Below are 45,141 nucleotides of genomic sequence, written 5' to 3'. Positions count from 1 at the left end.
TAGGCAACAGCACGGCGTCTGCTGCCAGCGGCGCGCAATCTGGGCGCAATGCGGTTGAGAATAACTTCTTCGGTCCAAATGGGATGCCAAAAGGGATGACTGATGTTGGCATGTCGATGACATCGTTGTATACCAATACCAACCTGCTGGATGAAAACGGTAACGTGTTGAATCCGATAACGGAAGAAGAGCGTCAGTACGCGATGCACAGGTTAGTGACCGGCGTCATGCCTGAAGGGCAGGATATCTCCAAAGCGATAGTGGATGGATATACGAATGGTGTGCTGATAGCGGGTACTTGGGACCCGCAGCGACTTTAGGAAAAGTGGTGGTCGGTTCGGCTCTGAGTGGTGGATCGAATGCCACGTATCAATGGTATGACCTAAGTCAGCCAGGTAATGAAAACAAAACCTATGATTACTGGGGTACCACGGCGGCATTAGTTACCGGTGGGCTGGCTCCAGGGCGTGGAGTATGGGCTAACTTAGGAATCGCCGCAGGGGGAACTATATTTACTGATGGACCGGATAAGGGGGCTCTAACTGGGACAAGTGCTGGCTGGGTGTTTGGTACAACAGTTGGTTTAATTGCACCACCCCTATTTGATCCTGTATTGGGTTCTGGTTCAGCACCTGTTGGTGATATTATCGGTGCGATAGGCGGGGAATTTATAAGCAATACAGTCAAGGATGAAATTAATGAAAAGAACAAATAAACTTACTGTAGGTTTGCTGTTTCTAAGCATTGCATACATGGTTTTCTGTTGTTTAATCTTTTTTTCTCTGGCTTTGGTAACTGTAAAGTTCATCGTTAGTCATAAAGTGAGTATCGAACATGCGGATATTAAACATGTTTTAGTTGCCAGTGTTATTGCAGGAACAGCGTCGGCTCTTAGATCATGGATTTTTGCAAAAATAGATGAACGCAAAGCCCGAAAAACGCCTTCTTCTGATCAAGAATAAAAATCCCGGCCTCTCAAACAGGCCGGGATTTTTGTTATCTGTCATTCAGTCACAATACGTATCAACAGTTGACCGTGCTCAACGGTGACAATCACTGGCGAATACGCGATGCATCAGGTAAGTGATTCGGGTGAGTGAAAAACCCGCCTGAGGTAGGTTTGAACGCTGCTGGCAGCGGCCCCAACGGGGCGAGGTACACGTAAGTATGCCGAGTAGCGCAGCCAACGCACAGGCAACTTGAAGTATGACAGGTATATGCATCATGAAGCGTGTGAAATAATAAAGTCGAATGACCTGTCTCATAGGCGAAAATAGCCAGAAAACACCAAGGAATAAAACCCATGATCCCCGTCGGATATTTAGCTAAAAGAGTCGCACTAAAACCTGACTGGCTTAACGCCGAGCAGGTAAAAGATATTTACTCGGTGAGTTGCTGTGTCTCTGATGCTTTTTGTGAATATATTCAGTTTTGGCGTCATAACGGCTACTGGCTGTTTGATTCGCCAGAGATGATTTATTCTCTGGCGAAAGAAGAAGGAATTGATCTGGCCGATACCACGATGTTTTATTACGAGGCATACGAGTATCAGTATGATGAAGATACAGCAGAATGGAACCTGTTCGAGCCGGAAGCCTCTTTTGACACCGACGTGAAGATACCACAGCAAAAAGTGTTGCAGGGTTTTGATATTGTCTCTTTTCATTTGGAGCAATCGCCAGAGTGTTCCTACTTATCCTGCAACCATATGGCGCAGGAGCTGGAGGTCAATGAACATTGTCTGCTGGCGTCTTTTGATGAGGAGAAAAAACATCGGGAAAGTGGTGTTTTTCACGGCTGTGAGCTGGGGCCTTGCAGGATATTTGCGGTGTACTTGGTGCCGAATATATAACGCTTTTTCACACAAACCTGGATAGATAAATGATGTGCCATAAATAAATATTTCATATTGTCCATTTTTTATTCTGTGTGATATAAGCCATGCATGATTTTATTCAGATAAGCACAGGGTATTTACAATGAGAATCTGTATTGCACAAATAGCGTCCGTGGCTGGTCATGTCGATGAGAATGTGAAAAAACATCAGGACATGGTAATTACCGCTATACAGAATGCTGTCGATATTATTATTTTTCCTGAACTCTCACTAAGCGGTTATGAGCCCTCATTAGCAGAAACATTAGCATTGCCGTCTGACGAAATTAATTTTGATACCTTTCAGTCAATAAGTGATGAGCATGGGGTTTTTATTGCGATAGGTTATCCTGTCAAATTCAACGATGGGATAAAAATAACGATGGCTATTTTTCAACCGGGAAAAGAGACGTTATTTTATTCAAAGCAGCGGCTTCATCCTGACGAAATTCCTTTTTTTAAACAAGGCAAGCAACAAACTACCGTTAGCGTTGAAGGGAAACTCGTTGTACCAGCAATATGCTATGAGTCTTTGCAGCCTGCCCATGCACTTGAGGCCGCGAAGTTGGGGGCCGATCTTTATGCAGCGAGTGTGGCAAAGTCCGCTAATGGCGTGATGCGGGCTTATGCACATTATCCTGCGATTGCCAGAAAGCATGGGATGTTTGTCCTGATGGCAAACGCTGTTGGCAAAGCCGATAATTTTATCTGTGCAGGGCAGTCGGCGGTTTGGGATTGTGAAGGGAAACTTCTCATCCACGCTAGTGCGACACAAGAAGCCTTGCTTATTCTGGATACCGAGACAGGCAAGGTCATGATGATTGAAAAGGATCTTTTATAGCCACTATGCAAATATTATTGTATTCGGTGACCGCATAAGCGTTCATTTTTAATCGAATGATAATTATTTATAAATTTTTATTTACAAAGGCTGGGGGAAATGACGGTAGTCCCGATTGTTAAATTTCCTCATAATCATCAAGCGATATTATTCAAAATGAAATTATTTTTAATGCTAAATGATTTAAACTTCTCGCCGCTATAAATTTCCCCGCCTGGGCTAAATTTGTTCTAATCAGAACTATTCTCCTTGTCTGGCTATTCAATATTTTTAACTATATTGTTCGCTTTTTCTTCGTATGTATTTTTATTTAATCCTGTAAACTTACCTCTCAATTCCCTAGCAGGAACAGGGAGATTAACCTTGGACGGGAGAGATAACGATGAAGGATCATGCGCTTTTTATCATTGATAATTGGCAAACCAAAGTCACCCACTTGATGGTGACGTTACTCGCCAAACTCTGTCTCGACGCTTTCTCGTTTTCTCCTATTTCGCTAGACAGATCTCTGCATTTATTACGGCAGCACGGCTGTCATTCTCCTCCAATTGTATTTTTGACGATCCTATCGTCGAGCTAATCCTGCGCGTCGTTTACCCACGATTCGCTGGTTACACCGTTGCCGTTTCAGCGGCTGCTCGTTGTCGTTTGCCGGCACGGTTTTTATTCATTAAGTGAAGGAAATCACAATGCAATACACTGGGAAGTACCTGAAGAAAACAGTGCTGATGCTGGCCATGATGGCCGGGTTCAGCGTCGGGCAAAGTCAGGCGGGCGTTGAAATTGAGACGCGCTCGCTGGATCAAATCTATCAGAGTGCGTTGAGAGAAGGCGGTACGGTTACCGTTTATGCCGGCGGCGATGTGCAGTCACAGCAGGCTGGTTTCAAACGGGCGTTTGAGACACGTTTTCCCGGCATGAAACTGAATGTGATTGTCGATTACAGCAAATACCATGATGCCCGTATTGATAACCAACTGGCGACCAGCACCCTGATTCCTGATGTGGTGCAACTGCAAACGGTGCAGAATTTCCCACGCTGGAAAAAAGAAGGCGTGCTACTGAACTACAAAGCGCGTGGCTGGGACAAAATTTACCCAGAATTTCGTGATGCGGATGGTGCCTGGACCGGTGCCTATGTCATCGCATTCAGTAATTTGGTCAATACCCAGCTTCTGGATGAAAAATCTTGGCCGCGTGAAGTTAATGACTACCTTCGTCCCAATCTGAGAGGTAATTTGATTCTGGCTTATCCGAACGACGACGATGCGGTACTGTTCTGGTACAAGCTGGTTGTGGATAAATACGGCTGGGATTTTGTGAAAAAATTGCAGGAGCAGGATCCCGTCTATGTGCGCGGCACCAACGTGCCCGGCGCTGAAATCGCGACAGGAAAATATAGCGCAACCTTTACCAGTTCTGGGGCGCTCGTTCCGGCAGCAGATGCGGTGACCCGCTTTGTTCTGCCGAAGTCCGATCCTTTTGTATCTTGGGCTCAACGTGCCGCCATCTTCAAACAGGCTAAACACCCAGAAAGCGCCAAGCTGTACCTGAGCTGGGTATTGGATCCACAAACGCAGACTCAGGTCTCTCGTATGTGGTCGGTGCGTACCGATGTTGAGCCGCCAGTAGGTTACAAGCCTATCTGGGAATACCGTAACACTCGTCCGCAGGCATTTGCTGATTTCATGTATGACCGCGGTGCGGTAGAACGTTTTCGCGCGCAGTTGGGTCTGTATGTGGGTGAAGCGAAAGGCGAACCCACGCCGGGCTGGCTTGGCGTGAACCCAGAGGTGCCTCTGGTTAACTAACGTTTGAAATTAGTGAGTCAATTTATGCTGGTCACGATCGTCGTGGCCGGCATGACATCCTGGTAAGTTCCACATGATTAAGCGCCACTCGATTAAGTACCACACGGTTAAGAATCACATCCGAGGATGGCGGTCTTGTTCTGTGAATGCCTACCCCCCTCGAAAAAGCAAAGTGCTTATAAGTAGAATTCTTTCGTAATCTGAATACAGGAGATTCTTTATGAAAAGATCCTGCTTTACTGGAGCCAGACCATCACCATTCTCAAGCAGATTGAAGCCAACACCTATTTGATTTTTCGAGAAACTACAGTCAAGGATGAAGTTATTAACTGCTACAGACCATTTAACTTATTTGATTATCTGCAGAGTATTCAAAGCTATTTACGGTTAATAAATCACTTCACTTAGCAGCCTTATTATAAATGTACCTAAAATTTAGCAAATGTCTTATTGCTCTATTGATTAATTCACCATGTTTGGTAATATCCAGAAGTATTCTCATTTAATCGAAACTAATGTCTCTAGGGATGTTGGTTTTTATTTTGCCGTAAAATAAAAGTGGCTGATACGGGGCTGGGTTTGATTCATGGTTAGCTCATGGCTAAAGGAGATAAATCGAACTTTCAAATATCCAGCATCAAGAGAATTAAATCAAAATAAATAGATAGCAGTGAAATTATTAATACATTTATCCTTCTGGTAATGTTTAATCATGTTTATGGTGAATGAAATGAGTGAAGATAATAATCTTATTGACTTAGATTTTGATTCGGTTAAAAATGCGATTTTTTCGTTAATGAGTAAGACAATAAAGAATACCAAGCAATCTTTGTTGATTGAAGAGCAAGAGAATGTGGATCTCTACGTAACTGATCTGAATTTAAAAAATTCTCTGATATTTACGCAGAGTTCATTTAAAAATTATGCTCATGATTTTAATAATATTTCTTATTCTAAAATTTCAAGTTTTCTTCAGTTAATTAGAATTAACAGTAACTATATATCAATTAGTTTTCAGTATATCGCTGATGACGCTAAATTAGCATCATCTATTATAAAGAAAATCAATGATATCTACGAGTGCTCTGTCACCGTTACAGCTGAATTTGATAATGATTATAGTGATATTACGAATTTTTTTTCTAATAACATTCAAAATAGAATATCTGAATTACAAGGTTCTGACGGAATAGAAAAAACAAGGACGGAGATTAAAACGTGTCAGGAAAAAATGTCAGAAGATCTTGACAAAATACTAGAAATAAATAAAGACATTGGAAAAAACATTAGTAAGATAGTCGTTAAGTATTTGAAAGATGCCGTTATGCCACTTCAGGCAAATAAAAAAATGAAAGATAATAGCGTGGAAAAACGTAATCTTTCCAGAGGGGAGAACGGGCTAAAAAAAGATCCGACAGACGATATAAAAATAATTTCAGATATTGGATCTGATGAGGTCGAGGTTAAAAAGATATTTGATGATATAAATGAAAATATTGTTGAATTAGACAGATTATACCAAACCCTTGCAAAAGAAAATGCAGCCATAGCTATGGCAACAACGATTGAGTTACAGTCAAATGATTTTAATAATTATTATAAAGAGATTCATCCAAAGGCTGAGGATACAGAAAAGGCTTGGTTGGACGTGTACTCTAAATATAGTGAGCTAAAAGATAGTTTATTAAATATGAGTGAAAGTGATTTGAATACACTATCTAAATTATGGGCTGATTTAAGTGTTTATGCAAAATATGTCAGTGATCAAATGTACATAAGTAATAACTAAATTAAACAAAAGGATAAATATATGAAAACTCAACACGTTTTACAATACGTTGATATGCGTCAAAGAGCAGATCAGCAGATTAACGATAGCAATAATCAAGTCAGTAGTGCTCTAATTGTAAACGGTTATTGTTTAGCCTTAACCGAGCAGCCTAAATTTGATTTTAGTGCTGATCCTCATTTAAAAAGTTTACAGAAAGGTCTAAATGATAGTTTAGCTGATGCCATCAATCATGCGAATGATTATATAAATAACGTCCAAAATCAATGTTTAGTCACTTTGAACAATCTTTTAGATGTTTTTAACCGCACGGATGAGACGATTAAACTCTATCCCAACTCTATTGCTAGAGAGGATGTTATAGAATCTATAAATAGCATCCATAAAAAATGCGGAGTATATCAGAATCAGTCTGAAGACTATAAAAAGCAATGTGATGATTTCAGAGAAAATATTACCAAATCGTCTGGTGATTTTTCTGGTGCTAACGATAAGGTACAAGCGGCTGTTACGGGAGACAAAGGTGAAATAACCGATTTGAATAATCAGGTCGCCGATCTTGATAAAAGAATTAATGAATTAACTGCTGGATCAGTTCTGAGTGCCGTCGGCATCCTTGGTGGTGCAGTCTTGATTTGTGTTGGTGCAGCGACAGAGGTATTTACGGGAGGGGCGGCAACCGCAGCTATTGTGGTAGGTGTGGGAGTGGTGGGGACTAGCATTGCAGGGGAGGCAGCATCAACTATTTCGCTGGTTGACTGCTATAAACAAAAAAATACACTTCTAGCTGAAATCTATAGCTTGAAGCAAGAAAGCTCCCAAGCCACAGCGGTAAATGGTCAACTACTAAGCTTAGTTCAGCACGCAAATGATGCGGCCACAGCGCTGGTTGACATCTCAAAGCAATGGACTGATTTGGCATCAAATCTTGAAATTCTAAACAAAAATCTTAACGATGCTGATAGTGATGAGAGTTTCACAGAACATCTTATTGCTTATAAATCGGCGAATCAACCGATAGAAGAATCTGCTAAGCTTCTTAAAAGCCAGTATATGCAAGTTCAACCGACAACAGATAAAACAACCTCTGTTTCTGACCAGTTAGAACAAGCAACGAAAGCATCTGCCGCATAATAATACTTTAATAAGTAAGCACCGTGTATGTTGGTGCTTACTTAATACTATCCATTTATTAATGGGGGAGTTATGCCAGGAAATACAATAAATAGCCTAAAAGAGTATTGTGAGCAATGGAAAGAATACTCGTTGAAGATAATGTTTTCTGATATTGGTACATATATGGTGATTTTAGATTATAATATCAATCAATTTCCTTTGCTTAATGCATTGCCTAACAAATTAATCTACTTCATAAACAATTCAAATAATTTAATTTCGGAGTACAAAAAAAACAGATCAAAGGATGTTTATAATAATTTGTTATCTTATGTTCTGACGTTTTGTCAAGAACAAATCCCCATTATAAATTTATGTGATAGTAAGCTTAAAGATATTAGAGTGGAGCTCACCCATGGGGTTTCAGATATAAAATCAGAACTTAATAAACTTAATTATGAATATGACTTGCTTACGAAAAAATATGAAGGGTGTGCCAAATCGGTACCTTCTTCATCACCATTTATTATGGATCCTAGTGTATATATTATGGCTTGTATGGGGCCGGATTCTTATGAGGAATGGCTTTGTGATGGTTATTTGATAAATCGATTGAATTTTACGGAAAAGACTTTGGATGGAACCGTGGTTAATATCATTGATATTAACCAAATACTTACCCCGCTCAATGCAAAAATAGAAAACATGAAAGATGATATAAATAATGATGACGCCGATCTTGTAGAGATAATATCTTTTATTGATCAACTGGATAGCTGATTTTCTATCTGCTTTGACAAGCATGGTAAGGAACATAGCAGAAGTTGGGTGGTTTTTAGTTCTCTTAGGGTTTAGTCTTACCGTTTAAATTTTTTAAATAGTGATGCACACAAAACCTTACCAATTAGTTTCTTCTCCAATAAATAGATGTAATTTCAGACGTTTAATGAGTTCAAGAATAATATAAAAAGGTAAAAAATGAATAATAATGAAAAACAAAATATTCAATGTAGTGACATAGGAACCTATCCAAGAGGTTCATATCAAAACCCCAAAATGTGGAATGAGGCAGGTTTTTTTGGCGATATCTATTATTATCCGGAATATAGGTACTATTTTCAGTTTTTGAGTTCAGGGAATCCATCAGTTGGTTATCGCTATTTCCCGACAAAACCTGAAAACAATGCAAATTGGAAATTTTTAGGAGGATTTAATCTGGGTCTAACAGATTGGATGTCTAGTATTCCAGATAATACATCATTAAATAAGATGTCGATACCAGGAACTCACGACAGTTGTACATACACATATACTAACGCTGTAAAAAAAGGATGGGTGAGAACCCAGAATTGGAGCATAGAAGACCAACTTAATAATGGTATTCGATTTTTAGATCTTCGTTGTAGCATCAAGAACAGTAGCGATTGTATAATTTGGATGTATCATGGAGAATATGATTTAAACATAAAATTGACTGATGTACTATCAATTTGTAAGGTTTTTTTAGAGAAACATCCATTGGAAACAATACTGTTATCTATACAGAAAGAATATAACAGCTATCGTGGAATTACCGACTCTGAATTCAGAGATTGCTTTAATTCTAATATTAGAGGGTATGAGCAATATATATGGCAACAGAGTAGAACACCCAAATTAGTCGATGTTAGAAAGAAAATGGTAATCGTTTCTCGAGTTAATGGATTAGATGGACTTCAATGGGACCAGATGAAGATAGAGGATTACAGTGATGGTGAGATCTTCACTAACTATCCAAATGAAAAAATCAAAAAAATCGAATCACACTTGGTTTTAGCAACATCAAGCAATAAAAAAGTAGATGATGTTACATTCGTTACTTTCTTGAGTATAAATCCAACCAGTGACATTTTTGAAACAAATTTCAAGTTATCTAACTATATAAATGAATCAATATATACGTATTTAATGGATGGTGTTGGTATAAACTCGGAACTTACTATTAATGACACTCCTTACTTGGGAATAATTCCGATGGATTTTCCTGATAACTGTAAATATATTGTTCATGCGATAGTTAAATTTAACGATCATACAATCATTAACAATGCAAACTTGATTGATATATATAACACGGAATATAATAATTATATTTACGCCTCATCATTACTTGATGATTTTGTAAAAAATAATGCTAATAATATGAGAAAGGTTGTTGGTTGGGAAACAGTAGGACAGCAAGTCTCACAGGGAAGGTGGAAAGTCATACAGGCAGATGAAGGTGTTTATTTATTCAATACATTCTATAAAGAGTTTATGTACGCAAGTTATTATGTTACAGATAATAGAAGATCTGTATGCAGTTGGATACCTGGAGTTCAGAATGAAATTGATGATGCATGCATGTGGTATATATCTAGGGTGGGTGATATGTTTATTATAAAAAATAGACAGTATGCTGAATATTTTTATGCGACATCATTAAATGATGGTGGTAATCGTCGTAAAACAGCTTGTTGGCACCCAGGAAATTTAGTCAAACAAGCCTATTTTAAGCTGTGATAAATATATACCCTAAATAATTTTAATTGTAGGCAACCAAAAATAGTAATAGAGAGCTGAAAATTCGACGGGGCTACCTGGTATCGATAACTTTCAAGGTAGTTACCGTGTCCAATTTTATGAGTAAGTTGCCAATGGCAGCGAACCGCCATTGGCTTGTTGGAACGTAACGTTTATTTCTTGTTGTTGGGTTTCAAGGTTTCGCCAACGTTCAACAGGAAGATCTCGTTATCGCGAGTGGACACACGTGTTGAGCCATCTTCCATACGGTAGCCACCCTCGGTGAAGCCGGCACCATTCAGGAACGGTGCAACGGACTGTGGCTGATTGCGCACCGCAGCTTCCAACGCTAACAGGGCATAAGGCTCGATGGTATCGACATCGGCATATTGTCTGTTGGGCTCGGCCATAAAGAAGCCGTTTTGATAACGCGTGCTGATAATGTTATCGCCCACTTTTTCCGCCAGCGACAGATAGTCTTTCACTTTGCTAGCCTGATACAGATCCAGCAGCGCGAACAGGGCGTAAGGATCGTTGTTCTTGGTGGCGAGATCCACTTTAACGTCTTTACCCGGTGCTGAACCTAACTCACCCAACCCCTGTGCGCGAGCGATGCCGCGTGCGACACGCCACAGCTCGGCGTCCGGTAACACGGTATAGGCGCGAGCATAGGAAAGCAGGAATGAATTATCTGCAGGATAAGGCTTGATCACGGTGCCTTTTTTGCCGTAGTAACCGTCACGTGGCAGAACGTAGTTGGAGAGATCTTTGCCGTTAGCCAGCATCGGACGGAATGTGTTATCCGACTCGTTATAGGCATATTTGGCAAAGGCTTTCAGGCCATCGGTTGTCCACGTCAGAAGTTCTTTGCCTTCCGCACCTAAATCTTTACCCAACTGGAGCTGCATGAGCGCATTTTCGGAATAGATTGTGCTGGTGCGTCCTTTCAGCATCATATTGCCTTCCAGCGCAGTGGGGCCGAACTCTGGGCCAAATTGACGCTGGGCGCGATCGCCGTATTTGGAATGCGTATCGGCATCGTCGGTAGTTTCATCGCGCTTCAGCGCCTGCGTAAACTGATACACGCCGAGTCCGGTCGCTTTATCCCGTGGCAACACATACTGCTGTGCCAGACGTTTTGCCCAGACCAGCGCGCCGTCTTCTTTATTGTATTTGTACAGCAGTGATGCGGAATAGATCAGATCGTTCCCCGCATTCAGGAAGCTGAGGCCTTTGGTGGCGAAGAAGGGCGGCTGTTGCTCAAACGGACTTTGCCAGAGCGCACCTATTTTTTGCCCGTATTTACCGTGGCGACTGGTTTCCATGATCTTCCAGTCATAAACGTGCGCATTCCAGAAACCGCGAATAAAGCGTGCGGTTGCGTCTTTATCGACGCTGAACATCAAATCGTAGTAGGGATAGGCATTTTTCAGCTCATGCACCATCTCTTTTTCGCTGGGGCCTTCCGGTTGCAACGTTTTTAGATCTACAAAACGGTGGCCTCCCCAAATCAGCAGGCCGCTCTCATCCTGATAATGTTGAAAATGGTATTTCACAATCGCTTCGGCACGTTGCTTATAGCTGGGGTTCCCGCTCAGGTTACTGAGCCCGACCAGCACGCGCATCAGGTTCTGCTGCGCGGAAAAGTTGGATAGCACGGCGTGGCGACCATCGGGGAAGATCCACTCCATTTGTTTGCCCGTGCGAGGATCGACACCATCAGCAAGTAATGGTGTAGGCGACTGACCGTGATAGTGGTCGCTGGCTTTGGTCAGCACGTTATCCACATACTGATTGACGATGGTGAGGCGGTCAGGCGTCGCGGCACTGGCCTGTAAAGCGACCAGACCCGCAAGGAGCGACAGCGCAAATCTTTTCATTTTATTTACCTGTGATGATTCATGCTTGTAATAAAAGGATCCCGCTTGATGAACAGGATCCCCGAGAAAGATGGCATAGCAGTAAGCTGCTGTTAGAAAGGTAAGCCGTTGTTAGAACGTATAGGTGAAGCCGACCTTTCCTTTCCCTTCACGCGATTTCACATCGCGCCCGCTGGCGACATCTTCAACGCCAACGTGGGCTGTCCAGTTGTCGTTGATGGTGTAAGACACATCGAAATCCTGTTGATAGTCATGTTTTTTGTTGTTTTGCAGCACGTAATCCGCGTGATAGTAGTAAGCGGTGTACGCCAGCGTGAAATTGTCGAAACCTTTGTAGGCAACGCCCGCTTCATAGCGGTGACGGTGAGTGTCATCATCCGTGCTGGTACGTTTACTGCGGGTGATTTTTCTGAGGTCGTAGCGATATTGCGCATGAAGATCCGTCTTATCAGTAACCGCCCAGGTCAGTTTCAAACCTGGCGTATAGCGGGCGCCGGAACTCTGGCTAGCGCCGATGTCACCTACCGTGCCTTCACCGCTGGTGCCGCCGGAATAGAAGCGTGCTTCCAGATTAGGCGTCAGGGTTAATTCAGGCGTTAAGCTGTAGGCATAGCCGGTATAAAAAGCATAAGAATTAGAGACGACATCATCGATGGTCAGATCTTTATTCTTATTATAAAAATTCAACTCAACGCCAACGTACAGGCCATTATCCATAAAATGCCGCATACCAATTTCATCACCGTGATAGCGATTCATGGTTCCCCAGCTATGTTCATAGCTGAGTTTGGTATCAGAGGCTGACGCGGAAATAGCATAAATTTGGGCAAAGAGAATACCGGCCACAAGGTAGCGTTTTTTCATTATGGGCACCATTAATATTGATCGTTAATTATGAAAACTGTGCGCTGATAGACAAAATTCATTCATGAATTCATTTTCTTCATCAACACGGCACGAAATACGGCGTATTTCTTTTATAAAATTCTGTGTTTCTTAGAAAACGTAGTTGAAACCAACTTTGATTTTCCCCTGACGGCTTGATGATGTGCTGGATTGGCTAATGTCATCATACTCAATGTAAGGAGTTAGCTGTTTGTTTAACTTATATTGAACTTTGAACTGATGTTCATAATCCTTTTTCCCATTATCGTAAACCGCGTATTCTCTTTCCGTGAATTCACCCTTGCTATATTTATACGATTTTGTGGTGTTATCACCGATGTAGTAGTTAAAGACGTAAGTCAGGTTAATATTATCCAAGCCGGAATACGTTACCCCTGCATCCAGACGATGACGACCAGTGTCGGATTTTGATAAATAAGATTCCCCTGCGTAACCATATTTGTCAGAGGTGGAAATAGTCGAATAGCGTGAGCTGCGAGAGGGCTTTTTATATTCATAGCGGTAGCGGCCATAAGTAGACCAGTCGCTGTTAATGCGGTAGTTATATTTCAGCCCCGGTTGATACATCATGGTGGCATTGCCGATGGAGAATTCAAAGCTAGGCGTTAAGGTGGCGGCCTTGCTTAGCTTGAAGTCCTTCCCGATCACCATGCCGCCAGAGCCGCCCTGCATGTCATCATAGGCAACGTCGTAGTTGGCATTCCCGCCTGCTGATGTGCTGAATTTGACTTCATACGACCAACCGTTGGTTTTCTTATGAATGAGCTTAATGGAGTCTGAGTGGCGGCGGTCTTCTGTCTTCCAATTATGTTCATATTGGAAAGTGGTTTTGCCGTCGGTTTCTGCCTGAGTGAGGAAAGGTGTGAATCCGGCACAAACGATGAGTAGGTTACGTGTGTATACTTTCATTCTATCTTTCTCTTTTTTGATGAATAAATAATATTATTGACGAGCGCAGTCTCTATCTTTAAAACCAGACAGTTGATGTCATTTTTTGGGCGTAAAAATAGAATCACCAGGAATGATGATGACGCCATTTATAATGTCAGGCAGGGCTTTCTCCCTGGTAAATCAGCTTGCTATCAATGCATCGATGACTCCTTATATACGACGTGGCTGATGAGTATTTCAATCAGCGAAATGACTTATGCTGATGAGTGAGTGTTGATAATTCCCGCCGTTTACTGGTTAATCTAATTATCAGTAAACTTGATAATTAGATTGTGTAGCATTATGGTGAAAAGGAAACGATGTTTCATTTGTGCCGATCACACATTTGGTTACTCTTTGAGATTTTTTGTAATCATTTCGTCTGATTATTGTAAGAGTCAGGAATAGGTGTCGCGGAGATCAGGGTTGTCAGGCCGTAGGAGATATATCTTGAACATTATTGATGATAATGATATGTAATTGAACAACCGTTAACCTGTTATCTGACTTATTCCCGCCATCATTCCGAGAATATTCTGTGGAAAGCGATTTCCATAAAAATGAATAAGCTGCCAATAACCATCAAACGCCCCTAAATATCGTCAGGAACTTATCGTATTTTTACGCCACTCATCTCCATACCCGTCATACCGCGATCGGCAAATTTGCAGGCCTTTCTGTGTTCGGATAACGCGGGAGATCCGTTTGTTAAGCCTGACAACAGCAGAATGGGGACGTGAATGATCAATCGTATTGAGGGCGGAAGCCGTTGGGGCAGTGCCGCGTCTTCGACTGCACAGCATAATACCGAGGCGAGTCGGCCGGGTGGACAGCAGTACGTATCGCCAGCGATGCGGTCAGGCTCGCGTTCAATCGATTTTGGCGATGCGTCGCCGAATGTGCCGCAGGTTTCCACTGAACGGACTACGACGTGTTTTGCCTGCGGTGCCGAACGTTGCAGGCCGTTCACTCATTGCGGAACCCAAACCGCCCGTCGATCTTCAGGCGATCAGTTCAATATTCCCAAACCGCGCTAATGCGCCAGCTTAAATTTTAAAGCCTTAAATTTAAAAACGTTAAATTTCAAAACCAGGTGCAACTTCTTTCACAGGTTTTTTACACTCTTCGGGCTTTGGTTGATTCGCTGGGAGGTTTTTACAGTCCGGCGCAAAGGGATTCAACGCATCGCGATTCAGATAGAGCACAAACAGGATTAAAATGATGAGGGGGATCAGGATACGTTTTCTTTTCATGGTTATCTTTAGTTACGTTGCGGAAAATGTGGATATGTTAAAAAAACAGGAAAAATTCTAACGCGTTACGCGGCTTTTGTCTTTAGTCCGCTCGGTTTCCGCCTTATTGTAATCGTTCGGCATGACGATATCGGCGGAAGTGAAGATGAAAAAGATGCGATTTGCAGCGATTGGATTAGCGCACAACCACATTTATGACATGTGTCGGCAGTTGGTTGATGCGGGCGCGGAACTGGTCGGCGTGTTCGAGTCCGATCTTAATCATCGGGAAAAATTCATCTCGCTTTTCCCCGCCGTTCCTTTTTCTGACTCTGCGGAACAGCTGATTGCCGACGCGTCTATCGATCTTATTGCCTGTGCGGTCATTCCCTGTGACCGAGCCGAACTGGCGCTGCGCACGCTGGATGCTGGCAAAGATTTCTTCACCGCCAAACCGCCGCTGACCACGTTGGAGCAGTTGGATGCCGTCCAACGTCGTGTAGCGGAAACCGGCCGCAAGTTTGCCGTGTACTTTAATGAACGAATCAATGTGGATAGCGCGCTGTTTGCTGGTGAACTGGTGCAGCGGGGTGAAATCGGGCGAGTGATTCAGACAATCGGCGTTGGCCCACACCGTGAACGCGGCGCGCGGCCTGACTGGTTTTATCAAAAGCGTCAGTACGGTGGGATTCTCTGCGATATCGGTATCCACCAGATTGAACAGTTTCTCTATTTTACTGGCAATACCAATGCGCGAGTGGTGACCAGCCAAACGGCGAATTATCACCACCCACACCAGCCAGAATTTGAGGATTTTGGCGATGCTATGCTGTTGGGCGACAATGGGGCAACCGGCTATTTCCGCTGTGACTGGTTTACACCGGATGGGCTGAGCGTCTGGGGCGACGGTCGTCTGACGATACTAGGGACGGAGGGCTATATCGAAATCAGGAAATATGTCGATCTAACGCGCGGAGAAAGCAACGTCGTTTATCTGGTGAATGGCAAGGGCGAACAGCGCTTCACCCCCGCAGGCAGCGTCGAACGCCCCTTTTTCCCAGATTTTCTTCGTGACTGCCGTGAGCGTACCGAAACCGCGATGTCGCAAGTGCATATCTTCAAGGCGACAGAACTGTCAATTTTGGCGCAGCAGGACGCGAAAAAGATCGCCTGAGAGTAGTATTATCCGTATATCAGTGACCCACTCTTTTTTGCAACCGTGCTCCGCGATGGCGCACGGTTGTTCCTTTTTTGTGCAATTCAATCGAGCGTGAGAAGCAGATTGTTTTACGAGCCAAATGTTTAATACGCGTCCTCAATGTCAGGTTGTTACGCTCAATACGCTGAGTGAATATTTTTCCTGTCAGATGCTTATTCTTCGGTACTTCTCTGGCATAACTGTCCCAGTCATCACTGGTTATCATCCCGATGTTAAACGGCGCCAGCAGAGCCAGAAGTTCGCGGCAGGCGTCATCCGTGCGCGGTCCAAACGTATAAGCCAGAACGTCATCTGTTTTGGTGTTGTATGCATACCAGAGCCAGTGCTGCCCGACAAAGCCCCATTGCTCATCGAGTTCACAGATAAGTGCTACATCTGCATGAGCGACTGTAAAGGGGTCGGCGTGGTCATTCGTCAACTGGCGCAGCGTGGCGACATGGCGATTCTACTGCTTGAGCAAATTGTGTAAAATACGGCCTTAAGAGGATAATTCATTGTTTATCTTCAGGGAACTTAAGGATGAGTAAGCGCTACGAAATACTGGATGGCAGTAAAGCCGCCGCTTCAAAGGGCGGTTTTTTATCGACTCAGCGAAAAACAGGACATTAGGGCTATGAGTAAGCCGCTGAAAGTTTTTGCCGTACTCGGCATTATTGGTAGTGTTGCTGTGGTCGGCTCTATATGGCCTTATATCAAAATGAATTTTGCTGGCAGTGCACGCTATACCGAACTGGATAAAAGGGAATATGCGTTCTATACCCCCGATATTCTGAAAAACATGCCACGTATTACACATCATTATGACTTCAGTTTTTCGAACGTAGCGGGGCCAGAGGCTAAAGTATGGACGGTGAATTTCACTGGTACGGATGATACCCGCGAGATCCAAAGCTATCTGACATCGGTTGGTTATGAGAAGCAGGCACATTGCGATGTTGAGGCTGAATGCTGGCGAGCGCTTGGTTCTAATGAGGTCATAACAGTTGCGACGTTTGATACCGATAAAAGCGTAATGGTTCAGGTTTATAGCAGTCCATATACTGAGACATTGTTAGCAAAATAATCATTTACGCACGATCTCATTAGGCTCACTCGTAGCGAGCCTAATGAGTATGTCATCGATGAATAACCTTCTCTTTTCCTCACAACACCTTATTCAAAAAATTGATCGTTCTCGGGTGACGGGGATGGTTTAGCACCTGCCAGGAATCCCCGCTTTCGACAATTTTGCCATCTACCATGAACACCACACGGTCTGCCACTTCGCGCGCAAAGCCGATTTCATGTGTGACGACGACCAGCGTCACGCCGGAGCGGGCGAGTGATTTGATCACATCCAGCACCTCGCCGACCAGCTCGGGATCGAGCGCGGACGTCGGTTCATCAAACAACATCACTTTTGGCTTAAGTGCCAGCGCGCGGGCAATCGCGACGCGCTGCTGCTGGCCGCCGGAAAGGTGACGGGGATAAGACTGGGCTTTATGGCGTAGCCCGACGCTTTCCAGCAGGGTAAAGGCAATATCTTCTGCCTCCTGACGCGAATACAGCTTATGCGCCAGCGGGGCTTCAATGATGTTTTCCAACACGGAAAGGTGGGGAAACAGATTGAAATTCTGGAATACATAGCCGACGTTGATGCGCTGGCGTAACACGTCCTTTTCTTTCAACTCATAGAGCGTATTCCCTTTGCGACGGTAGCCGATGTAATCGCCGTCGATGCGGATAAACCCTTCGTCTACGCGCTCAAGGTGATTAATGGTACGCAGTAGCGTCGATTTCCCTGATCCAGATGGGCCAAGGATCACGGTGACGGAACCGGGAGCCAGCGTCAGATTGATATCCTCCAGCGCTTTGTGCTGACCGAAATGTTTCGCTACATTGCGGATTTCGATCAGCCCACGAGCGTTTTCTGCCTGTGGCTGGGCGGTGGTGCGGGCATGAGCAAAATAATCGATAGCTTCAGACATGGTGAATCTCCAGAATCTGGGGGTTAACGTGCGCGCTTGCGTGTCAGGAAACGGACGAGTCTCTGGCGCGGCGTTGGCGGCATTTCACGCACCGCACCGCGGGACACATAGCGTTCTACGTAGTATTGGACGACGGATAGCACCGTGGTGATCAGCAGATACCAGATGGTGGCGACCATCAGCAGCGGAATAACCTGCTGGGTACGGTTGTAGATGACCTGAACGGTATAAAACAGCTCCGGCAGCGCCAGCACGTAGACAATTGAGGTACCTTTAGCGAGGCTGATGATCTCGTTAAAACCGGTGGGCAGAATCGAACGCAGCGCCTGCGGCAGAATGATGCGCACGGTGCGGCGACCGCTGGGCAGGCCGAGTGCCGCAGAGGCTTCAAACTGACCCGCATCCACGCCAAGAATACCGCCGCGAATAATCTCCGCCGTATACGCGGATTGCACCAGCGTCAGGCCAAGTACGGCAACGGAAAATTGATCCAGGAGATCTATCGTCGGATAGTTTAGGAAGACGATGGAGGTGAAGGGAATCCCCAGCGCCAGCTCGTCATAGAGATACGAAAAATTGTACAGAATGATCAGCACCAGAATCAGCGGCAGCGATCGGAACAGCCAGATATACAGCCACGACAGCGTGGAAAGCAAATAAGACGGCGAAAGCCGGGCCAGCGCCAGCGAGGTGCCGAAAAAAATACTGAATAACGTACCCAGCGCGGTTAACAGCAGCGTTTGCCCTAGTCCAGCAAGGATCACCGGATTAAAAAACCATTCTGCAAAGACCGACCACTCCCAGCGCGGGTTCAGCGCGATTGACTGAATAATCCCAGCAAAAATAAACAGCGAAAACAGCGCACCAGCAAAGCGAAAAGGGTAACGCGCAGGAACAATGTTCAACGGCGGTTCCTGTGTCTGGCTCAGCGGTGGTTGTTGAGAAGACGTGTGTAGAGATTGCGTCATGATCGATACCCGTTGAAGGTGATGCTGAAAAATAGCGTTTTGTTGTTAGTGCATAAGGCTATTACCGTGCGCAAGGGTCAACACACTTTCAAATGGCGGGTGATAAGCTCGACTTCCGTTTGCCGTGCAACCTGTGGCGTCGCCGTGGCGAACAGGGCTTTCTTAAACGGTAAACGCCCGTCGTAAGGTGGAATGCTGTAGGTCACCGGATCGACGGTGATATCGAACTGAGGGGTATACCCGTGGCTCAGATATAAACTCACCGCTTCAGGCTGGCGGAAACCGGTCGTCAGGAAAAAATGCTGGTAGCCTAATCGCTGGGCGTGTTGTTCCAACTCTTGCATCACTTTCCCCGCAAGTCCCTGACGGCGCAGCGAGTTATCCGTCCATACCCGCTTAATTTCGGCAGTGGTGCTGTCGTAGCGTTTAAACGCACCGGTGGCAATCGGTACGCCATGACGCAGCAGCGCAATAAAAATACCGTACGGCTGCTGGTAAATGCCCGGCGGATCGCTTTCCCGCTCACCAAAAAAATCGCCATAGCGCTGTTCATATTCCGCGAACAGGCCGTCGATAATCGGGGCCACGATAGGATCCTCGGGCTGGGTAACAATGAAAATGTCGTCGGACATGGGGTACTCCTGATTCATTAGCGTATAGGGGCTATCGGCAACCATGGCGTGTCGATCATGGCGTCCCGATAGCCATGAGCGGTATTAATCGCCCAGTCCTGGCGGATTGATTTCTGAATGGTCAATACGTTCGATACTTTCTCCCCAGCGGTTCAATACCTTGTCGTATTCGCCGCTTTTAATTACGCCGTTCAGCGCGGTATTAATCGGTTGTACCAGCCCGCTGCCTTTGCGCGTGGTGACCGCAATATGGGCGACGTTGGGGTAACCGCCGTTGACCGTACCGACATGTTTAACTTTGCCCGTCAGCTCTGCTTTATAGGCACCGATCACGTTGGGGCCGAAATAGGCATCGGAACGGCCGGATTGCAGGCTCAGGTTGGCAGCGGCATCATCCGTGACATAAACCGGTTGAAAAGCGGGCAGGCCGTTAGCGCGATTCTGCTTATCCCACGCCAGCAGCACCGCTTCCTGATTGGTGCCGGAACCAACAATAATCTTCAGCCCGGCGATGTCCTTCGCTTCTTTAATGGACTGAATCTTACTGGTGGATTTCACGTAGAAGCCGAGCGAGTCGATGCGGTAGGTGGCGAAATCGAACTTTTCTTTGCGCGCTTTGGTGACGGTAATGTTGATGATGGCGGCATCATACTTACCGGAGGCCACGCCGAGCGGCCAGTCTTCCCACGAGGTTGGAACGATGTTCAGTTCTAGCCCGAGACTGTCTGCCACCAGTCGGGCGATATCCGGCTCGCTGCCCACCACGGTTTTGTTGTCGTCGGCCAGAAACGCCAGCGGCGGTGACGACCCCAGCGCGGCGATGGCGACGGTGAATTTACCCGGCGTAACGAATGTAAAGTCAGTCGGGATCTGCGCAATCGCCTCCGCATTTTTCGGTGCATGGATCGGCTGCTGATTGGCTTTCAGGTCGATGGCTGCCTGTGCGCCGGTCGTGACAGACAGCGTCCCGAGCAGCAGCGATCCCGTCAGTAGCCTTGTCAAACGCGATGGACGCATGCGATGTGAGTTGGATGAATATGCGATCTCTTTTTGCATTTTTTTTCCCTTGCAGGTGACTATTTATAATGGTTTTCGTGACGTTGTCACTTTATGGTGTGCTGTTTTTTACTTAATCGCCGATACCCGGCGGGTTCACCACGGATTGCGTGATTTTTTCATCGTCTTCACCCCAGCGATCCAGCACCTGTGCATAACTGCCGTTGTGGATCGCGCCATTGATGGCGGTGCTGATTGGCTGCGCCAAACCGTTGCCTTTCTGCGTGGTGACTGCGACGTAAGCGACCGTCGGGCCTTTGCCTACCATGCGTGTCTTGCCCGTCAGCGCCGCTTTATAAGCCCCGATAGAATGGGGGCCGAAAAACGCATCGACGCGCCCGGACTGTATGCTCAGGTTGGCGGCGGCATCGTCGGTGACGTAAACGGGCTGTACGGGAGGTAGGCCACTGGCGCGGTTTTGCCGATCCCAGCCCAGCAGAATGTTTTCCTGATTAGTGCCGGAGCCGACAATCACTTTCAGACCCGCGACGTCTTCTGGCTTGTTAATCGACGTAATTTTGCTGGTCGATTTCACGTAGAAACCCAGCGTATCAATGCGATACGTGGCGAAGTCGAACTTCTCTTTGCGCAGTTTCGTCACCGCGATATTAAAAATGGCGGCGTCGTATTTCCCTGCCGTGATGCCCAGCGGCCAGTCTTCCCAGGAAGCGGGCACCAGCTTTAGCTCCAGCCCGAGGCTGTCGGCTACCAGTCGCGCAATATCGGCATCGCTGCCGATAAGCGTTTTGTTATCGTCAGCCAGCAGCGACAGCGGCGGTGAGCTGAGCGCTGAAACGGCAATCGTCAGCTTACCCGGCGTGACGAATTTGAAATGAGCCGGGATCTGTGCGATGGCCTCAGCATTTTTACCAGTATGAATAGGCGTTTGGTTGGCCTTCAGATCGATACGGCTAACGAATCCCGCGTCTTGCGCCTGCACGTTTGCCACCAGCGTGGCACTCAATAGTGCCGCCACGCGGGTTACCGTGATAAAAGGGGAACGCTTCACAGTGAACCTCCTGTTGCGCGAACTAGCGTGTAAATTGATTCACCGGATAATCCAGCGCCAGATTTTCCCGCAGCGTGTAGCCGGGATATTCCTGACGGAACAGGCCGCGCTGTTGTAGCAGCGGAACGACGCGATCGACAAAGTGGTTGAGCGTCTCCGGCGTGCCGCCCTGAATGATGAAGCCGTCGGCCGCACCGTTTTCAAACCAGCGCTGTAAACCATCCGCCACCTGCTCAGGCGTGCCGCTGAATACAGGACGCGGTGATGCCGCCTCCAGCGCGACCTGCCGTAGCGTTAAGCCTTTTTCCTGCGCGTTGCGTTTGATTTCATCGGTGGTGCTGCGGAAACTGTTTTTCCCTAGATCGCCGATATCGGGGAAGGGCTCATCCAGCGGGTGTTGTGAGAAATCATAGTGCTCAAAATAGCGTCCCAGATAATTGAGGGCGTCCTCAATCGTCACCAACTGCGCGGTTTCCTGATACTGACGCTCTACGTCTTCCGCGTCGTTGCCGACAATCACGCTGACGCCCTGGAAGACGTGCAACTGATCGGCTCGACGACCATTTTCTTCCAGCTTCTGTTTCACTTCGCGGTAATAGCGCTGTGAGTCTTCCAGCGTGTGTTGATGGGTGAAGATGGCATCGGCGTGTTTGGCGGCCAATTTTTGCCCGTCTTCAGACGCACCAGCCTGAAACACAATCGGGCGACCTTGCGCGGATCGGCCAATATTCAGCGGCCCCTGTACTGAGAAGAATTCTCCCTGATGATTCAGCGTGTGCAGCTTCTCAGGATCGAAAAATTGTCCGCTGGTTTTGTCACGAATAAAGGCATCGTCTTCCCAGGAATCCCACAGGCCTTTCGCCACCTGAAGGAACTCATCGGCAATGCGGTAGCGCAGTGCGTGTTCCGGGTGCTGTTCACGGGAAAAGTTTTTCGCCGATCCTTCCAGCGGCGATGTCACCACGTTCCAGCCTGCGCGGCCGTTGCTGAGATGGTCGAGGCTGGCGAACTGCCGGGCGGTGGTAAACGGTTCGGAATACGACGTCGAGAGTGTGCCAACCAGGCCAATATGTGTGGTGACGGTAGCCAGCGCGGACAGCAGTGTCAGCGGTTCAAAGCGATTGAGAAAGTGGGGGATAGATTTTTCATTGATATACAGGCCGTCTGCCACGAAGACAAAATCAAATTTCCCTTGTTCGGCTTTTTTTACCGCATCCAAAACAAAGCCAAAATTAATGCTGGCGTCGGGTACGACGTTTTTATGCCGCCATGCGGACATATTTCCCGCTGCACCCTGTAATATTAAACCCAGTCTTAATTGTCGATTTGCAGATGTTTGTTTTTTACTCATTGTCAGAAACCTTTTATTAATTGAATGTGCTTATTATTAATTGAGCGTAATTATTGTTAATTAAACGAACTTCCATGAAAGTGAAAACAGTCCATCAATAAACCGTCAGCCAATAAACAAGCCATCAATAGGCATTCACGTATTCAATGAAAGGTTAATAAGACGTTAATGGTGTGTTTTCACTATTGATGAGGCGAGGCGTGATGTAAAACAACAAAAATGGATAATGAAATTCAAAAATTTCAGATTATGATATGGCTTGCTTTGTTAGTATGATGTTAATAACCATGTTTCTCGCCGTATCTAAAGGAAGTATTTAATGTCTGATTTGATAGCTGAACGACACGTCACCGCGAATGACGCGATTCTCTCTGCGGCGGTTGCCACGGTTGACCGACAGGCGTTTCGTGATGCGATGGCAAGGCTGAGCGCGGCGGTCAATGTCGTTACGACGGATGGCCCAGCAGGTAAGGCTGGTTTTACGGCGTCCGCCGTGTCCAGCGTCAGTGATTCGCCGGGTACGCTGCTGGTGTGTCTAAATCGCGGTTCGTCGGTGTATCCCACGTTTCAGGCGAATACGTATTTGTGCATCAATACGCTTGCGGCCCATCATGAAGCGCTGTCGTCGCTGTTTGGGAGCCCGTCGTCTACCGAAGAACGGTTTGCAGCAGCGGAGTGGGACGTGTTACACACGGGTTCTCCGGTGTTGCGGGACGCGCTGGTAGCGTTTGACTGTCAGGTGGAAGAGGTGGTGAGCGCGGCGACGCACGATATCTTTATTTGCCGGGTATTAGCGATTAAGCAGGGCGAAAGCACTGATGGTCTGGTGTATTTTTCCCGTCGTTATCATGCTGTTCGGGGTTAACCCATACCGCTTTCTCACCTAATCCCGATCGTTTGACGATCGAGATACCCGGAGCAACCACGGGGTGAGGCGTCCCTGCGGGAACCTCATCCCCGTGTCTCTCCTAATATCGGATTAATGTAATCAATACACCTCCGCCGAATTGATCGTGCGGAGGTGATTGTGTTTGTAGATGATTGTATTTGTAGATGATTGTATTTGTAGATCAAAATATTACGATGAAGACAGTGCGGCCTGTGGTGAGGTGATTTTCGTGGTACTCAGGCGATGCAGTGCCGCTTCCGCTAACTGTGCGAAATAGCGAGAGGCGGGTGCAATCGCGTTTTCATCTGGGTTGAATTGAGGATGGTGCAAACCAAATTCGCTGTTTGAGCCAATGCTGACGAACGTGCCCGGTACGTCCTGAAGATACAGCGCAAAGTCCTCTCCGCTCATTTGCAGCTCGGCGTTTTCTACCTGATAGCCCGCGTCTCGGGCAATTTGCTTGCTGAAATCGGCCCATTCACTGGTGTTCACAACCGCAGGCGGGCCGGGATACCATTTCAGTTCCGCTTTTGCACCCAGCGCAAGGGCGATGCCGCCAATCAACTGCTCTATTCGTTCCGGTATCTCCGCGCGAATCGCAGCATTGTAGGTACGAACCGTCCCTTCCAACTCTACCGTTTGCGGCAGGACGTTCCAGGTGTTGCCACCCTGAATACGCGTGACGCTGATGACCAGCGACTCCAGCGAGCTGAAGCTACGGCTGGGCAACGTTTGCAGCGCATTAACGATATTGCAGGCGGTGACGATGCTGTCGATTCCCTGTTCGGGTTTGGCGGCGTGCGCGCCTTTGCCGGTAATGTGAATGGCGAAGCGATCCACGTTGGCATAAAACGGGCCGCTGCGTGTAGCGAAGGTGCCTGCGGGAAGTTCAGGCGCGTTGTGCAGGCCGAAAACGGCCGCGACATCGGCGAGCGCACCGGCGCGGATGAACTGTTTGGCACCGGTAGAAACTTCTTCTGCGGGTTGGAAAAACAGCCTGACTTTACCCGGTAAGACAGATTCGCGTTTTTTCAACAAACAGGCAGCACCCAGCATCACGGCAGTGTGGAAATCATGGCCACAGGCATGCATGACGCCCGCGTGCTGAGAACGAAAATCGACATCAACCAGTTCTTCAATCGGCAGTGCATCAATATCGGCACGCAGCGCAATCGTCGGGCCGCTGCCGTGACCGATCTCGGCAACGGCGCCAGTGTTTAACGCAAGGGGCAACAGGCGGATGTCTTTCTCTTGTAGCCAGCGGGTAATGTGCGCGGTGGTTTGGTGTTCCTGATTGGACAATTCCGGGTACTGATGCAAGTGCCGTCGCCAGTTAATTAACTGTTGCTCAAATGACGTATCACAACAGGGGATAGATTCAGCCATATCAATACACCTCCTTAACAAAACTTAAACATGCTAAAGGTAGCCGATAGCAACGCAATGGATAAATACCATCTGGTTATATTTCATGTCTTTTTATGATGGCGCTTTTTTGTATTCATTTATTATGAATATTTCAGCTAACAAAATCTGTTATTAATATTTATTTTTTACACCTTTATGCAACATTCTTATTATTCTGTTTTTTGCTATGGCTGTTGTTTTTGTTATGACTATTTATTGCTGTGAATAGCGCTAGCACGCTAACGGATAGTCGCTGAAAATAAGGAAACATCGTGGGATATAAACTCAGTTTATTAGATCAAAGCCCCATCGCCGAAGGAATGAGCGCGGCGCAGGCGTTGGCGCAAACCGTGTCGCTGGCGAAAGTGGCGGAAGCGCTTGGCTATCATCGCTTTTGGGTTTCCGAGCATCATAATTCCGATGAATTGGCGGGATCGTCTCCCGAGGTCTTGATCACCTGGCTATTGGCGCACACCACAACGCTGCGTATTGGTTCCGGCGGTGTGATGTTGCAGCACTACAGCCCGTATAAAGTTGCAGAAAATTTCCATGTGATCAGCGCACTGGCGGGCGGGCGTGTGGATTTGGGGATCGGCAAAGCGCCGGGTGGGCTGCCGCTGGCGACGCGGGCGCTACAGCAGGAAATCGGTGAGACACAACGGGTTGCCTTTACGGAGAAGCTACATCAGCTAAACCGCTTTCTCGACAGCCATGACGAGACGGCCGAACGCCTGAACGCGACGCCATTACCTGAACAGACGCCACAGCGCTTTCTGCTGGGTGCCAGTCAGGAGAGTGCGCGGTTAGCGGCCTCACTGGGTTGGAATTTTGTGTTCGCCGGGTTCATTAACGCGAGTGAAACGCTGCTGACGGAGTCTCTCCTGAGCTATCGGGAGTTGAAGCCCGCCAGCGACCAGACGCTGCTGTCACTGTCGGTGATTGCCGCCGAACGTCATGAAGATGCGGAGGCACTGGCCAGCACGCAGCATAATTATAAAGTTTATATTGAGAACAAGCCGCCGCTGACGGTAGGCAGTCAGGAACAGGCTGATAACTTCGTTCGGCAAGCGGGTGCGACGGATTTCCGTATCGTGCAGGAACCGCGTCATGTGCTTTACGGCACGCCGAAGCATATTCATCAGCGTCTGGATAGCTACCATCAGCGCTTTGGCGTGGATGAGTTCATCATCCATACGCCTGTAACGTCACCCCGCGAGCGTGAAGCGTCGATTCGGCTGCTGGCACAACGCTGAAAACGTGAGCGATGACAAGGCGGTGCCGCCGTTTGATCGGTAACCTGATTCTGTATATATACTTATAAAGAACCAAAATCCGTTGGCCGAATCGGGGCAGGGCATAACGCATCCCCACTGTTTATCGGAACCTACCCCGCTCGGCACACAAGATGTACCGCAGCCTAGGAGTACAAAAAATAACCTTAACGTACAATAATTTTCGATATCCAAACTGACCCCAGTAACGCCTGGCGGAGGTACTGTTAATGGAGAGACTAAAAAAGTAACAGTTTGATTTATTATCATAAATAATTAAATTTTGGCTGCGGAATTTTCTGGGATTCCGCCGTAGAACCCCTACCAAGTCGCCGCCATCATTGTGCTCCCAGAAACAACGTTCATGGTCAGGGGATTTTTAAAACGATGATTCATTTTCCTAACCATGAACGTGAAGCAAATTGGACGCTGCCGGAGCTCTTATTTTTTTAAGATATCAATATTTACTAAAATGGGTTCATTAAAATCATTTCGGTTTGCCATTATCGGTAATAAACCAAGCCAATGCCCGCCAGGTAAATCTGCATTATCCTCGCCGTGGTAACTAACGATCAATTGTGCAGGGACAGCAGATGAGCCACAACCTGTATAATCATTCATCGGACGTAAGTTTGGTGTACACCGCGTTTTTCTCTGCCCTCTTAAATATACGATATCAATATTTCCAATTTCATCTTTAACCTGGACTGTTAGCACAGTATAACCCGTGGAGGTTTTACTATTTAAGATCAACGGCCCCTGACCAGTTCTGACAGCAACAAATCCAATGTTAGAATTATGAGTTATTGCTGATGTTGTTGCCGGTGAGTCAGTTGTTACAGTTACGGTTTGTGTTGGTTCAAAAGGAACAGTGAATGGGTCATAATCTTCATATGTGAATGGAATAATCAGGTTAAATAAATTACTGTCATCCTTTTCTGAGTTTACATGGAAAGACATCCAACCAGAGAACAGTAAACTGTCAGCATTAAAAAGTTTCTGGTTTGGCAGATAAACTTTCAAAAGGTAAATTTTAGAATGTTCAATCCTCATTTCAAAGACAATGGAATCTGTCTCACCATCAGGTGTATTAAATTTGGCAATAAAAATATAGTCATTCCCATTTTTATAAAAACGACCCGCTGAATCTTTTAATGTGCTTTTTAAGACAAAATCCTCGTCAGTGGGGATGTTTATAAATTTTTCCATGTGCGGAATACATTCTATAGATCGAGTCAATACCTTTCCCAAGCCAATAACAGCTTCTTTTGGGTCGTTTGAAGAAGGTAAGATATGTTTTATTCCATTGTAAACTTTTTTTATATTAACACCAACATTGCTTGCCCCCCCACCAGCATAGTGCTCGGCAATCACCCCCCCGGTTTTTTGCGACAACACAGGTGAACCGGAAGACCCCCCATCCGAATCCAAATTATATCTGATAACATCATTTGTAGCTGAAACTACGACGCAAGGCTCTCCATCACCGTCGAAACTCGCTATTCTTTTTACCGCCCCCCATGGATGTTGGGCCATAAATACAGGCATATTCTTTAGTTCATTATTCTCTTTTATCTCCATAGATAGCGCACCAAAGAGGGGCACTATTCCGGCCTCCTCCCAGGTTAATTTATCTACCTCATATAAAGACCAGTCACCATTTGCGCTGCTGCTGCTGCCTCCGCCTGTTGCGACCACACCCTTAGTCCGTAATCTTAAGCTATTCTCAGCAGGATTCTCTGGGGTGCAGGTGGGGGATTCATAATTATATGTCAATAAGTGCTGTTTACTTCCCATATCCCCGGCCACATGATGATTTGTCACAACATATGGTCCCCCGGCGATATTCCAGCCAGAACCGGAATTAGCTTTCATAACTGACAAGCCCTTTTGATAGAAGAAATCATTGATTTCTATATAACATACCGCCTGCTTAAATGTATTATGTATGATGCTTCGTGTGTTGTAGGACTGATAGTGCCGGAGGGATGAATATTTAATCAAACCTTGAACTCTATCATAATAAACAATACGAATAAAAAATTTCCCTGAACTCATGGGAATGCATTCAAAATCAGCACACCCGTTGTCAGTATAAAAATCACTTTCAGTATAATAATAATTTTCACTAAAATCATCCGAGAAGATATGAATAAATGATTTTTTCGGTAGTCTGATAACGTCAAAAACTACCGACATTTTATCCGGATAGTTATCATTTATAATTTCACGAATAATTACCTTATCTTTTCTTACGTTCTCATCTGCAGATAAAATAACTTCTGGAATACTCTTAGTAAGAAATGGTTCAAATGGAATGTTGGTTGTCATTTTCAAGTTTTCCTTAATATCTGATTGTCGGTAGATTTTCTTAAATACAGGAGAGAAATGAAAAATATAAGTATTAATGAATAATGTAACGCTGGCACTATTTCTTATGTTTGTTTTTATTTTTCTTGAATCAGACTGGACGGTAGCCATAACTTCAGTAAAAAGAGATGCTGGTAAACCCAAGAACGCTTGAAACGCCAGAAGCGATATTTCTCAACTCAGCAGCGGTGCCATGTTCATATGCTATAACGTTCATGAATTATACCTCGTATTTCCTATATAACCAAATGAGTTATAACTAACCGTCGGTAAGTGTCAAGGTAGTTGGCACTCTGAGTTAATTTATGCGGCCTGCTTTTCCCGTTCTGGATTCAACGTTATCGGACCTTCCGGTTGCCAGTTTCTTGTCTTTCCTGACTAGCGTTCCGGATGTATTTTCTGTGCCTGACGGGCTTTGTTGAATAAATCCGATTCAGATAAAAGATCCCCCTGTCAGCCACTACCTCATGCAATCCGTACACTTTCTGGCATACTTGCACGCGTCATTTTATTCAATGCACGGATCATCGCCATAGCCTCCCCGACCTGCGCAATTTGCGCTTTACCCCAAAGAGTATCTAATAAAACCCAAACATTTTCACTTCCACTTAGTCCGTCTTTTAAACCATTAAAGTACGCTAAAAAAACTGGTCTAGCAGGAAGGGGGGAAATCCGTTTGGGTGTATTCGTTGACACCAGGAACAAGTATCCCTATCATTGTGTTGATAGTTAACACAGGGGGCGTTATGGCCAGAACAACAAGCGTTACGATTGGCGAACAACTCGATTCGTTTATTAGTCGATTAATAGACAGTGGCCGTTACGGCTCTGCAAGTGAAGTTATGCGCTCTGCGCTGCGATTGCTGGAGCAACAGGAAACAAACGATGAAGTTATTCGCCAGGCTGTTATTGCTGGGCTGGAAAGCGGTGAAAGCTTGCTATCACTGCGGGATATTGCAGCACAAAGAAAACTGAGACATCGTGTATAAACTCACCGAACGGGCAGCAGAAGACTTCGCTGGGATTTATGATTATACGCTCTTGAAATTTGGTGAAGCTCAAGCAGACCATTATACAGACGCACTTGAGGCATTTTTCGAGACACTGGCCGGAATGCCAGATATGGGACGTGACTACCATGCCGTTCCTGGTGTGATGCGCATTGAATTTCAGCGACATGCCATTTTTTATACGGTTCGTGATACGGATATTCTGATTGCGCGTATTTTGCACCAACAGATGAACCATAAACGCCATTTACTGTGAATCTAAACACGCTGCCGCGCTTGGCTTGGCCAACACTGATCTGGCACATAAAAAGTTTATGCACCAGATCAGTGTTCTCGGTAAGGATAGGTGTGTTTTTGAGTTAATGTGTTTTTATTTATTTGGGTTTTTTAACTGTCATTTTCTTTCAGCCAGCTATCAACCAAGTCCTTTATCACATCAGTAATAGATGTACCTTGTTTTGCACACGCAGCTTTGAAGCGAATATGTATTTCTTCATCAAAGTTAACGTTGACTCTCTTTTGCTTTCCCATGGGTGTGCTATTAACGACTTTTTCAAGATCCCGATGCTCACCGAAACTCATTGTTTTTGATGTCTGTTGTTTAGTCAGTGCCATACATAACCTCTTAATATGCCAAAATGAGTATATGAATTTTTACTCAAATGATTCAAATATTTCTCGCGTCAGAATGGCTATCTCGCCCTTTGCTGCTCCATCGTTGGTATCGAAAACGCTCTCACCCTCCATGACGGATTTAACGTAACTTTGGCGTTGTGTTATCGCAGTTTTAAATGGCTTAATACCCGTCTGAGCAATGTTATCTTTCAGAACGTTAAGCATGGTGGTTTGTTCGATTTTCCGTGTAATGAGGAATCGAGCTTCTACCGGACGATTATAAGCCTGGGCTTCCAGTACAGTGACAACAGAACCGGCAGCGGAAAAATCCAGAGGGCTTGGTGTTACCGGGATGATAATGAGATCGCTGGCCATCACCGCCGCGGAAGTAATAACTGACAGAGAACCGACACCATCAATAATCACAAAGTCATATTCAGTCAGATCTTTTCTTACCTGGTAAACGTTTTTCTCTGATGCTGAGGTGTAAACATCGAATGCTGCTTTCTCTGCTTTATTCCAGTTAGTCAGGCTCATCTGTGGGTCTGTATCTACAACTGCAATTTTCTTACCCGAACTGGCAAGGCAGCTACTGACGTTGATCGCCGCAGTCGTTTTACCAGACCCCTTTGGGGTTGAGGAACGCGATAATTTTCATGTCTAAACCTCATTTGTGTGTTTACTCATTTGAGTTTAATTATACACAAATGAGTAAATGTGTTTGTTGTGTGTATATGAGTATTTTTTTTGAGTGTTAGAATTGGCGGGAATTTTGGTTTAAGCTTCTCTCAGAAAATTATTGCCAACCTCCATCGTATTCATTCCAGCCCTGATTAGTCGCATCATTGGTTAGCGCCATATCATCGACCATGCAGTTACGTATCTCAGCGGTGCGGTAAATCTCGTCAAAAAGCTGGTCGATTTGTTCTTTCAAATCGGCTTCATCGCTATATGTAAAAATCAGGCTGTACTCGTTATTGTCCAACACCTTTCCGTCATAGTCGCACTCAACCAGCCAGGCAATATCTTCTATGACCTTTTTCTTCCCACGGGTAAATTTGCTGCCGTTCTGCACCGACACCCACAGTGTGGTTGTCACGGAAAATGCGGTAGCACTCTCAGACTGCCCGGAAAGAGAGGGGAGGGCTGTAACTGGGGGACACTGTTTAATCGCTCGGCTAATGGTGCCACGACTGCAATTGATGGTCTTCTGAACCTAGCTCCAGGAACTGCCGCTGGCCAGCAGCCGGTTAATGGCATCATAGCGATGTTGGTTAACCTTTCTTCCTTAGTATTTGCCCTCCGCTTTTGCTTTGGCGATCCCCTGTTTCTGGCGTTCCCGCTGCTGCTCATAGTCGCGTCTGGCCACTGCGGCCAGCATATCGAGCAGCAAGATAGGCGCGAAAAAAGCAGGTCGGTACTGTTTGGGTCATTTTTGAGAACCGGTTCTATTTAGGTGCATAATGGGTGTTTAAACAGTACTAGCTTGCGGCAGTACGAAGAAGGTATACCCTAAATAATTCGAGTTGCGTGAAGGCGGCAAGTGAGGGAATCCCGATGAGCTTACACTGGTAAGTGATTCGGGTGACTGACAAATCTGCCAGAGGCAGATTTGAACGCTGCTTGCAGCGGCCCCAACGGGGCGAGGCACACGCAAGTGTGCAGAATAGCGCAGCCAACGCACATGCAACTTGAAGTATGACGGGGATAGCAGAATAGTCGGGGGGAGATGATGGCGGTGCCAGAAAGCAAGGAAGCCTTGATCAAGGCAATCAACAGTCAGTTTGCGCTGTTAATGAAGAAAATCGAGACCGTTCCTGCCGGACGCGCATTTTTGCCGGAAATGGCAGGGCATGCACAGGGAACGCAGATGAGCGCGGCCAATCTGGTGGCGTATCTGCTGGGTTGGGGAAATCTGGTGCTGAAATGGCATGAGGACGAAGAGCAGGGTAAATCCATTGATTTCCCCGAGACGGGTTACCAGTGGAATCAGCTTGGTTTACTGGCGCAAAAGTTCTATCAGGACTCTGCCCATATTACCGATTGGTCTGAACTGGTCGCACGGCTTGTCGCGAATAAACGGGCGCTTATCGCGCTGGTTGAGCGCTATACCGATGCGCAACTTTATGGTGAATGTTGGTACGGTAAGTGGACGCGTGGTCGGATGATTCAGTTTAACACTGCCTCGCCTTATAAAAATGCGGCTGGGCGGCTACGTGCGTGGGAGAAAAACAAATAACGCTTTGATATCAAATCAAAAAATACATTGCTGATTTTGAGTCTTACCTTTTCTCTCATGAGGGCCGCGTTAGCGGTTTTTTTTCAGACAAAACCTTACATATTCCCCCCGTTTGACTGTTCTATACTCAGTAATAAGCAAGATAAATTTTACTGGCAGAGAAGATGAATAGGGGGAAGAAAAATGATTGGTCTCAACCTAGTTTCTCCAGTGTCATATAGCGCCATGCCTGACAAATCTGATCATGTTCAGGGCATTTCCCGCTCGTCTCAGCTGTCTGGTTACCCTAATCAGGACGCGTCTACCCGAACCCGGACGACGTACGAAAATAACGCATCAGTCTTTAAGCCACCCATAGCCGATGGGATTAATCGCCCAACGGCAAATAACCAGCTTAATGTTTACGTTTAAGACAGTATCAGATGGATAAAAATGGGCAATCACGTACTGTAAACGATCGTTTTCGGTGCGTGTGTTGCCTTTTTTATTTTCATAAAAGCGTCTTCATCAGCGTATCCTCCTCAAACTCGCTGCATTTCCATCCTTTTTCCTTCCCTGTTAGTCACTTGTTCGTCACCGATGTCATTCATGCTTAACCCTATGATTAATCAGTATTACACAATCCAGAATAGTTATTTTCATCTTGTTGTTTATTGACACACTTCATCACATTTTCTTCTGCTCCATAGCATTGGAATGAATATTGCTGCTATTTTTCTTTCTTTAACAAAGACATGACCTGGATAAGGTTCCTCTGGCGTCGTTGTTAAGAATGATAAATGGCGAGAATAGCCAATGTTAATAATGAGAAAAGGGAGTGGTATGCATGTTTAAGCAAGTGGCAGTGGCGGTAGGGATGGCGTGTTTATGTGTGCCTACCTGGGCTTATGATTACGGTGATTATGCGAAAGAGACAGTGGATACGCTCATTAATGATTATCCGGGGCGCTATCGCGGTACGGCAAATTTTACCGGCGCGGCGGACTGGATGACGCAGCGTATGGCGTTTGGTTATACCACGGTCAGGCAGGATTTTTCCTGGACGGCAGGTGGTACGACGAGTTCGTCACAAAACGTACTGGCTTATCATACTGGACTGAGCAGTGAATACATTATTACCGGCGCGCACTTTGATACCTTCTTCGGGCTGCCAACGCTGCAAGGTTTAGACGACAACGCATCTGGTGCCGCCATCCTGACGGAAGTGGCACGTAATTTTAGCGGTATTCAGACGGAAAAAACGCTGGTCTTTGCCGCTTTTGGCGCGGAAGAGGAAGGGCTGCGCGGTTCGCGTGCGGTGGTGAACGCGTTGGTGGCACAGGGAACTGCGGGCGACCTTAAGGCCATGATTAACATGGACAGCATGATCACTGGCGACAAACTCTACGCTCACGCTGGCGATAACAGTGTGGCTAACCCTGAACTGGCAAGTTTGCGTGAACGGACGCTGCGTATCGCGAGTGAGCTGGGCATCGAGCTATTTACCAATCCGGGGTTGAATGCGGGCTATCCGGCAGGAACCGGTTGTTGCAGCGATGGCGATAGCTTCAACGCGGCGTTTGATATTCCCGTGCTCTATATGGAGGCGACCAACTGGGATATTGGCTATCAGGATGGTTATGAGCAAACCACGAACCCCGCGGTGCCGGGTGGCGCGACATGGCATGACCCTACCGTTGATAACGAGGCCTTTCTGACCAGCGTGCTGGGTCAGGAACGTGTCGAGCAGCGCCTGCGTGACGTTTCGCGGCTAGTGACACGGCTGCTGCTGGAGATCTCCAATACCGATTTGCTGCATTCGGCGTATTCTGCTGCCGCGATGCAGCAGGCGATGGAAGAGAGCCTGAAGCGTCAACGCCAGTCACTAAGCGATTTGCATAATCAGCGCTGGTTGCTGCTGCAAAATACCCCTCGCCGCGCGGGCACGTTGGATACCGCGATTGGGGTTGAGGGCGATGTGATGCCGTCAAACGGTTTTGACCGCGCACCGCAGCAGCGCTCTCGTCAAGCGATGGTTTATGCACTGGTGGATTATCAATTACGTGACGGTGTCACTGTTGGTGGCAGTCTGAGCCTGCTGCGCAGTAAAGATAAACTTGAACGGAATGGACATATTGAAAGCGATACCTGGCAAGCTGGCGTCTACGGTTTGCTGAATCAGGGCGGGCCAGCCTGGCTGGGCAGCGAAGTGACTGCGGGTCGGGCGGCGATTGCGTCACACCGTTCGGTTTATCTGCAATCTGCGGGTGGCCCGGTTCTGTTGGACAATACGCTGGATGGTAACACCGAAGCGCAGTTCATCGGTGCTCGCGTCACCGGCGGCTATGATTTCCCGCTGGGTGACTTGCGTACCGGCCCAGTTGTTGGGCTGGATTACGCACGTTATCGCATCAATGCGTTTGATGATAAAGGCAACCTGCGGACGGGCGTGCGCTATGAAAAACAGGATGTTGATTCGCTGGAAGCCACTCTGGGCTGGCGCGTGCGTGGCAATATGGAATTCAGCAATAAAATGTCGCTGCAACCTTATGCCACAGTGGGGTGGGTGCGTGAATTGGCTGATGGGCTTGATTCCAGCTTTACGGTGAAAGATCGCGTCGATGGTGCAAACCGTCGCGTTGCGGTAGGGGAACAGGATAAGAATTTTGGTCAGGCGAAGGTCGGCGTACAGTGGCTTGCAGCAAAAAATCTTAATCTGTATTCCGAAGTCGGTAGCCGTTTCGGTCATCGGGATGGCGATCAAACGCGTTACAGCGTGGGCGTACAATGGCAATTCTAAGTCTGTTGCCGTAAAGAACGGGAAAAAATAAGCCGTTAAAGCGGGGTCTGAAATGACCCCGTAGCGGATTCAAATGGGTGGATTACCGTACGGCCCGTTCTGAATGGAATCTCTGACCTGCAATTCCGACAAGAACAGATTTTCTTTCGAGAAATAGCCGCCGTCCAGCATCGCGATCAGGCGGTTAATGACTTCGTTGATCATATCGCTCACCGGATCTTTGACGCTGGAGAGTGATGGTTTCAAAAACGGGGCGGTGGGAATGTCGTCGAACCCAACGACAGAAACGTCGTGTGGGACGGCAACGCCAGCCTCATCCAGCGCTTTTATTGCGCCAATCGCCATATCGTCATTGCTGGCGAGAACGGCGCTGAACGATACCCGGTTATCGCGCAGGGCATTAATAGCGAGCGAGCCGCTGCGCGGTGTCCATTTTCCTCTCACAATTAACTCGTCCCGTACCGCAATATTGGCCGCCGTCAGGGCATCTTTATAGCCGGAAAGGCGTTCGATAGCCGTCGGCGAATCCAGCGAACCGGTGATAAAAGCGATATCTCTATGGCCGCGCGCGATCAGATGCTGCGTGGCGTTATAGCTGGAACCTTTGTGATCGCAGCAGATGCAGTGGCTCTGGTGTTTACGCAGTTTACGATTGACCACCATGATCGGCTGCTTGTGCTTCTCGATGATGTCGTCCATTTCATCTACGTTGAGAAAACGGGGATAGATGATGATCGCATCACAGCGTAACCCCAGCAGGAATTGGATCGCGGCTCTTTCTTCATCGGCGCTGTGTTTGCCATCGACCAGAATCAACTGACGCCCGTTGTCTTCCAGTTTCTTGGCGGCCTGTGACAGCAGCTCGTTAAAATAGCTGCCGTTATAGAGCGTATTGGTCACCACCAAACCAATACAGGCTGATTTGCTGGTTGCCAGATTCCGCGCCAATAAATTAGGCCGATATCCCGTCTCCTCAATGGCCTGATAGACCAGCGTTTTGGTTTCTTCACTGGTATAGCCTTTGCCCGATAGCACGCGCGACACCGTCGCTTTTGATACGCCTGCTTTCTTCGCCACTTCCTGCATTGTCGACATGAGACATCCTGAGACGTTGAATACTCCCATCATTTTACACACTTTATATCCGTCATACGTCAAGTTGCATGTGTGTTGGCCGCAAGGGGATGAGTGCGAGTGCGATCGAGAGAAAGATCACATTTCTATGGCGATCGTGGTCACATAAGTAAAATATTAACAATTCATCTATTGAAATTACATTCACATATAAACACTATCATGTGGAACCGGTTACCCATCAGCGTTTCATCACGTTGCATGGAGCAGGGATACCGGCATGAATACTTTCATAACTGTATGAAATTGAATGATAAATGTGTGCGCATCAAGTGACATTCCCGTTTTGGACGCGTTGAGCGGTGTGTTGAATCTGGTGTAGCGTGCGCGATTACGAGAGATTGTTTATCCATGTCAAAGAATTATGCGGCTGTATCCCGTTCGATCGTCGATGCCATCGGTGGTGCTGATAACATCGCTGCCGTGACGCACTGTATGACCCGTCTGCGCTTTGTGCTGAAAGATAATGATGCCGCGAATGTGGCCGAATTGAAGGCCATAAGCGGCGTGTTGGGTGTCGTGAAAAATGATAACCAGTGTCAGGTCATCATCGGCAACACCGTTTCTCAGGCCTACGCCGAAGTGGTGAAACTGCTGCCGGAAGGCGCGGAGGCTGAAAAAGCCGTACCAGTGAACAATAAAATTACGCTGCGACGCATCGGCGCAGGGATTCTGGATGCGCTGATTGGCACGATGTCACCGCTCATTCCGGCAATTATCGGCGGCTCGATGGTGAAATTGCTTGCCATGATCCTCGATATGACCGGGCTGTTTGAGAAGGGTGCATCGACGATAACGATTCTGAACGTGATTGGCGACGGCGCGTTCTTCTTCCTGCCGATCATGGTGGCGGCGTCTGCTGCGGTAAAATTCAAAACCAATATGTCGTTGGCGATTGCTATCGCTGGGGTGCTGGTGCATCCGACGTTTATCGATCTGATGGCAAAAGCGGCGCAGGGCCAGCAGGTGGTGTTCATGGGGCTAACCGTCACGGCGGTGAAGTATACCTACACCGTGATTCCGGCGCTGTGTATGACCTGGATTCTGTCTTACATTGAAAAATGGGTAGACCGCATTACGCCAGCGGTGACCAAAAACTTCCTGAAGCCGATGTTAATCGTGCTGATTGCTTCCCCGATTGCCATCATGCTGATCGGCCCGATTGGGATCTGGATCGGTAGCGGCATTTCTGCGGTGGTGTACACCGTGCATGATTATCTGGGCTGGCTGTCCGTTGCCATCATGGGCGCGATCTGGCCGCTGCTGGTGATGACCGGTATGCACCGTGTGTTTACTCCGACTATCATTCAAACCATCGCCGAGACGGGCAAAGAAGGCATGGTGATGCCGTCTGAAATCGGTGCAAACCTGTCGCTGGGTGGCTCTTCACTGGCGGTCGCCTGGCGTACCAAAAACCCGGAACTGCGCCAGACGGCGCTGGCTGCGGCGGCCTCGGCCATTGTTGCTGGGATCTCGGAACCTGCGCTGTACGGTGTGGCTTTGCGTTTGAAGCGTCCGCTGATCGCCTGTTTAATCACCGGTTTTATCTGTGGTGCCGTTGCCGGCATCGGTGGTCTGGCAAGCCATTCAATGGCCTCGCCGGGGCTGTTTACCAGCGTGCAGTTCTTCGATCCGACCAATCCGATGAGCATTGCCTGGGTATTCGGCGTCATGATTCTGTCCGTCGTGATTTCCTTCTTCGTCACCTTGCTGCTGGGCTTTGAAGACATCCCGGTAGAAGAACAACCGGAAGAGAAACGTGTACAGGGCGACAAGGTTTCCGCGCCGCAGCACGCAGCGAACACGAATTAAATTAAGCACTAATGAGTACGAAGGAGAATAGCGTATGTCTGCATCAACATTTCCCAATGGGTTCTTATGGGGGGGCGCGATTGCGGCCAATCAGGCAGAAGGTGCGTACCTCGAAGGCGGTAAAGGGCTGACGACGGTGGATATGATTCCCCACGGCGTGAATCGTCTGCCGGTGAAACTGGGGCAAGAACCGCGCTTTGCGCTGCGTGAGGATGAGTTTTATCCCAGCCATCAGGCGATCGATTTCTACCATCGCTATAAGGAAGATATCGCGCTGATGGCAGAAATGGGGTTCACGGTGTTCCGTACCTCTATCGCCTGGAGCCGACTTTACCCAAACGGGGATGAGCTGACGCCCAACGCGGACGGCATCGCCTTTTATCGTGATGTGTTTACCGAGTGCAGGAAGTACAACATTGAGCCGCTGGTGACGCTGTGCCATTTCGATGTGCCGATGCATTTGGTCACCGAGTACGGCTCATGGCGTAACCGAAAAATGGTGGAGTTCTTCGCTCGCTATGCCCGAACCTGTTTTGAAGCCTTTGACGGGCTGGTGAAATACTGGCTGACGTTCAATGAAATCAATATCTTGCTGCATAGTCCGTTTTCTGGCGCGGGACTGGTGTTTGCCGACGGGGAAAATCAGGAGCAGGTGAAATACCAGGCTGCGCACCATGAACTGGTGGCGAGCGCGCTGGCGACGAAAATTGCGCATGAGGTTAACCCGGAAAATCAGGTCGGCTGCATGCTGGCTGGCGGTAATTTCTATCCGTGGTCGTGCAAACCGGAAGATGTCTGGGCGGCGCTAAATAAAGATCGAGAGAATCTGTTCTTTATTGATGTGCAGGCACGCGGCACCTATCCGGCGTATACCGGCCGTTTGTTTAAAGAGAAGGGCATCACGATTGCGTCAGAGCCGGGCGATGATGAGATTCTCAAGAACACGGTGGATTTTGTGTCCTTCAGCTATTACGCCTCCCGCTGCGCCTCGGCGGATATGAACGAGCAGAATAGCAGCGCGGCGAACATCGTGAAATCGTTAAAGAACCCGCATATCAAGGCAAGTGAATGGGGCTGGGGAATCGATCCGCTGGGCCTGCGCATCACTATGAACATGATGTATGACCGCTACCAGAAGCCGCTGTTTTTGGTAGAAAACGGGCTGGGTGCGAAGGATGAGATTAACGCACAGGGCGAGATTGATGATGACTATCGCATCAGCTACCTGCGCGAACACATCAGCGCGATGGCGGATGCGATTGGTGACGGTATTCCCGTCATTGGCTATACCTCATGGGGCTGCATCGATCTGGTCGCTGCTTCTACCGGTGAAATGAGCAAACGCTATGGTTTCATCTACGTCGATCGCGACGACCGAGGCGAAGGGACGTTAGCCAGAAAGAAAAAGAAATCGTTCTACTGGTATAAGAAAGTCATCGCCAGCAACGGATCTGACCTGAGCTAAAAGCAATAAGGTTGCTTAGCGATTCCTGCGATAGCCCCCTGACGGAAACGTTTGGGGGCTATTTTTTTCCAAAAATGCGAAGCACGTGAATTGTGGTTGCTTACTTCTTCATGCATAATCGAGCGAGTAAATCACGCATAATAATGCACTATCGAGCGATAGTGAGCATCGCAGCTTATCATAGTCAATGCCCAACGATGTCATCATGCCAACGCGATAGGAAGGTAAAACACCATGAGTCAGTCGCTTCCCGATATTGCCTTTTTTCATGAACTCGCCACGCTGGCCAGTCAGGAAACGTTACCGCGTTTTCGTGCCCTTACCGCAAACCAAATTGAGACGAAGCCAAAAGAGGGCTTTCGCTTTGATCCGGTCACGGAAGCTGACCGAGAGGCTGAGCGGGTCATCCGTGAGCACATCACGCACTATTACCCCGAACACGCGATTATGGGCGAAGAATTTGGCCTGAGCGGGGAAGGTCCGGTGCGTTGGGTCTTGGATCCGGTTGATGGAACCCGGCCTTTCTTATGTGGTTTACCCGTGTGGGGAACGCTCATCGGCCTGCTGCACCATGAACGTGCCGTGATGGGGATGATGAGCCAGCCGTTCACCGGAGAGCGTTTCTGGTCCGATGGTTCACAGGCCTGGCGTAGCGATCGGCAGGGAGAAAAGCGCTTAAGTACGCGCAAAGGCGTGTCACTCGAACAGGCGATTCTTCACACCACTGCCCCGGAACCGCTGGCTATGCACCCCGCGGTTCGTTTCGCAGATCTAGCAGAAAGCACGCTCATGACGCGCTACGGCGGCGAGTGTTACGCGATGGCAATGCTGGCAGCAGGCCAGATTGACATCTGCGTGGAATTTGCATTGCAGCCCTACGACATTGTTGCGCTGATCCCGATTATTGAGCAGGCGGGCGGCATCATTACCGATCTCAAAGGACAACGAGCGGAATCGGGCGGCACGGTAGTCGCGACCGGTAACCCCGCGCTACACCAACAGGTGTTAGCCCTTCTGAACGGAACACGGTCTGTATAACCCTCTGACGATGTGAAAGACAATGGCTGAGAAGGAATCATGATGAAAGTGGCACACGTGGCGTTATGGACGGCCGATCTGGCCGCGCAGGCAGCATTTTGGCAGGAATTCTTCTCCGCTCAAGTGGGAGAAAAGTATGTGAGCCGGAATCGCCCCGGTTTTGAATCGCATTTCGTTCAACTTAGCGAGGGGGCTTCCATTGAGCTGATGACGTTGCCAGTGCTGGCAGAAGCCTTAACTAATAAAGAAGGCTGCGGCTGGGCGCACGTCGCGATTTCGGTCGGGAGCAAAGCGGATGTGGAAGCGTTAGCCAGCAAAGCGGCAGAACGCGGCATTCTGGTTGCCCAGCCTCGAATGACGGGGGACGGATTTTATGAAGCGATCGTCAGCGACCCTGATGGTAATCTGATTGAGATAGCGTCAGACTGATTCGGGAACCACTTTGTATGCTGCACAAACTGCCCTCATTCGATCGACAACATAGCGCGATGTTGATTTGTGCCGGTGAAATTCTGTTCGGCCCTCTTTATTTTTCGCTATCTATCGACGGAAAAGAACTGGAAGGGCGCGTTTTTGGCAAGGACATGCTGTGGTCGCCGGATTCGCGTTATCTGGCAGTGCAAGAGTAGCTCTCTACGGCGGAACGCGACGGCCCGCAAACGGCTTTACTCTGTATTGATGTGCTCGAAGAACGGCAATGTCAGGTTTCTCATGCTGCGGGGGGATTTATCGTCCCCGTACGTTTCGAGGACGATAAGTTGGTCTATGAGAAACAGTATTTTGGTGCAGAAAAAAACGGTATCACGGAATACGAGATCCCGTTTACCACACTTCCGCGCTGGGGTGCGCTGCGCCTGCGTTAAGTAATCAATCTTCCCAATGGAACAGCGCATCGAACTGTGTGAAGCCGCGATCTGTGAGCACTGTCGGCACGCGAGTACCGGTGGGTAGCAATGATGTCAATTGCTCCTTATAAGCGCGCACAAGCCCGCACTTCTCTAGTTCTGATTGAACCTGCTGGCTCAATTCAATAACGGCTGGCGTTTCCAGCCTATCGATCATCTCCATGTCTGGAAGTGCTTGAGAATCGCCCTGAGCGTGCCAGTGTTTCTCACTCTCCATAAAAACGAAATAGGGCGACAGTCGGCTTAATAAAACGGTCAATCCGGTGTGCTCTTCACCATAGTGAACTGGGCGTTTGGCATTAAAATCCGGCGTGTTCTTATAAAACCAGGCGTCGACAAAAGAGGCATAGCCAGAGCCGTAGTGATTCCATTCTATCCTCGATTTGGTGTGGGTCACGCGCATGACCTGTGCGCAAACCCCTTTAAAATGCTTTTCGATCGCCTGTTCATCATTACTTACCCAGGGGTATTCATCCGAAATACACTGTGCCACGGGCTGTAAAAGACACGTGACATCGTGCGGAGAAAGCAATGGCAAGACGGCTTGATGACTTTTACTTGCTGAATCACGTGCCATTTTTCGCTCCTTAAGTAATGGCTTAGCTTTCACAACAAACCGTATAAATTTCTTTCTACGGCAAACGCTTGCTGCGCCTATCTTAACATTCTAATTGAGTAACTCGTTTGCCCAGTCGGAGAAAGCTGAAAGGAAACGCTGGTGCGATGCGGGTTGTGTGCTGTCTGCAAGGTGTCTGCCAGGGTAACCCCATCGACTTTAATATTATTAGACAAGACCAAGCCCTCAATGATTTTTCATGCATGAATTGTTATGTTATAGCATATTATGTGGTGCATAGGGAGCTTATCGCGACGAAGGTTTAAAAGCGAAACATTCGTGGTGATGAATCATTCCAAAGCAGAAAAGTAAAAATGCAAATCATTAGAGAGTGTGAAATATGGCTGACGTTGTAGCTCGACAGAAAGCAGATGCAAGATTACCTGTGACCGTACTATCCGGCTTTCTCGGCGCGGGAAAGACCACGTTACTTAACCATATTCTGAATAATCGCGCTGGCCGACGCGTCGCGGTGATCGTCAACGACATGTCAGAAGTGAATATTGATGCTGCACTGGTGAGGGAGGGCGGCGCTGAGCTTTCACGGACGGACAAAAAATTGGTGGAGATGAGTAACGGCTGTATCTGTTGCACGCTGCGTGAAGATCTCCTGATCGAGGTTAATCGGCTGGCGAAAGAAGGGCGTTTTGATCAGTTGGTCATTGAATCAACCGGTATCGCGGAACCGCTTCCGGTCGCGGAGACATTCACGTTTGCGGGTGACGATGGAGAAAGCCTTTCTGAAGTGGCTCGGCTGGATACGATGGTGACCGTTGTCGACGGATATAATTTCTTAAAAGATTATACGTCGGTGGACAGTATCCATTCACGCGGAGAATCGTTAGGAGAGGGTGACGAGCGCAGCGTGGTGGATTTGCTGATCGACCAGATCGAATTCTGCGATGTCATTATCCTCAATAAGACCGACCTTATTGATGAAGCGCAACAGCAGAAGTTGGTTGCGATTATTCGTTCACTGAATCCGGAAGCAAAAATACTTCACGCACAATTTGGCACTGTGCCGTTGAATGAGGTTCTCGACACGGGATTGTTTGATTTCGACAAAGCGGCGCAGGCTCCCGGCTGGTTGAAAGAGCTACGCGGCGAGCATACGCCTGAAACGGAGGAATATGGCATCGCCAGTTTTGTTTTCCGCGCGCGTCGGCCGTTTCATCCTGCCCGCTTCGCGCAGGTCATGGAAAATTCGCTCGCCGGGGTTGTCAGGTCCAAAGGCTATTTTTGGTTGGCAAGCCGTCCGGAATATGCCGGATCGTGGTCTCAGGCAGGCGGCGTGGCGCGTCAGGGTCTGGCTGGTTCATAGTGGGTCAGCGCGCCAAAAGAAAGGTGGCCGACAGATAGTGAATCGCTAGATTACATTCGTTCCATATGGGTGGATGGCGTAGGTGATGCGCGGCAGGAACTGGTGTTTATCGGTGAATACGCGCTGCGAACCCGTTTGGAGGCTGCACTGCTGACGGACAAAGAAATGGCAGAAGGTCTGGCGATGTGGCTAGATTATCCGGATCCGATAGAGGCTTGGTTTGCGTCATAACGTGTGGGGAATCTAGAAAAGGCCTGATTGCTCAGGCTGCGGGGGGATTTATCGTCCCCGAACGTTTCGAGGACGATAAACCGATCTATGAAAAACCGTATGTTGATGCAGGAAGAAACGGTCTCACAGAGTACGAGATCCCGTTTACCGCGCTTCTACGTTGAAGTGCGCGACGGCGGCGTTAGCTTTCATAGCGAACATCATGCGCTTCTGTCGGCGAAGGAAGTTCCCATTTCGTCAGCATGCCTTGCAGCGTTTTATTGCTCAATGTGGTGTCCCGTTTCCCGTTGCGGCGCAGTAATTCCTGACGCGGGCGCTCCAGATAGACGATCTCCACTTCTGCACCGTAGGCGTAGCACAGATCCAACGTGCGGGTGCGCATTTGCTGGCTGAGATGCGTGGCATTCCACACGAACGGTTCGTGCGTTCGCAGCAGTGAACGCGCTTTATCGGTCGCCCAGTGTACCGCTTTCCCTTCATTTTCACCGTGTTTCAGCCCCAACTCTGTTCGCGCATCGTCGAAAGAAACCACGGGTAAATGGGGCCGATGTGTTCGTACCCAAGTGTCTTTTCCCGAAGCAGGTAAACCGCACATCACGGTGACCTTTGAACCCGGTTCCTGAAACAGTGGGTAGTCTGGATGAACATCGGTTCCGCGAAAATAACTCAGGCGCGTATGAGCATCGACAAACGATCTCGGCTGACCGTAACAGCCTTCCTCCCGCGCCAGCTCGCGAAACAGCTCAATACTGTCGAGCACGCGCGCTTGATCCTGACAGATGCGCCCACGCATATCGGCTTCCGCCAGCGCTGCCAGCAACGGAATGCTTAACTGCCATGACAGTTCGCGAATCGTAAAGATTGGCGACACCCGACGGCGTTCATCCTCAAGGCAATAAAACGGCACCTGATGCA

At 47.6% G+C, this 45,141-nt stretch carries 43 protein-coding genes and 4 pseudogenes (1 of these 47 running past the window's edge); 26 read left to right on the top strand and 21 right to left on the bottom strand.

Annotated features, from left to right (window positions below):
• The 10 genes from K7X24_RS02785 to K7X24_RS02740 form a co-directional block, all read left to right on the top strand.
• Positions 1-320, top strand: a 320-nt coding sequence (locus K7X24_RS02785) for a VENN motif pre-toxin domain-containing protein (protein ID WP_224552807.1), incomplete at its 5' end; no start/stop codon positions are given.
• Positions 321-328: 8 nt separating this feature from the next.
• Complete coding sequence (locus tag K7X24_RS02780) at positions 329-715, top strand: hypothetical protein (protein WP_224552806.1); 387 nt, start codon at positions 329-331, stop codon at positions 713-715.
• Positions 699-962: a hypothetical protein gene (locus K7X24_RS02775; RefSeq protein ID WP_224552804.1), complete on the top strand. Its 264-nt coding sequence runs from the start codon at positions 699-701 to the stop codon at positions 960-962. The genes K7X24_RS02780 and K7X24_RS02775 overlap by 17 nt, the downstream gene beginning before the upstream one ends.
• Positions 963-1,303: 341 nt before the next feature.
• Entirely contained in the window at positions 1,304-1,852 is a 549-nt protein-coding gene (locus K7X24_RS02770; RefSeq protein WP_224552802.1) for a hypothetical protein, read from the top strand.
• Positions 1,853-1,979: 127 nt separating this feature from the next.
• Positions 1,980-2,717: a carbon-nitrogen hydrolase family protein gene (locus K7X24_RS02765; protein ID WP_224552800.1), complete on the top strand. Its 738-nt coding sequence runs from the start codon at positions 1,980-1,982 to the stop codon at positions 2,715-2,717.
• A gap of 689 nt (positions 2,718-3,406) precedes the next feature.
• The gene (locus K7X24_RS02760; RefSeq protein ID WP_224552799.1) at positions 3,407-4,528 is read left to right on the top strand and encodes an ABC transporter substrate-binding protein; all 1,122 of its coding nucleotides are present in this window, start codon (positions 3,407-3,409) and stop codon (positions 4,526-4,528) included.
• A gap of 730 nt (positions 4,529-5,258) precedes the next feature.
• Positions 5,259-6,317, top strand: a complete 1,059-nt coding sequence (locus K7X24_RS02755) for a hypothetical protein (RefSeq protein WP_224552797.1) — start codon at positions 5,259-5,261, stop codon at positions 6,315-6,317.
• 21 nt (positions 6,318-6,338) lie between these two features.
• Positions 6,339-7,451: an HBL/NHE enterotoxin family protein gene (locus K7X24_RS02750; RefSeq protein WP_224552795.1), complete on the top strand. Its 1,113-nt coding sequence runs from the start codon at positions 6,339-6,341 to the stop codon at positions 7,449-7,451.
• A 72-nt stretch (positions 7,452-7,523) separates the two neighbouring features.
• Positions 7,524-8,213 (top strand): hypothetical protein, encoded by a 690-nt coding sequence (locus K7X24_RS02745; RefSeq protein ID WP_224552793.1) that lies wholly within the window; start codon positions 7,524-7,526, stop codon positions 8,211-8,213.
• 198 nt (positions 8,214-8,411) lie between these two features.
• A complete protein-coding gene (locus K7X24_RS02740) occupies positions 8,412-9,974 on the top strand; it encodes a phosphatidylinositol-specific phospholipase C (RefSeq protein WP_224552791.1) in 1,563 nt (520 codons plus the stop codon).
• 173 nt (positions 9,975-10,147) lie between these two features.
• Here K7X24_RS02740 and K7X24_RS02735 read toward each other — a convergent pair whose 3' ends face one another.
• The 3 genes from K7X24_RS02735 to K7X24_RS02725 form a co-directional block, all read right to left on the bottom strand.
• On the bottom strand, positions 10,148-11,854 hold the full coding sequence (locus tag K7X24_RS02735) for a pectate lyase (protein ID WP_224552789.1): 1,707 nt from the start codon (positions 11,852-11,854) through the stop codon (positions 10,148-10,150).
• 111 nt (positions 11,855-11,965) lie between these two features.
• Positions 11,966-12,718 (bottom strand): oligogalacturonate-specific porin KdgM family protein, encoded by a 753-nt coding sequence (locus K7X24_RS02730; RefSeq protein ID WP_224552787.1) that lies wholly within the window; start codon positions 12,716-12,718, stop codon positions 11,966-11,968.
• Between the two features lie 132 nt (positions 12,719-12,850).
• Positions 12,851-13,669, bottom strand: a complete 819-nt coding sequence (locus K7X24_RS02725; RefSeq protein WP_224552785.1) for an oligogalacturonate-specific porin KdgM family protein — start codon at positions 13,667-13,669, stop codon at positions 12,851-12,853.
• Between the two features lie 761 nt (positions 13,670-14,430).
• Between K7X24_RS02725 and K7X24_RS02720 the strand changes: the two genes are divergently transcribed.
• Positions 14,431-14,727, top strand: coding sequence for a hypothetical protein (locus K7X24_RS02720; RefSeq protein WP_224552783.1), 297 nt, complete (start codon positions 14,431-14,433; stop codon positions 14,725-14,727).
• 39 nt (positions 14,728-14,766) lie between these two features.
• Here K7X24_RS02720 and K7X24_RS02715 read toward each other — a convergent pair whose 3' ends face one another.
• On the bottom strand, positions 14,767-14,943 hold the full coding sequence (locus tag K7X24_RS02715; protein ID WP_010285665.1) for a hypothetical protein: 177 nt from the start codon (positions 14,941-14,943) through the stop codon (positions 14,767-14,769).
• 145 nt (positions 14,944-15,088) lie between these two features.
• On the opposite strand from K7X24_RS02715, the gene K7X24_RS02710 reads away from it, so the two are divergent.
• Positions 15,089-16,096: a Gfo/Idh/MocA family protein gene (locus K7X24_RS02710; protein ID WP_224552781.1), complete on the top strand. Its 1,008-nt coding sequence runs from the start codon at positions 15,089-15,091 to the stop codon at positions 16,094-16,096.
• A gap of 19 nt (positions 16,097-16,115) precedes the next feature.
• On the opposite strand, the pseudogene K7X24_RS02705 reads toward K7X24_RS02710, so the two are convergent.
• Positions 16,116-16,529 (bottom strand): annotated as a pseudogene (locus K7X24_RS02705) (IS1 family transposase); the annotation flags it as partial.
• A 225-nt stretch (positions 16,530-16,754) separates the two neighbouring features.
• On the opposite strand from K7X24_RS02705, the gene K7X24_RS02700 reads away from it, so the two are divergent.
• Positions 16,755-17,204: a hypothetical protein gene (locus tag K7X24_RS02700; protein WP_224552779.1), complete on the top strand. Its 450-nt coding sequence runs from the start codon at positions 16,755-16,757 to the stop codon at positions 17,202-17,204.
• 79 nt (positions 17,205-17,283) lie between these two features.
• Here K7X24_RS02700 and K7X24_RS02695 read toward each other — a convergent pair whose 3' ends face one another.
• From K7X24_RS02695 to K7X24_RS02670, 6 genes are all read right to left on the bottom strand, one after another.
• On the bottom strand, positions 17,284-18,108 hold the full coding sequence (locus tag K7X24_RS02695) for an amino acid ABC transporter ATP-binding protein (RefSeq protein WP_103940254.1): 825 nt from the start codon (positions 18,106-18,108) through the stop codon (positions 17,284-17,286).
• A 23-nt stretch (positions 18,109-18,131) separates the two neighbouring features.
• Positions 18,132-19,076, bottom strand: coding sequence for an amino acid ABC transporter permease (locus K7X24_RS02690; protein ID WP_224552777.1), 945 nt, complete (start codon positions 19,074-19,076; stop codon positions 18,132-18,134).
• 77 nt (positions 19,077-19,153) lie between these two features.
• On the bottom strand, positions 19,154-19,708 hold the full coding sequence (locus K7X24_RS02685; RefSeq protein ID WP_224552775.1) for a GNAT family N-acetyltransferase: 555 nt from the start codon (positions 19,706-19,708) through the stop codon (positions 19,154-19,156).
• A gap of 84 nt (positions 19,709-19,792) precedes the next feature.
• Positions 19,793-20,764, bottom strand: coding sequence for an ABC transporter substrate-binding protein (locus K7X24_RS02680; protein ID WP_224552773.1), 972 nt, complete (start codon positions 20,762-20,764; stop codon positions 19,793-19,795).
• A gap of 73 nt (positions 20,765-20,837) precedes the next feature.
• Entirely contained in the window at positions 20,838-21,773 is a 936-nt protein-coding gene (locus K7X24_RS02675; RefSeq protein WP_224552770.1) for an ABC transporter substrate-binding protein, read from the bottom strand.
• Positions 21,774-21,795: 22 nt separating this feature from the next.
• Positions 21,796-23,124, bottom strand: coding sequence for an LLM class flavin-dependent oxidoreductase (locus K7X24_RS02670; protein ID WP_224552768.1), 1,329 nt, complete (start codon positions 23,122-23,124; stop codon positions 21,796-21,798).
• Between the two features lie 319 nt (positions 23,125-23,443).
• On the opposite strand from K7X24_RS02670, the gene K7X24_RS02665 reads away from it, so the two are divergent.
• On the top strand, positions 23,444-23,989 hold the full coding sequence (locus K7X24_RS02665) for a flavin reductase (RefSeq protein ID WP_224552766.1): 546 nt from the start codon (positions 23,444-23,446) through the stop codon (positions 23,987-23,989).
• Positions 23,990-24,202: 213 nt separating this feature from the next.
• On the opposite strand, the gene K7X24_RS02660 is transcribed toward K7X24_RS02665, so the two are convergent.
• Entirely contained in the window at positions 24,203-25,399 is a 1,197-nt protein-coding gene (locus K7X24_RS02660) for a M20 peptidase aminoacylase family protein (RefSeq protein WP_224552764.1), read from the bottom strand.
• 293 nt (positions 25,400-25,692) lie between these two features.
• Here K7X24_RS02660 and K7X24_RS02655 point away from each other — a divergent pair, with 293 nt between their 5' ends.
• Positions 25,693-26,673, top strand: coding sequence for an LLM class flavin-dependent oxidoreductase (locus tag K7X24_RS02655; protein WP_224552762.1), 981 nt, complete (start codon positions 25,693-25,695; stop codon positions 26,671-26,673).
• A gap of 459 nt (positions 26,674-27,132) precedes the next feature.
• On the opposite strand, the gene K7X24_RS02650 is transcribed toward K7X24_RS02655, so the two are convergent.
• Both K7X24_RS02650 and K7X24_RS22135 read right to left on the bottom strand, forming a co-directional pair.
• On the bottom strand, positions 27,133-29,022 hold the full coding sequence (locus K7X24_RS02650) for a trypsin-like serine peptidase (RefSeq protein ID WP_224552760.1): 1,890 nt from the start codon (positions 29,020-29,022) through the stop codon (positions 27,133-27,135).
• Positions 29,023-29,526: 504 nt separating this feature from the next.
• Positions 29,527-29,757, bottom strand: a complete 231-nt coding sequence (locus K7X24_RS22135; RefSeq protein WP_411909727.1) for a hypothetical protein — start codon at positions 29,755-29,757, stop codon at positions 29,527-29,529.
• Positions 29,758-29,807: 50 nt separating this feature from the next.
• Between K7X24_RS22135 and K7X24_RS02640 the strand changes: the two genes are divergently transcribed.
• Together K7X24_RS02640 and K7X24_RS02635 are read left to right on the top strand one after the other, a co-directional pair.
• Positions 29,808-30,050, top strand: a complete 243-nt coding sequence (locus K7X24_RS02640) for a type II toxin-antitoxin system ParD family antitoxin (RefSeq protein WP_224552758.1) — start codon at positions 29,808-29,810, stop codon at positions 30,048-30,050.
• The gene (locus K7X24_RS02635; protein WP_032490867.1) at positions 30,043-30,327 is read left to right on the top strand and encodes a type II toxin-antitoxin system RelE/ParE family toxin; all 285 of its coding nucleotides are present in this window, start codon (positions 30,043-30,045) and stop codon (positions 30,325-30,327) included. Before K7X24_RS02640 ends, K7X24_RS02635 begins: the two co-directional genes overlap by 8 nt.
• Before the next feature lie 131 nt (positions 30,328-30,458).
• Here K7X24_RS02635 and K7X24_RS02630 read toward each other — a convergent pair whose 3' ends face one another.
• The 4 genes and pseudogenes from K7X24_RS02630 to K7X24_RS22065 form a co-directional block, all read right to left on the bottom strand.
• Positions 30,459-30,686 (bottom strand): plasmid partition protein ParG, encoded by a 228-nt coding sequence (locus K7X24_RS02630; protein ID WP_224552756.1) that lies wholly within the window; start codon positions 30,684-30,686, stop codon positions 30,459-30,461.
• Positions 30,687-30,725: 39 nt separating this feature from the next.
• Positions 30,726-31,344 (bottom strand): annotated as a pseudogene (locus K7X24_RS02625) (AAA family ATPase).
• A 138-nt stretch (positions 31,345-31,482) separates the two neighbouring features.
• Positions 31,483-31,785 carry a hypothetical protein gene (locus K7X24_RS02620; RefSeq protein ID WP_224552754.1) on the bottom strand — a complete coding sequence of 101 codons (303 nt, stop codon included), beginning with the start codon at positions 31,783-31,785 and terminating at the stop codon, positions 31,483-31,485.
• Between the two features lie 120 nt (positions 31,786-31,905).
• A pseudogene (locus tag K7X24_RS22065) lies at positions 31,906-32,091 on the bottom strand (resolvase); the annotation flags it as partial.
• A gap of 327 nt (positions 32,092-32,418) precedes the next feature.
• Here K7X24_RS22065 and K7X24_RS02615 point away from each other — a divergent pair.
• Complete coding sequence (locus tag K7X24_RS02615) at positions 32,419-32,925, top strand: ClbS/DfsB family four-helix bundle protein (RefSeq protein ID WP_224552752.1); 507 nt, start codon at positions 32,419-32,421, stop codon at positions 32,923-32,925.
• An 826-nt stretch (positions 32,926-33,751) separates the two neighbouring features.
• Positions 33,752-35,704: an autotransporter domain-containing protein gene (locus K7X24_RS02610; protein ID WP_224552750.1), complete on the top strand. Its 1,953-nt coding sequence runs from the start codon at positions 33,752-33,754 to the stop codon at positions 35,702-35,704.
• Positions 35,705-35,773: 69 nt separating this feature from the next.
• Here the strand turns inward: K7X24_RS02610 and K7X24_RS02605 are convergent, their stop codons facing one another.
• Positions 35,774-36,799: a LacI family DNA-binding transcriptional regulator gene (locus K7X24_RS02605; protein ID WP_224552748.1), complete on the bottom strand. Its 1,026-nt coding sequence runs from the start codon at positions 36,797-36,799 to the stop codon at positions 35,774-35,776.
• A gap of 390 nt (positions 36,800-37,189) precedes the next feature.
• On the opposite strand from K7X24_RS02605, the gene ascF reads away from it, so the two are divergent.
• From ascF to K7X24_RS02575, 6 genes are all read left to right on the top strand, one after another.
• Positions 37,190-38,650, top strand: coding sequence for a PTS cellobiose/arbutin/salicin transporter subunit IIBC (gene ascF, locus K7X24_RS02600; protein WP_039473241.1), 1,461 nt, complete (start codon positions 37,190-37,192; stop codon positions 38,648-38,650).
• Between the two features lie 34 nt (positions 38,651-38,684).
• Entirely contained in the window at positions 38,685-40,115 is a 1,431-nt protein-coding gene (locus tag K7X24_RS02595) for a 6-phospho-beta-glucosidase (RefSeq protein WP_224552745.1), read from the top strand.
• A gap of 234 nt (positions 40,116-40,349) precedes the next feature.
• Positions 40,350-41,153, top strand: coding sequence for a histidinol-phosphatase (gene hisN / locus K7X24_RS02590; RefSeq protein WP_224552743.1), 804 nt, complete (start codon positions 40,350-40,352; stop codon positions 41,151-41,153).
• 42 nt (positions 41,154-41,195) lie between these two features.
• The gene (locus tag K7X24_RS02585) at positions 41,196-41,582 is read left to right on the top strand and encodes a VOC family protein (protein WP_224552740.1); all 387 of its coding nucleotides are present in this window, start codon (positions 41,196-41,198) and stop codon (positions 41,580-41,582) included.
• Between the two features lie 17 nt (positions 41,583-41,599).
• Positions 41,600-41,782: a hypothetical protein gene (locus K7X24_RS02580; protein ID WP_224552738.1), complete on the top strand. Its 183-nt coding sequence runs from the start codon at positions 41,600-41,602 to the stop codon at positions 41,780-41,782.
• Positions 41,783-41,833: 51 nt separating this feature from the next.
• On the top strand, positions 41,834-42,016 hold the full coding sequence (locus K7X24_RS02575) for a DUF2460 domain-containing protein (protein WP_224552736.1): 183 nt from the start codon (positions 41,834-41,836) through the stop codon (positions 42,014-42,016).
• 4 nt (positions 42,017-42,020) lie between these two features.
• Here K7X24_RS02575 and K7X24_RS02570 read toward each other — a convergent pair whose 3' ends face one another.
• Positions 42,021-42,635: a hypothetical protein gene (locus tag K7X24_RS02570; RefSeq protein ID WP_224552734.1), complete on the bottom strand. Its 615-nt coding sequence runs from the start codon at positions 42,633-42,635 to the stop codon at positions 42,021-42,023.
• A gap of 379 nt (positions 42,636-43,014) precedes the next feature.
• Here K7X24_RS02570 and zigA point away from each other — a divergent pair.
• Positions 43,015-44,226, top strand: a pseudogene (zigA, locus tag K7X24_RS02565) (zinc metallochaperone GTPase ZigA).
• Positions 44,227-44,407: 181 nt separating this feature from the next.
• Here zigA and K7X24_RS02560 read toward each other — a convergent pair.
• Positions 44,408-45,141 carry the 3' portion of an AAA family ATPase gene (locus K7X24_RS02560; RefSeq protein ID WP_318013118.1) on the bottom strand. It continues 412 nt past the right edge of the window, so only the last 734 of its 1,146 coding nucleotides appear in the window; its start codon lies off the right edge, out of view — the gene reads right to left on this strand; the stop codon is at positions 44,408-44,410.

Origin of the sequence: Pectobacterium versatile (assembly GCF_020166435.1) — a bacterium.
Taxonomy (GTDB): Bacteria; Pseudomonadota; Gammaproteobacteria; order Enterobacterales; family Enterobacteriaceae; genus Pectobacterium; species Pectobacterium versatile.
Note: the sequence above shows the minus strand (reverse complement) of the source record. Positions and strands in the feature narration are given on the sequence as shown.

Bases quoted from the DNA above. Each gene is read 5' to 3' on its own strand.
- K7X24_RS02775 (WP_224552804.1), top strand. From the start codon at position 699: ATGAAAAGAACAAATAAACTTACTGTAGGTTTGCTGTTTCTAAGCATT.
- K7X24_RS02770 (WP_224552802.1), top strand. From the start codon at position 1,304: ATGATCCCCGTCGGATATTTAGCTAAAAGAGTCGCACTAAAACCTGAC.
- K7X24_RS02765 (WP_224552800.1), top strand. From the start codon at position 1,980: ATGAGAATCTGTATTGCACAAATAGCGTCCGTGGCTGGTCATGTCGAT.
- K7X24_RS02760 (WP_224552799.1), top strand. From the start codon at position 3,407: ATGCAATACACTGGGAAGTACCTGAAGAAAACAGTGCTGATGCTGGCC.
- K7X24_RS02755 (WP_224552797.1), top strand. From the start codon at position 5,259: ATGAGTGAAGATAATAATCTTATTGACTTAGATTTTGATTCGGTTAAA.
- K7X24_RS02750 (WP_224552795.1), top strand. From the start codon at position 6,339: ATGAAAACTCAACACGTTTTACAATACGTTGATATGCGTCAAAGAGCA.
- K7X24_RS02745 (WP_224552793.1), top strand. From the start codon at position 7,524: ATGCCAGGAAATACAATAAATAGCCTAAAAGAGTATTGTGAGCAATGG.
- K7X24_RS02740 (WP_224552791.1), top strand. From the start codon at position 8,412: ATGAATAATAATGAAAAACAAAATATTCAATGTAGTGACATAGGAACC.
- K7X24_RS02735 (WP_224552789.1), bottom strand. From the start codon at position 11,854: ATGAAAAGATTTGCGCTGTCGCTCCTTGCGGGTCTGGTCGCTTTACAG.
- K7X24_RS02730 (WP_224552787.1), bottom strand. From the start codon at position 12,718: ATGAAAAAACGCTACCTTGTGGCCGGTATTCTCTTTGCCCAAATTTAT.
- K7X24_RS02725 (WP_224552785.1), bottom strand. From the start codon at position 13,669: ATGAAAGTATACACACGTAACCTACTCATCGTTTGTGCCGGATTCACA.
- K7X24_RS02720 (WP_224552783.1), top strand. From the start codon at position 14,431: ATGATCAATCGTATTGAGGGCGGAAGCCGTTGGGGCAGTGCCGCGTCT.
- K7X24_RS02715 (WP_010285665.1), bottom strand. From the start codon at position 14,943: ATGAAAAGAAAACGTATCCTGATCCCCCTCATCATTTTAATCCTGTTT.
- K7X24_RS02710 (WP_224552781.1), top strand. From the start codon at position 15,089: ATGAAAAAGATGCGATTTGCAGCGATTGGATTAGCGCACAACCACATT.
- K7X24_RS02700 (WP_224552779.1), top strand. From the start codon at position 16,755: ATGAGTAAGCCGCTGAAAGTTTTTGCCGTACTCGGCATTATTGGTAGT.
- K7X24_RS02695 (WP_103940254.1), bottom strand. From the start codon at position 18,108: ATGTCTGAAGCTATCGATTATTTTGCTCATGCCCGCACCACCGCCCAG.
- K7X24_RS02690 (WP_224552777.1), bottom strand. From the start codon at position 19,076: ATGACGCAATCTCTACACACGTCTTCTCAACAACCACCGCTGAGCCAG.
- K7X24_RS02685 (WP_224552775.1), bottom strand. From the start codon at position 19,708: ATGTCCGACGACATTTTCATTGTTACCCAGCCCGAGGATCCTATCGTG.
- K7X24_RS02680 (WP_224552773.1), bottom strand. From the start codon at position 20,764: ATGCAAAAAGAGATCGCATATTCATCCAACTCACATCGCATGCGTCCA.
- K7X24_RS02670 (WP_224552768.1), bottom strand. From the start codon at position 23,124: ATGAGTAAAAAACAAACATCTGCAAATCGACAATTAAGACTGGGTTTA.
- K7X24_RS02665 (WP_224552766.1), top strand. From the start codon at position 23,444: ATGTCTGATTTGATAGCTGAACGACACGTCACCGCGAATGACGCGATT.
- K7X24_RS02660 (WP_224552764.1), bottom strand. From the start codon at position 25,399: ATGGCTGAATCTATCCCCTGTTGTGATACGTCATTTGAGCAACAGTTA.
- K7X24_RS02650 (WP_224552760.1), bottom strand. From the start codon at position 29,022: ATGACAACCAACATTCCATTTGAACCATTTCTTACTAAGAGTATTCCA.
- K7X24_RS02640 (WP_224552758.1), top strand. From the start codon at position 29,808: ATGGCCAGAACAACAAGCGTTACGATTGGCGAACAACTCGATTCGTTT.
- K7X24_RS02630 (WP_224552756.1), bottom strand. From the start codon at position 30,686: ATGGCACTGACTAAACAACAGACATCAAAAACAATGAGTTTCGGTGAG.
- K7X24_RS02615 (WP_224552752.1), top strand. From the start codon at position 32,419: ATGGCGGTGCCAGAAAGCAAGGAAGCCTTGATCAAGGCAATCAACAGT.
- K7X24_RS02610 (WP_224552750.1), top strand. From the start codon at position 33,752: ATGTTTAAGCAAGTGGCAGTGGCGGTAGGGATGGCGTGTTTATGTGTG.
- K7X24_RS02605 (WP_224552748.1), bottom strand. From the start codon at position 36,799: ATGTCGACAATGCAGGAAGTGGCGAAGAAAGCAGGCGTATCAAAAGCG.
- ascF (WP_039473241.1), top strand. From the start codon at position 37,190: ATGTCAAAGAATTATGCGGCTGTATCCCGTTCGATCGTCGATGCCATC.
- K7X24_RS02595 (WP_224552745.1), top strand. From the start codon at position 38,685: ATGTCTGCATCAACATTTCCCAATGGGTTCTTATGGGGGGGCGCGATT.
- hisN (WP_224552743.1), top strand. From the start codon at position 40,350: ATGAGTCAGTCGCTTCCCGATATTGCCTTTTTTCATGAACTCGCCACG.
- K7X24_RS02585 (WP_224552740.1), top strand. From the start codon at position 41,196: ATGAAAGTGGCACACGTGGCGTTATGGACGGCCGATCTGGCCGCGCAG.
- K7X24_RS02580 (WP_224552738.1), top strand. From the start codon at position 41,600: ATGCTGCACAAACTGCCCTCATTCGATCGACAACATAGCGCGATGTTG.
- K7X24_RS02570 (WP_224552734.1), bottom strand. From the start codon at position 42,635: ATGGCACGTGATTCAGCAAGTAAAAGTCATCAAGCCGTCTTGCCATTG.